Source organism: Buchnera aphidicola (Aphis fabae) (genome assembly GCF_009069125.1).
Classification (GTDB): Bacteria; Pseudomonadota; Gammaproteobacteria; order Enterobacterales; family Enterobacteriaceae; genus Buchnera; species Buchnera aphidicola_BB.
This window is the reverse complement of the sequence record NZ_CP042427.1, coordinates 1-57,671: the sequence shown is the minus strand read 5'-3', so window position 1 is coordinate 57,671 and position 57,671 is coordinate 1. Positions and strand designations below refer to the sequence as shown.

The 57,671-nt window shown below is 24.8% G+C and carries 49 protein-coding genes, 3 tRNA genes, 1 rRNA gene and 2 pseudogenes (1 of these 55 running past the window's edge); 33 read left to right on the top strand and 22 right to left on the bottom strand.

Annotated features, from left to right (window positions below; translation table 11 throughout):
• From lepA to acpS, 5 genes and pseudogenes are all read left to right on the top strand, one after another.
• A protein-coding gene (gene lepA / locus FQV33_RS00270) for a translation elongation factor 4 (protein WP_158347546.1) crosses the window boundary here: on the top strand, window positions 1–1,749 show its 3' portion. The gene continues 42 nt to the left of window position 1, outside the view; 1,749 of the gene's 1,791 nt are visible here — the last part of the coding sequence; its start codon lies beyond the left edge, outside the window; it ends in the stop codon at window positions 1,747–1,749.
• Window positions 1,750–1,763: 14 nt separating this feature from the next.
• Window positions 1,764–2,695 (top strand): annotated as a pseudogene (lepB, locus tag FQV33_RS00265) (signal peptidase I).
• Between the two features lie 120 nt (window positions 2,696–2,815).
• A complete protein-coding gene (rnc, locus tag FQV33_RS00260; RefSeq protein WP_158347544.1) occupies window positions 2,816–3,496 on the top strand; it encodes a ribonuclease III in 681 nt (226 codons plus the stop codon).
• On the top strand, window positions 3,493–4,329 hold the full coding sequence (era, locus tag FQV33_RS00255) for a GTPase Era (RefSeq protein WP_158347542.1): 837 nt from the start codon (window positions 3,493–3,495) through the stop codon (window positions 4,327–4,329). Before rnc ends, era begins: the two co-directional genes overlap by 4 nt.
• Before the next feature lie 105 nt (window positions 4,330–4,434).
• Entirely contained in the window at window positions 4,435–4,815 is a 381-nt protein-coding gene (gene acpS, locus FQV33_RS00250) for a holo-ACP synthase (protein ID WP_158347540.1), read from the top strand.
• 13 nt (window positions 4,816–4,828) lie between these two features.
• Here the strand turns inward: acpS and tadA are convergent, their stop codons facing one another.
• Both tadA and smpB read right to left on the bottom strand, forming a co-directional pair.
• A complete protein-coding gene (gene tadA, locus FQV33_RS00245; RefSeq protein ID WP_158347538.1) occupies window positions 4,829–5,284 on the bottom strand; it encodes a tRNA adenosine(34) deaminase TadA in 456 nt (151 codons plus the stop codon).
• Between the two features lie 9 nt (window positions 5,285–5,293).
• A complete protein-coding gene (gene smpB / locus FQV33_RS00240) occupies window positions 5,294–5,794 on the bottom strand; it encodes an SsrA-binding protein SmpB (RefSeq protein WP_158347536.1) in 501 nt (166 codons plus the stop codon).
• A 118-nt stretch (window positions 5,795–5,912) separates the two neighbouring features.
• On the opposite strand from smpB, the gene FQV33_RS00235 reads away from it, so the two are divergent.
• The gene (locus tag FQV33_RS00235; RefSeq protein WP_158347534.1) at window positions 5,913–6,203 is read left to right on the top strand and encodes an RnfH family protein; all 291 of its coding nucleotides are present in this window, start codon (window positions 5,913–5,915) and stop codon (window positions 6,201–6,203) included.
• Window positions 6,204–6,238: 35 nt separating this feature from the next.
• Here FQV33_RS00235 and FQV33_RS00230 read toward each other — a convergent pair whose 3' ends face one another.
• The 5 genes from FQV33_RS00230 to dnaQ all read right to left on the bottom strand — a co-directional run bounded on the left by FQV33_RS00230 (window position 6,239) and on the right by dnaQ (window position 8,959).
• Window positions 6,239–6,799 carry a nucleotide exchange factor GrpE gene (locus FQV33_RS00230; protein ID WP_158347532.1) on the bottom strand — a complete coding sequence of 187 codons (561 nt, stop codon included), beginning with the start codon at window positions 6,797–6,799 and terminating at the stop codon, window positions 6,239–6,241.
• An 89-nt stretch (window positions 6,800–6,888) separates the two neighbouring features.
• The gene (gpt, locus tag FQV33_RS00225) at window positions 6,889–7,353 is read right to left on the bottom strand and encodes a xanthine phosphoribosyltransferase (RefSeq protein ID WP_158347530.1); all 465 of its coding nucleotides are present in this window, start codon (window positions 7,351–7,353) and stop codon (window positions 6,889–6,891) included.
• 88 nt (window positions 7,354–7,441) lie between these two features.
• Window positions 7,442–8,029 (bottom strand): D-sedoheptulose 7-phosphate isomerase, encoded by a 588-nt coding sequence (lpcA, locus tag FQV33_RS00220; RefSeq protein ID WP_158347528.1) that lies wholly within the window; start codon window positions 8,027–8,029, stop codon window positions 7,442–7,444.
• A 55-nt stretch (window positions 8,030–8,084) separates the two neighbouring features.
• Window positions 8,085–8,158: transfer RNA gene (locus tag FQV33_RS00215), tRNA-Asp, on the bottom strand.
• 93 nt (window positions 8,159–8,251) lie between these two features.
• A complete protein-coding gene (gene dnaQ / locus FQV33_RS00210) occupies window positions 8,252–8,959 on the bottom strand; it encodes a DNA polymerase III subunit epsilon (RefSeq protein ID WP_158347526.1) in 708 nt (235 codons plus the stop codon).
• 36 nt (window positions 8,960–8,995) lie between these two features.
• On the opposite strand from dnaQ, the gene rnhA reads away from it, so the two are divergent.
• Window positions 8,996–9,487 carry a ribonuclease HI gene (rnhA, locus tag FQV33_RS00205; RefSeq protein WP_158347524.1) on the top strand — a complete coding sequence of 164 codons (492 nt, stop codon included), beginning with the start codon at window positions 8,996–8,998 and terminating at the stop codon, window positions 9,485–9,487.
• Window positions 9,484–10,251, top strand: coding sequence for a hydroxyacylglutathione hydrolase (gene gloB / locus FQV33_RS00200; RefSeq protein ID WP_158347522.1), 768 nt, complete (start codon window positions 9,484–9,486; stop codon window positions 10,249–10,251). The genes rnhA and gloB overlap by 4 nt, the downstream gene beginning before the upstream one ends.
• Here gloB and FQV33_RS00195 read toward each other — a convergent pair.
• The 3 genes from FQV33_RS00195 to FQV33_RS00185 all read right to left on the bottom strand — a co-directional run bounded on the left by FQV33_RS00195 (window position 10,233) and on the right by FQV33_RS00185 (window position 12,021).
• Window positions 10,233–10,305, bottom strand: a tRNA-Ala gene (locus tag FQV33_RS00195). The two genes, gloB and FQV33_RS00195, sit on opposite strands and share 19 nt — an antisense overlap.
• Window positions 10,306–10,338: 33 nt before the next feature.
• Window positions 10,339–10,415: transfer RNA gene (locus FQV33_RS00190), tRNA-Ile, on the bottom strand.
• A 58-nt stretch (window positions 10,416–10,473) separates the two neighbouring features.
• A 16S ribosomal RNA gene (locus tag FQV33_RS00185) occupies window positions 10,474–12,021 on the bottom strand.
• A gap of 396 nt (window positions 12,022–12,417) precedes the next feature.
• Between FQV33_RS00185 and argS the strand changes: the two genes are divergently transcribed.
• Window positions 12,418–14,160, top strand: a complete 1,743-nt coding sequence (argS, locus tag FQV33_RS00180; RefSeq protein ID WP_158347520.1) for an arginine--tRNA ligase — start codon at window positions 12,418–12,420, stop codon at window positions 14,158–14,160.
• A 102-nt stretch (window positions 14,161–14,262) separates the two neighbouring features.
• Here argS and flhA read toward each other — a convergent pair whose 3' ends face one another.
• Window positions 14,263–16,353, bottom strand: coding sequence for a flagellar biosynthesis protein FlhA (gene flhA, locus FQV33_RS00175; protein ID WP_158347518.1), 2,091 nt, complete (start codon window positions 16,351–16,353; stop codon window positions 14,263–14,265).
• Window positions 16,346–17,497: a flagellar biosynthesis protein FlhB gene (gene flhB, locus FQV33_RS00170; RefSeq protein WP_158347516.1), complete on the bottom strand. Its 1,152-nt coding sequence runs from the start codon at window positions 17,495–17,497 to the stop codon at window positions 16,346–16,348. Before flhB ends, flhA begins: the two co-directional genes overlap by 8 nt.
• A 216-nt stretch (window positions 17,498–17,713) precedes the next feature.
• Between flhB and FQV33_RS00165 the strand changes: the two genes are divergently transcribed.
• Window positions 17,714–19,426, top strand: a complete 1,713-nt coding sequence (locus tag FQV33_RS00165; RefSeq protein WP_158347514.1) for a proline--tRNA ligase — start codon at window positions 17,714–17,716, stop codon at window positions 19,424–19,426.
• A 44-nt stretch (window positions 19,427–19,470) separates the two neighbouring features.
• Here the strand turns inward: FQV33_RS00165 and dnaE are convergent, their stop codons facing one another.
• The 9 genes from dnaE to rpsB all read right to left on the bottom strand — a co-directional run bounded on the left by dnaE (window position 19,471) and on the right by rpsB (window position 31,206).
• Window positions 19,471–22,935: a DNA polymerase III subunit alpha gene (gene dnaE / locus FQV33_RS00160; protein ID WP_158347512.1), complete on the bottom strand. Its 3,465-nt coding sequence runs from the start codon at window positions 22,933–22,935 to the stop codon at window positions 19,471–19,473.
• 29 nt (window positions 22,936–22,964) lie between these two features.
• Window positions 22,965–23,423, bottom strand: coding sequence for a 3-hydroxyacyl-ACP dehydratase FabZ (gene fabZ / locus FQV33_RS00155; RefSeq protein ID WP_158347510.1), 459 nt, complete (start codon window positions 23,421–23,423; stop codon window positions 22,965–22,967).
• Between the two features lie 92 nt (window positions 23,424–23,515).
• Window positions 23,516–25,909 (bottom strand): outer membrane protein assembly factor BamA, encoded by a 2,394-nt coding sequence (gene bamA, locus FQV33_RS00150; RefSeq protein WP_226856629.1) that lies wholly within the window; start codon window positions 25,907–25,909, stop codon window positions 23,516–23,518.
• A 193-nt stretch (window positions 25,910–26,102) separates the two neighbouring features.
• Entirely contained in the window at window positions 26,103–26,849 is a 747-nt protein-coding gene (gene uppS, locus FQV33_RS00145; RefSeq protein ID WP_158347506.1) for a polyprenyl diphosphate synthase, read from the bottom strand.
• A gap of 58 nt (window positions 26,850–26,907) precedes the next feature.
• Entirely contained in the window at window positions 26,908–28,104 is a 1,197-nt protein-coding gene (gene ispC, locus FQV33_RS00140; RefSeq protein WP_158347504.1) for a 1-deoxy-D-xylulose-5-phosphate reductoisomerase, read from the bottom strand.
• Window positions 28,105–28,181: 77 nt separating this feature from the next.
• On the bottom strand, window positions 28,182–28,739 hold the full coding sequence (gene frr / locus FQV33_RS00135) for a ribosome recycling factor (protein WP_158347502.1): 558 nt from the start codon (window positions 28,737–28,739) through the stop codon (window positions 28,182–28,184).
• Between the two features lie 78 nt (window positions 28,740–28,817).
• Window positions 28,818–29,543: a UMP kinase gene (pyrH, locus tag FQV33_RS00130; RefSeq protein WP_158347500.1), complete on the bottom strand. Its 726-nt coding sequence runs from the start codon at window positions 29,541–29,543 to the stop codon at window positions 28,818–28,820.
• A gap of 68 nt (window positions 29,544–29,611) precedes the next feature.
• Window positions 29,612–30,430 carry a translation elongation factor Ts gene (tsf, locus tag FQV33_RS00125; protein ID WP_158347498.1) on the bottom strand — a complete coding sequence of 273 codons (819 nt, stop codon included), beginning with the start codon at window positions 30,428–30,430 and terminating at the stop codon, window positions 29,612–29,614.
• 59 nt (window positions 30,431–30,489) lie between these two features.
• Entirely contained in the window at window positions 30,490–31,206 is a 717-nt protein-coding gene (gene rpsB / locus FQV33_RS00120; protein WP_158347496.1) for a 30S ribosomal protein S2, read from the bottom strand.
• 298 nt (window positions 31,207–31,504) lie between these two features.
• Here rpsB and map point away from each other — a divergent pair, with 298 nt between their 5' ends.
• Both map and dapD read left to right on the top strand, forming a co-directional pair.
• Complete coding sequence (map, locus tag FQV33_RS00115; protein ID WP_158347494.1) at window positions 31,505–32,287, top strand: type I methionyl aminopeptidase; 783 nt, start codon at window positions 31,505–31,507, stop codon at window positions 32,285–32,287.
• 32 nt (window positions 32,288–32,319) lie between these two features.
• Window positions 32,320–33,144 carry a 2,3,4,5-tetrahydropyridine-2,6-dicarboxylate N-succinyltransferase gene (gene dapD, locus FQV33_RS00110; RefSeq protein WP_158347492.1) on the top strand — a complete coding sequence of 275 codons (825 nt, stop codon included), beginning with the start codon at window positions 32,320–32,322 and terminating at the stop codon, window positions 33,142–33,144.
• Between the two features lie 47 nt (window positions 33,145–33,191).
• On the opposite strand, the gene degP is transcribed toward dapD, so the two are convergent.
• Entirely contained in the window at window positions 33,192–34,622 is a 1,431-nt protein-coding gene (gene degP, locus FQV33_RS00105; RefSeq protein ID WP_158347490.1) for a serine endoprotease DegP, read from the bottom strand.
• Window positions 34,623–34,946: 324 nt separating this feature from the next.
• On the opposite strand from degP, the gene FQV33_RS00100 reads away from it, so the two are divergent.
• The 21 genes and pseudogenes from FQV33_RS00100 (at window position 34,947) to speD (ending at window position 57,463) form a co-directional block, all read left to right on the top strand.
• Window positions 34,947–35,930 (top strand): FAD:protein FMN transferase, encoded by a 984-nt coding sequence (locus FQV33_RS00100; protein WP_193201184.1) that lies wholly within the window; start codon window positions 34,947–34,949, stop codon window positions 35,928–35,930.
• Between the two features lie 238 nt (window positions 35,931–36,168).
• Complete coding sequence (locus FQV33_RS00095; protein WP_158347486.1) at window positions 36,169–37,884, top strand: acetolactate synthase 3 large subunit; 1,716 nt, start codon at window positions 36,169–36,171, stop codon at window positions 37,882–37,884.
• Window positions 37,885–37,892: 8 nt separating this feature from the next.
• Window positions 37,893–38,366, top strand: a complete 474-nt coding sequence (gene ilvN, locus FQV33_RS00090; RefSeq protein ID WP_158347484.1) for an acetolactate synthase small subunit — start codon at window positions 37,893–37,895, stop codon at window positions 38,364–38,366.
• Between the two features lie 140 nt (window positions 38,367–38,506).
• Entirely contained in the window at window positions 38,507–39,451 is a 945-nt protein-coding gene (gene rsmH / locus FQV33_RS00085; protein WP_158347482.1) for a 16S rRNA (cytosine(1402)-N(4))-methyltransferase RsmH, read from the top strand.
• On the top strand, window positions 39,444–39,689 hold the full coding sequence (locus FQV33_RS00080) for a cell division protein FtsL (protein WP_158347480.1): 246 nt from the start codon (window positions 39,444–39,446) through the stop codon (window positions 39,687–39,689). Before rsmH ends, FQV33_RS00080 begins: the two co-directional genes overlap by 8 nt.
• Window positions 39,690–39,786: 97 nt before the next feature.
• The gene (gene ftsI, locus FQV33_RS00075) at window positions 39,787–41,499 is read left to right on the top strand and encodes a peptidoglycan glycosyltransferase FtsI (protein WP_158347478.1); all 1,713 of its coding nucleotides are present in this window, start codon (window positions 39,787–39,789) and stop codon (window positions 41,497–41,499) included.
• A 30-nt stretch (window positions 41,500–41,529) separates the two neighbouring features.
• Entirely contained in the window at window positions 41,530–43,023 is a 1,494-nt protein-coding gene (gene murE, locus FQV33_RS00070) for a UDP-N-acetylmuramoyl-L-alanyl-D-glutamate--2,6-diaminopimelate ligase (RefSeq protein WP_158347476.1), read from the top strand.
• Window positions 43,020–43,835: a UDP-N-acetylmuramoyl-tripeptide--D-alanyl-D-alanine ligase gene (locus FQV33_RS03110; protein WP_226856628.1), complete on the top strand. Its 816-nt coding sequence runs from the start codon at window positions 43,020–43,022 to the stop codon at window positions 43,833–43,835. Before murE ends, FQV33_RS03110 begins: the two co-directional genes overlap by 4 nt.
• Window positions 43,811–44,401, top strand: coding sequence for a glutamate ligase domain-containing protein (locus FQV33_RS03105; RefSeq protein ID WP_226856627.1), 591 nt, complete (start codon window positions 43,811–43,813; stop codon window positions 44,399–44,401). The genes FQV33_RS03110 and FQV33_RS03105 overlap by 25 nt, the downstream gene beginning before the upstream one ends.
• Window positions 44,385–45,461: a phospho-N-acetylmuramoyl-pentapeptide-transferase gene (gene mraY, locus FQV33_RS00060; protein WP_158347474.1), complete on the top strand. Its 1,077-nt coding sequence runs from the start codon at window positions 44,385–44,387 to the stop codon at window positions 45,459–45,461. Before FQV33_RS03105 ends, mraY begins: the two co-directional genes overlap by 17 nt.
• Window positions 45,451–46,767, top strand: coding sequence for a UDP-N-acetylmuramoyl-L-alanine--D-glutamate ligase (gene murD, locus FQV33_RS00055; protein WP_158347472.1), 1,317 nt, complete (start codon window positions 45,451–45,453; stop codon window positions 46,765–46,767). The genes mraY and murD overlap by 11 nt, the downstream gene beginning before the upstream one ends.
• Before the next feature lie 16 nt (window positions 46,768–46,783).
• Window positions 46,784–47,929 carry a cell division protein FtsW gene (ftsW, locus tag FQV33_RS00050; protein WP_158347470.1) on the top strand — a complete coding sequence of 382 codons (1,146 nt, stop codon included), beginning with the start codon at window positions 46,784–46,786 and terminating at the stop codon, window positions 47,927–47,929.
• Window positions 47,930–48,991: an undecaprenyldiphospho-muramoylpentapeptide beta-N-acetylglucosaminyltransferase gene (gene murG, locus FQV33_RS00045; protein WP_158347468.1), complete on the top strand. Its 1,062-nt coding sequence runs from the start codon at window positions 47,930–47,932 to the stop codon at window positions 48,989–48,991. It begins immediately after the preceding gene.
• Between the two features lie 25 nt (window positions 48,992–49,016).
• A pseudogene (murC, locus tag FQV33_RS00040) lies at window positions 49,017–50,455 on the top strand (UDP-N-acetylmuramate--L-alanine ligase).
• Between the two features lie 4 nt (window positions 50,456–50,459).
• Window positions 50,460–51,392, top strand: coding sequence for a D-alanine--D-alanine ligase (locus FQV33_RS00035; protein WP_158347466.1), 933 nt, complete (start codon window positions 50,460–50,462; stop codon window positions 51,390–51,392).
• Between the two features lie 385 nt (window positions 51,393–51,777).
• Window positions 51,778–53,034: a cell division protein FtsA gene (gene ftsA, locus FQV33_RS00030; protein ID WP_158347465.1), complete on the top strand. Its 1,257-nt coding sequence runs from the start codon at window positions 51,778–51,780 to the stop codon at window positions 53,032–53,034.
• Between the two features lie 49 nt (window positions 53,035–53,083).
• Window positions 53,084–54,238, top strand: a complete 1,155-nt coding sequence (gene ftsZ / locus FQV33_RS00025) for a cell division protein FtsZ (RefSeq protein WP_158347463.1) — start codon at window positions 53,084–53,086, stop codon at window positions 54,236–54,238.
• Between the two features lie 230 nt (window positions 54,239–54,468).
• Window positions 54,469–54,813 carry an iron-sulfur cluster insertion protein ErpA gene (gene erpA, locus FQV33_RS00020; RefSeq protein ID WP_226856626.1) on the top strand — a complete coding sequence of 115 codons (345 nt, stop codon included), beginning with the start codon at window positions 54,469–54,471 and terminating at the stop codon, window positions 54,811–54,813.
• Window positions 54,814–54,848: 35 nt separating this feature from the next.
• Window positions 54,849–55,559 carry a 5'-methylthioadenosine/adenosylhomocysteine nucleosidase gene (locus FQV33_RS00015; protein WP_158348513.1) on the top strand — a complete coding sequence of 237 codons (711 nt, stop codon included), beginning with the start codon at window positions 54,849–54,851 and terminating at the stop codon, window positions 55,557–55,559.
• A 209-nt stretch (window positions 55,560–55,768) separates the two neighbouring features.
• Window positions 55,769–56,629 carry a polyamine aminopropyltransferase gene (speE, locus tag FQV33_RS00010; RefSeq protein WP_158347459.1) on the top strand — a complete coding sequence of 287 codons (861 nt, stop codon included), beginning with the start codon at window positions 55,769–55,771 and terminating at the stop codon, window positions 56,627–56,629.
• Between the two features lie 27 nt (window positions 56,630–56,656).
• Window positions 56,657–57,463 (top strand): adenosylmethionine decarboxylase, encoded by an 807-nt coding sequence (gene speD, locus FQV33_RS00005; protein ID WP_158347457.1) that lies wholly within the window; start codon window positions 56,657–56,659, stop codon window positions 57,461–57,463.
• The last annotated feature ends 208 nt before the right edge of the window (window positions 57,464–57,671 follow it).

Genomic DNA, 57,671 nt, shown 5'->3' with positions numbered 1-57,671 from the left:
CATGGTAAATCAACTTTATCAGACCGTTTAATTCAAGCATGTGGTGGATTATCTGAAAGAGAAATGTCTGATCAAGTTTTAGATTCTATGGATTTAGAAAAAGAAAGAGGGATTACAATTAAAGCACAGAGTGTAATGATTGATTATACGGATATAAAAGGAAATATTTTTCAATTAAATTTTATTGATACACCTGGTCATGTAAATTTTTCTTATGAAGTCTCTAGATCATTAGCAGCCTGCGAAGGTGCATTGTTAGTAATTGATGCTACTCAAGGTGTAGAAGCTCAAACATTAGCTAATTGTTATACTGCTTTAGAAATGAATTTATCAATATTACCAGTTTTAAATAAAATTGATTTACCCAGCTCCAATGCAGAACGAGTTATAAAAGAAATTGAAGATATTATTGGAATTTCTGCATCTAATTCTGTTAAGTGTTCAGCAAAAACAGGTGAAGGTATTCCACAACTTATTGAAAAAATTATTACTCATATTCCTTATCCTAATGGAAATGAAAAAGATCCATTACAAGCTCTTATAATTGACTCATGGTTTGATAATTATTTAGGTGTAGTATCTTTAATAAGAGTTAAAAATGGATTTATATCTCAAAAAGATAAAATACAAGTAATGAGTACTGGAAAAAGTTATTTTGTTGAACAATTAGGTATATTTACACCTAAAAAAATAAATAAAAAACAACTAAAATGCGGTGAGGTAGGTTGGATTATATGTGGGATTAAAAATGTTTCAGCCGCTCCAGTTGGAGATACCTTAACTAATTATCATAATCCATCAGAAATCATGTTAACTGGATTTAAACAGATAAAACCACAAATTTATGCAGGTCTATTTCCAGTCACATCAGATCAATATGAAACATTTAGAGATGCATTAGAAAAACTGAGTTTAAATGATTCTTCTTTATTTTATGAACCAGAAAATTCTAATGCTCTTGGATTTGGTTTTAGATGTGGGTTTTTAGGCTTGTTACATATGGAAATCGTACAAGCACGATTAGAACGAGAATATTCCCTTGATTTAATTTCAACAGCGCCAACTGTTATTTATCAAATTGAATTAATTAACGGGAAAAAAATTTATTTAGATAGTCCTTCAAATTTTCCTTTACTTAATACAATTAAAAAAATTAAAGAACCAATTGCTGAATGTAATATTTTATTACCTCCTAAATTTCTCGGTTCAGTAATGAAATTATGTATAAAAAAAAGAGGCATACAAATTGATTTAGTTTATCATTCAAACCAAGTTGCTTTAAAATATTATATTCCAATGAGTGAAGTTGTTTTAAATTTTTTTGATGAATTAAAATCAATTTCCAGTGGATATGCATCATTAGAATATGACTTTAAACATTTTAAATCAGTTAAAATAGTACGAATAGATATATTAATTAATTCAGAACGAGTTGATGCATTAACTACTCTTTCATACTATAAAAATGCGCAATATCGAGCTCGTGAAATAGTTGATAAGATGAAAACACTAATACCTAGACACCAATTTGATATTAGTATTCAAGCAACCATAAACAATGTAATTATTGCTAGAGCTACAATTAAGCAGTTAAGAAAAAATGTATTAGCGAAATGTTATGGTGGTGATATTAGTAGAAAAAAGAAATTATTAAAAAAACAAAAAGATGGTAAAAAAAGAATGAAAAAAATAGGCAATGTAAATATGCCAAAAACAGCGTTTCTTACTATTTTAAATATTAATAATTAAAAAAGAGGAAAAAAATGCCTAATATATTAACTTTATTTTTAATATTTAGTATATTATTTACAGGTTCTTTTTGGTTTTTTATTCATATACAATTGATTATTAATTATTTTTTAAATAAAAAAAAAGAAATAAGATTCTTTTAAACAAAAAAATATTTTTTAAAAATCAAGAAAATATTTTTAAATCTATATCATCTTTATTTCCAATGTTTTTTATTGTTTTTATAATACGCTCTTTTATATATGAACCATTTCAGATTCCTTCAGGTTCAATGATGCCAACACTATTAGTTGGAGATTTTATTTTAGTAGACAAATTTTCATATGGAATTAAAGAACCAATTACAAATACAACCTTAATAAAGAATAAACACCCACAACGTGGAGATATAATAGTTTTTAAACATCCTATAGAATCTAATATAAATTATATTAAACGTATAATAGGATTACCAGGAGATAAAATTGAATACAATAATAAAAAAATTAAAATTTGTGTTAATTACATAAATACACATAATTGTCAAAATGCATTGCCTATTCATTATTCAAATAAACAGTTAACTGCATTTATTCAAAAAATATATCTCTTCCAAGACAATAATCTAAAAAAAGAAAAAATATATAATTCTATTTACTTTAAAGTAATGGAAGAAAATATTAATAATTTTAAACATAATATATTATTATTAGATGAAGTTAAAAACCAAACAGATCATTACTATCAACAAGATAAAATATCAAAATTTAATTGGATAATACCAAAAAATAAGTATTTTGTAATGGGAGATAATCGTGATAATAGTTTAGATAGTCGTTATTGGGGATTTGTACCAGAAGAAAATATTTTAGGAAAAGCTTTAAGAATATGGATGAGTTTTGAAAAAAAAGAAAATGAATGGCCGACAGGTATACGTATTAATAGAATTGGAAATAAGATATATTAAAAATAAATATATAATATTTATTTAATAAGTTTTAAAATATTTTTTCTAGTTCTGTCAAATTTTACTGTTTTTCCTGTTATATATAAAAATCAATTAAAATGTCATTGAAATTGGTATAACATGAACCACATCGTAGCAAATAAAATACAGGAAATATTGGGATATACTTTTACTCATAAAGATTTATTAAGGCAAGCACTTACACATCGTAGTGCAAGCAGCAATCACAATGAAAGACTTGAATTTTTGGGAGATTCTATATTAAGTTTTGTAATTGCTAATGCTTTATATCAACATTTTCCATCGATTGACGAAGGAGATATGAGTCGTATGAGAGCAACTTTAGTGAAAGGAAATACACTGGCAGAAATAGCATATGAATTTGATTTAGGAGAATATTTACAATTAGGTCAAGGAGAATTAAAAAGCGGAGGATTTCGTCGTGAATCTATTTTAGCAAATACTGTGGAAGCTTTAATTGGAAGCATTTATTTAGATAGCAATATTAAAACAGTAGAGGAATTAATACTTAAATGGTATGAAAAACGTTTAGAAAAAATAAGTCCTGGAGATATACAGAAAGATCCAAAAACAAGATTACAAGAATATTTACAATCTAAACATTTATCATTACCTACATATTTTATAGTAAAAGTATGCGGAGAAGCTCATAATCAACTATTTACCATTCATTGTGAAATAAGCATTAATTCAAAATTGTTCATTGGAAAAGGAACAAGTAGAAGAAAAGCCGAACAAGACGCAGCTAAAAAAGCATTAATTCAATTAGGTGTAGAGTGAATAAAAAACAAGAATATTGTGGATATATAACTATTATCGGAAGACCGAATGTTGGAAAATCAACTTTAATTAATGAAATAATTGGAAAAAATATTTCCATTACGTCAAAAAAGAAAAATACAACACAAAGTAATATTATAGGTATCAAGAATCACGAAATTTATCAATCTATTTATATAGACACACCTGGAGTATGCTATCATGATATAAAAAGTTTAAATATCATAAAAAATACAAACTTAATTATATTTGTTATAGATAGGAATATATGGAAAAAAGAAGATGAAATTATTTATAATCAAATAAAAAAAATTAATATTCCAATAATTTATGTAATCAATAAAATGGATAAATTATTCAATAAAAATAATATTTTATCATATATTGATATGCTTTCAAAAAAAACTAATTCAACAGAAATTATTCCTATTTCAGTAAAAAAAAGACAAAATATTTTTTCATTGGAAAAAATTGTACAAACATATTTAACAAAAAATCAACATATTTTTCCTAAAAATTATATTACTACAAATTCTTTTAATTTTTCTATATCTGAAATTATTCGTAGACAAGCAATATTTTTTTTAAGAGATGAATTACCATCGATATTGACAGTAAAAGTTGAGTCAATTAAATATAATTATAAAAAACTATATATTAATGCAATTATTTATGTAAATAATAAAAGACAAAAAAAAATTGTTATTGGTACTCAAGGAGACATTATTAAAAAAATTAGTATGTCATCTAGATACTATCTAGAAAAAGAAAATGATAAAAAAGTACATCTATCAATATGGGTAATAGAAAAATTAAAAATTAAAGAACATTAAAAATAACTTTATTTTTTAAAATTAGTTAAAATACTTAAAATATTTTAACTAATTTTAAAAGCAAAATTATATTTTTTATTAAAAATGTTAAAAGGAGTTTATTTTATGCCTATTATTGGTATAGGAACAGATATTGTGGAAATTAAACGTATTAAAAGAATTTTTTTTCAATTTGGAAATAAGTTAGCTAAAAAAATTTTATCTATACAAGAATGGAGAGAATATATTATATATAAAAATAAAATTCATTTTCTTGCTAAAAAATTTGCAGCTAAAGAAGCTGCTTCTAAAGCATTAGGAACAGGTATCAATTATGGAATCACTTTTAAACAATTAGAATTATATAACAATATTCTAGGAAAACCAAATTTTCGTTTTTTAGATCATGCTTTTCAAAAATTTAAAGAAATAAAATGTAAATCTATACATGTTAGTATATCTGATGAAAAATTATACGCACACGCTATAGTAATTTTAGAAAGTTAAATAATTAAATAAATTATTTTCTTTTGTTTTTAAAAAAATTAATTAATATTTGAGAACACTTAGGTTCTATAATATTTTTTCGAACTTTTAATCGATATTTTTTTTGTAATTCTAAAAAAATATTTTCAAAGGGACATTTTTTATCTTTTTTATAACTTGCTCCAAATACCAATCTTTCAATACGACTGTGTATAATAGCTCCAAAACACATTATACAGGGTTGTAATGTGACATATAATGTAGTATTTATAAATCTATAATTTTTTATGTTTTTTCCAGCTTGACGTAAAGCTATAATTTCAGCATGAGCAGTAGGATCATTTTGAGTAATGGAACTATTCCAACCTGTTCCAATAATTTTTTCTTTTAAAACTAATATTGCACCTACAGGTATTTCTCCTTGTTCTTGAGCATAATATGCATTTTTTAGAGCAATTTTCATCCAATATTCATCTTTATTAGTATTCATGAAATATTTTTAACACATATTAGTTTTTTTTAAGATTCTCAGCTTTTCTTTTTTCCATGTATTTTTTTTGTCTTCTTCTCTTTTGTCTATTTTATTTTTACCTTTCGCTAATCCGAAACTTAATTTACACCAAGATTTTTTCCATAATAAAGAAAGTGCAATTAAAGTGTAACCTATTTGATTCTTCTTTATAGATAAGTAATTTATTTCGTTTTTATGTAAAAGCAATTTTCTTTTTCTTATTGAATCACAAGACAAATAATTTGACGTAGTTTGCAAAGGTTGAATAATAGAATTACAAAGATACATCTCATTGGAATTGTTATTATTTGAATAATTACTAATGTAACTTTCAGAAATATTTATCTTACCTAATCTAATAGATTTAATTTCCCATCCCTTTAATACTAAACCTGATTGAAATACTTCTTCTATGAAATAATTATAATATGCTTTTTTATTTGTACAAATAGTAGATAATTTTAAATTATGCTTTTTTTTATTTAACATAGTTAGATATAATCCAAAAAAATTTATTTAAATATTTTTTAATTATAAATTGATTTTTTAAAAAAATTTTGTTAATACATTCTTTATAAATAATATAAAAAATTTAAATTTTACGAATATGATTCAAGTTACAATAATTTATGCTTTATCAGAAATACAATATATTAAAACAGTTTATATGAAATCTAATTCAACTGTAAAAGATGCTATCTTAGCATCAAATTTACTTAGTATAGTAGAAAATATTCAATTTTATAAAAATAATGTAGGAATCTATAATAAATTAGTTCATTTAAATAAGAAAATAAAAAATGGAGATCGAATTGAAATTTACAGAAATTTAATAACAGATCCAAAAGAAAGAAGAAGAAATAAACATCACTCTTTGAAACAATTATTAAAAATTTAAAAATAATATTTTTAATTTTATAATTTTTTAATGTTCTAAGAACAATCAATGTTTTTTGTTGATACAACAACCATTGCAGGACGTAATAAACGAGAATTATAAATTATATAACCAGATTGCATCACTTCAAGTATTTGATTAGATTCAATTTCATTATTATATCTAACAGATATTGCTTGATGAATGTTAGGATCAAATTCAATTTTTATATCATTTATTTTAGATACTTGAAATTCAGTAAACATAGTTTTTATTAAAGATAGAACATGTTCGATATTTTTTAAAATTTCAATATATTTTTTTTCGTTTTTTTGTTGTATTAAATTAAAAGCACGTTCAATATTATCTATAATTGGAAGAAATTCAATAATTAATTTTTCTAAAGAAAATTTTTGATATTTGTCAAATTCAATTTTTAATCTGTTTTTTACTTGAAAAACTTCTTTATTTTGATTTAAAATTATTTCTTTTATTTTTTCTTCAGATATCTTTAATTTATTTTGTAAAATATTAATTAAATCATTATTTTCATTATTTAAATCATTTATTGTATCTTTTGTATTTTTTTCATCTGTTATTTTTATTTTATTTATCATAAATATATCCTTTTTCATGTAGTTTATAAATATACTTAATACTTATTTGCATGAAAAAATTTAAAAAATGTTAATAAATTCAAAATATTTTAATTTTTTTTAATAAGAGGGGGAATGTAAGATATTGACATATCCCAAGGTTGTTCGATCCATATATTTTGATCGACATCAATGATATAATCATCTACTAATAATCTACCCATTGGTTTTGCAAAAATAGTTACAAAATATGCTTTTGGATATAATTTTCGAATAATATTTGCAGTTCCACCTGTATCAACAAGATCATCTACTACAATGATTTTTTCACTATTACTTTTTGTTTTTTTTATAATTTTTCTATTTTTTTGTAGACAATCATAATTATAACTTGCAATACATATTGTATCAACATATCGAATACTTAACTCTCTTGCTAATAAAGAAGCAGGAACTAAACCACCTCTGCTAACAGCAATAATTCCATTCCAAGAATTTATTTTGAGTAATCGACTAGCTAACTTTCGCGTATAAATTTGAAGCATATCCCAAGTGACAATATATTTCTCACTCATGAAAAATTCCAAAACTATAAAATAGTATTTATTAGCAAAGTGGAAATAATTTGTAGTTATTTTAGGATTTTAAACTATTGAAATAAAACTATTGATTATTTTTTTTCATTTCTTTTTCAATAATTAATATTAATATGTGAATAATTTTTATATGAATTTCCTGTATTCGATCTGAATAACCGTAATATGGTACACAAATTTCAATATCAGATAATTTTTTAATTTTTCCTCCATCATTTCCTGTTAATACAATTATTTTCATTTCTTTTTTACGTGCTGTTTTTATTGCATTAATAATATTACTAGAATTTCCTGAAGTGGAAATTGCTAATAATATATCACTAGAGTTTCCTATACTTTCAATATAACGTGAAAAAATATAATCATATCCAAAATCATTTCCTATTGCTGAAATATGTCCTACATCAGAAATAGGTATTGCTGGATATCCAGATCTTTTTTTTCTATAAAGACCAGTGAGCTCTTCTGCAAAATGAACAGCATCACAATGTGATCCTCCATTGCCACAGGAAATTACTTTTTTTTTATTTTTAAATGCTTCTGAAATTAAAATAGCAGATTTTTCAATGTTTTTTATTTGATCTTTATTTTCTAAAAAATTTTTTAAAACGTTTAATGCAGTATTTAATTCAAAATCAATAGTTTTTTTATACATCATTGTAACTTAAATTTGAAAAAGTAAAATTTTTTTTAAAATATTTCATTTTTTTCGGTGCGGACGGGACTCGAACCCGTGACCCCCGGCGTGACAGGCCAGTATTCTAACCAACTGAACTACCGCACCTTTTTTATACTTCTATCATTGTACATATTTTAAAAAAATCAGTCAATCATCTTTTTATAGTTATTGATAATTTAATTTTTATAAATTAGTTTTTTATTTTATATTTTTTAGATAGTTTATATATTTTTCATGAAGTTTTAGTTCTTGTTGATTTGCTTTCAATATTTTTAAAGATTTTTTTTTATTTATTATTAATTTACCAGAAGATTCAAAATTTTTTGTGTTTTCAATATTATTATAAAATGACATCGATTCTTGACCACTCGTCATTAAAAGATATAATTTACCTAATAAAAACGAATCTAAAAGAGCACCATGTAAAATTCTATGAGAATTTTTTATTTTATATCGATTGCACAGAGCATCTAATGTATTTTTTTTTCCAGGAAATAATTTTCTTGCAATTTTTAAAGTATCAATAATATAACAAAACTTTGATATATCTATTATTTTATTTGTTAATAAAGAAAATTCTTGATTTATAAATCCTATATCAAATGGTGCATTATGAATTACTAATTGAGAATTTCGAATATACTGAAAAAACTTTTTAGCTATATTTTTAAACAATGGTTTATCTAATAAAAAATCATTAGTAATTCCATGAACTTTTAAAGCATTTGAATCTATTAATCTATTAGGTTGAATATATACATGAAAATTATTTCCTGTAAAACGACGATTAATAATTTCAACAGCTCCAATTTCAATAATTCTATGATTAATATAAGGTTTTCCAAAATTATTCATACCAGTAGTTTCAGTATCTAATATAATTATTCTTTTTTTATTATTTATCATGCTTAATTTAACTAGTCTTTCGGAATATTTAATATAATGTTAAAATTAGTCAGAATATTTACAGATGGTTCTTGTTTAGGAAATCCAGGATCGGGTGGATATGCAACCATATTACGTTATAATGTAAAAGAAAAAATATTAACTTCAGGTTTTTTTTTAACCACTAACAACCGAATGGAACTAATGGGTGTAATCTCAGGATTAGAACTTTTAAAACAATCTTGTACCGTTGAAATTTTTACAGATAGTCAATATGTTAAACAAGGAGTAACAAACTGGATATCAAAATGGAAGAAGCAAAAATGGAAAACAACTAATAAAAAATTAGTAAAAAATATAGATTTATGGTTACGTATTAATGATTTAATAAAAAAACATTGTATTACATGGTTTTGGGTAAAAGCACATAATGGTCATACAGAAAATGAACGATGTGATCAAATTGCACGTCAATCTGCGAATAATCCATCGATTCAAGATGAATTTTATGAAAAAATTTTTTTTAATAAACTAACGGGAAAATTATGATTTTAACAAATGTATTGGCATTAAAAGATAATTATATTTGGATTTTATATGACAAAAATAATTCTTGTATAATTGTCGATCCAGGTGAATCTAATCTTGTAATAAAAACAATTATCCAAAAAAAATTAAATCCTCAAGCTATTTTAATCACTCATTATCATCGAGATCATGTAGATGGAGTAAAAAACATTGTAAAAAAATATCCTAAAATTATTGTTTTTGGTCCTAAAAAAGAAAAAAATTATAGTATTCATCAAATTGTTAAAGGTGGAGATAAAATACATTTATTAGAAAATGATATTGATGTAATTTCTACACCAGGTCATACATTAAATCATATTTCATATTATTTAAAACCATATTTTTTTTGTGGAGATACGATGTTTTCAGCTGGTTGTGGTCGAGTTTTTCAAGATAATTATCTAAGTATGTATTATTCGATTCAACTAATTAATTCATTTCCAGATGATACTATTTTATGTTGTTCTCATGAATACACTTTATCTAATTTAATTTTTTCTATGAATTTTTTACCAGAAGATAATAATCTTAAACATTATTATAGAAAAGTACAAAAAAAAATATTTTTAAAAAAAAATATTTTTCCATTTTATCTCTATAATGAGAAAAAAATAAATATATTTTTAAGAACAGATGATTTTATTTTAAAAAAAATGATGGGTTTCAAAAAAAACAAAGATTCTTTTGAAATATTTTGTTATTTAAGAAAAAATAAAGATTTATTTGGAGCTAAGCGGGATTGAACCGCTGACCTCCTGCGTGCAAGGCAGGCGCTCTCCCAGCTGAGCTATAGCCCCATATTATTATAGGTCTATATTGGCTTATTAAAATGGTAGGCCTGAGTGGAGTTGAACCACCGACCTCACCCTTATCAGGGGTGCGCTCTTACCATCTGAGCTACAAGCCTTTCTAAGAAAGTTTTATTAGATAATTTGTGTGGGCACTTCAAAAAAAGTATATATTTTTAAGGAGGTGATCCAACCGCAGGTTCCCCTACGGTTACCTTGTTACGACTTCACCCCAGTCATGAATCACAAAGTGGTAGACGCCTTCCCTTTGAGGGGTTAGGATATCTGCTTCTTTTGCAACCCACTCCCATGGTGTGACGGGCGGTGTGTACAAGGCCCGGGAACGTATTCACCGTGGCATTCTGATCCACGATTACTAGCGATTCCGACTTCGTGGAGTCGAGTTGCAGACTCCAGTCCGGACTACGATTTACTTTATGAGGTTTGCTTGTCTTTACAGATTTGCTTCTCTTTGTATAAACCATTGTAGCACGTGTGTAGCCCTGGTCGTAAGGGCCATGATGACTTGACGTCGTCCCCACCTTCCTCCGGTTTATAACCGGCAGTCTCCTCTGAGTTCCCGGCCGAACCGATGGCAACAGGGGATAAGGGTTGCGCTCGTTGCGGGACTTAACCCAACATTTCACAACACGAGCTGACGACAGCCATGCAGCACCTGTCTCACAGTTCCCGAAGGCACTTCCTTATTTCTAAGGAATTCTGTGGATGTCAAGACCAGGTAAGGTTTTTCGCGTTGCATCGAATTAAACCACATGCTCCACCGCTTGTGCGGGCCCCCGTCAATTCATTTGAGTTTTAGCCTTGCGGCCGTACTCCCCAGGCGGTCGACTTAATGCGTTAGCTTCGGAAGTCACTTCTCTTGGAAACAACCTCCAAGTCGACATCGTTTACGGCATGGACTACCAGGGTATCTAATCCTGTTTGCTCCCCACGCTTTCGCACCTCAGTGTCAGTATTCGTTTAGGAGGCCGCTTTCGCCACGGGTATTCCTCCAGATATCTACGCATTTCACCGCTACACCTAGAATTCTACCTCCCTCTACGATACTCTAGTATTTCAGTTTCAAATGCAGTTCCTAGGTTAAGCCCAGGGATTTCACATCTGACTTAAAAAACCACCTACGTGCTCTTTACGCCCAGTAATTCTGATTAACGCTAGCACCCTCCGTATTACCGCGGCTGCTGGCACGGAGTTAGCCGGTGCTTCTTCTTCGGGTAACGTCAAGAAATAAAATTATTAGTTTTATTTTTTTCCTCCCCGCTGAAAGTACTTTACAACCCTAAGGCCTTCTTCATACACGCGGCATAGCTGCATCAGGCTTTCGCCCATTGTGCAATATTCCCCACTGCTGCCTCCCGTAGGAGTCTGGACCGTGTCTCAGTTCCAGTGTGGCTGGTTATCCTCTCAGACCAGCTAGAGATCGTAGCCTTGGTAAGCCTTTACCTTACCAACAAGCTAATCTCGTCTGGGCTCATCCAAAAGCATGAGGCTTATAAAGGTCCCCCACTTTGGTTTTTCAACTTTATGCGGTATTAGCTACCATTTCTAGTAGTTATCCCCCTCTTTTGGGTAGATTCCCAGATATTACTCACCCGTTTGCCGCTCGCCGACAAGAAAGCAAGCTTTCTTTCGATGCCGCTCGACTTGCATGTGTTAGGCTTGCCGCCAGCGTTCAATCTGAGCCATGATCAAACTCTTCAATTTTTGAATATATCTCTTAAATAAATTTAAGAGATTTAAAAATAAATAAAGTTTATTTGTACTTAATTTTCTGTGCCCACACAGATTATCTAATATTTTTTTAAAGAGCGTTATTGATTTTTTGAAGATTTAAATAAGAGATTACATTTTTTTTTATATCTTGTCAACCTTTTAATTAAATTAATTATAATTTTAATATTCAAAATGTTTTAAATCAAATTTATTTAGAAATTTACCATACATATTTAATTTTTTTACTATCTAAAAGTTAATGTATTATTAAAAAATATACTATAATACGATAAAATGAATTCATTAATTAGTAATAAAATTTAATTATTAAAAATAATTTTATTAAGCTATTAATAAGTATTTAAAATTTTAAATAATAAGGTTTTTATGAATATAAAATATATAATAAAAAAAGATATTGAACAAGCTTTAATTCATATTGGTCTAAAGAATTATTATGAACCATTAATTATTTCTAGTAAAAAAATAGAATTAGGAAATTACCAAGTCGATAACTTAATTAAAATAGCCAATAAAAATAAAATTGAACCATATGATTTATTCAAAAAAATAATTTTTATTTTTAATATAAACAACATGTATAAAAAAATAACATTTTCTTATCCAGGTTTTATCAATATTTTTATTAACCAAGATTGGTTATCAAAAAAATTAGAAAAATTATTTATTTCATCTCGTCTAGGGGTAAAATATATTGATACTAGGAAAACAATAGTGATTGATTATTCTTCTCCAAATATAGCCAAAGAAATGCATATAGGACATTTAAGATCTACAATTATAGGAGATGTTACAGTAAGAACTTTGGAATTTTTAGGATATAATGTAATTAGAGCCAATCATATTGGAGATTGGGGCACTCAATTCGGAATGTTAATTGCATATTTAAAATATAAAAAATTAGAAAGAAAATTAAAAGAAAATCTTATTTCTTTAAAAGAAATTGAAGATTATTATTGTAAATCAAAAAAAAAATGTGATTTAGATAAGAATTTTGAACGTGAATCAAGAAAATATGTAGTTAAATTACAAAATGGAGATAACCATTGTTATTCTATTTGGAAAAAATTAGTTTCGATCACAATGAATTATAATTATAATATATATAAAAAACTTAACGTTACATTAAATAAACAACATACCATGGGAGAAAGTTTATATAGTAAAATGCTTCCAGAAATTGTTAAAGATCTTAAAGAAAAAAAAATAGCTATAGAAAAGGATGGAGCTACTATTATTTTTTTAGATGAATTTAAGAATAGATTAGGAAAAAATATGGGAGTAGTTATTCAAAAAAAAGACAAAGCTTTTTTATATTCAACAACTGATATTGCTTGTTTGAAATATAGATATGAAATATTAAATGCTGATCGTATAATATATTATACTGATTCTCGTCAAAAACAACATTTACAACAAATATGGGCTATTTCTAAAAAAGCTAATTACATACCTCAAAATTTATTGTTAGAACATCATACATTTGGAATGATGTTATATAAAAATAAACGTCCTTTTAAAACTCGTGATGGAAATACTATTAAACTTACTGAACTACTTAATGAAGCAACAAATAGAGCTAAAAATTTAATTAAGAATAAAAAACCTAATTTACCTAAAAGAAAACTGATTAAGTTGGCAAATATTATAGGAATCAGCGCAGTAAAATATGCTGATTTATCTAAAAATAGAAATACTAATTATATATTTGATTGGGATACAATGTTAAGCTTTGAAGGTAATACATCTCCGTATATACAATATGCTTATACGAGAATTATATCTATTTTAAAAAAATCTAACATTCGAATAAACAAAATATCAGAAAAAATTAATTTAACTAAAGACAGCGAAATTAAATTAGCAATTAAAATATTAGAATTTGAAGAAATTATATTAATTATAGAGAAGAAAGGAACTCCACATATTATGTGCAATTATCTTTATCAATTAGCAACATATTTTTCTAACTTTTATGAAAATTGTTCAATCTTATTTGCAAAAAAAATTAAAACCTGTAAAAGTAGATTAAAACTATCTTTTTTAACAGCAAAAACATTAAAAAAAGGACTTAATATTTTAGGAATAAAAATATTAAAAAAAATGTAAAAATAAAGTTTGCTTTAAAATATCAGTACGGTGAGGCAATAATGTAGTACTAATAAAAACGTACCACTTAAAACCACACCAATCTGTATTTTTAAAATATTATCAACTTCCAACGATATTAGTAACTTTTATATTATTTACTTCTGTTATTTCAAATTGAGATAAAACAGTTAATTCTGAAAAGTGAATACGCAAAAATTTAGACAAAAATAATCGTAAAGTATGAGGTACTAATAAAACAATAGGAGCATTTATTGCATTTTGTTTTTGAATTGCTTCTTTAGTTTTAAATAATAAAACTTCAGATAAACCTGGTTCTATATTAATTTTTTCTCCTTTTAAGCTATCTAATAATAATTTTTCTAAATTTGATTCTAAAACCATAACTTCAATAATATTTTTTTTATAAAACAGTTTTTGTATGATAATTTTACTTAAAGAAATTCGAATAATACTAGTTAATTCATTTGAATCTTTTTGATTAGTAGCATGTTCTGACAATGTTTCTAAAATAGTTCGCATATCTCGTATTGGCACTTGTTCTAAAAGTAAATTTTTTAAAATTTTATGTACAGTGGTTAAATCAATTATATTAGGTATTAAGTCTTCAGTTAGTTTGGGTATTTCTAAATTAACACGATCTAATAATTGTTGAGTTTCATAACGACCAAACAATTCGTTAATGTTCTGAGAAATTAAAAAATTTAAATGTGTTGCAATAACAGAACTTGAATCAACTACAGAATATCCTTTTTTTTCTGCCTCTATTTTAAATGATTGATCAATCCAATAACCAGATAAACCAAAAGTAGGCTCAATAACTTTCTTAAAGGGTAATGATTCTATTTCCTGACCAGTAGCAATTGCCATTAATTTTTCATTAAAACATTTTCCATTCCCCACTTCTATACCTTTAATAAAAATACGATATGAATTTTTAATTAAATTAATATTATTTTTAATATGAACTAAAGGAGGAAGAAATCCAATTTCTTTCGCAATTTTCTTACGAACAATTCGAATTTTTTCTAATAAATCGCCATTTTTTTTAGCATCTAATACAGGAATTAAATTTGAGCTTATTTCTATTCTTATAGGATCTTCTAATTCCACATCATTCCAAGAAGCTTCAGAGGTTGAATTTATAATAGGTTTATATTGATTTTTAGAAATTGGTGAAATATTACTTTTAAAATTATGTTTTTTTTGATTTAACCACCAAGCAAGAATCAATAATAAAATTGTAAATACTAAAAATATTATATTTGGCATTCCAGGAACTAAACCAAGTATACCTAAAACCACTGCACTTAATAAAATTACTTGAGAATTACAAAATAATTGACTAATCATTTGTTCTCCAACATTTTGATTAGTACTAACTCTTGTAACAATTACACCAGCAGCAGTTGAAATTACTAAAGCAGGAATTTGAGCAACTAAACCGTCTCCTATAGTTAATAACGTATAAACTTCTGCTGCCTTAGTTAATAGCATATTATGTTGAAATACACCAATAATTAAACCACCACATATATTAAGCACCATAATTAAAATACCAGCAATTGCATCTCCTCGTACGAATTTACTTGCTCCATCCATAGAACCATAAAAATCAGCTTCTTGTGTAATTTGAAATCGACGTTTTTTAGCTTCTGCTTCACCAATTAAACTTGCATTTAAATCAGCGTCAATTGCCATTTGCTTACCAGGCATAGCATCCAAGATAAATCTTGCGCCAACTTCTGCTATTCTTCCTGCTCCTTTTGTAATTACCATAAAATTAATAATAACTAAGATCACAAATACAACTATACCAATAGCAAAATTTCCACCTACTAAAAAATGACCAAATGATTCGATCACTCTTCCTGCTGCATAAGTTCCTGTGTGACCATTTAAAAAAATTACACGAGTAGACGCAACATTTAACGCCAACCTTAACAAAGTTGAAAATAGCAAAACAGTTGGGAAAGCGGCAAAGTCTAAAGTTTTTCTAGTAAACATAGAAACAAGCAAAATTATTATTGATAAAGCAATGTTAAAGGTAAAAAAAATATCTAAAATAAAAGGTGCTAATGGTAAAACCATCATTGATAAAATAATTAAAATAAGTATTGGTCCTGCTAATACTTTCCATTGAGTATTTTTAAAATTTTTTATAATGCTAAAAATAGAAGAAAAATTAACCATTGCTTTTGCTTTCTCCTGTAAAGTTTAATTCTGATGGAACGAATATATTTCTTGGTTTTTCTGGAAATGTTCCACCTTCTTTTTTCCATTTCCTTACTTTCCAAACCCATGCTAAAATTTCAGCAACAGCTTTATAAAGAGGACCAGGAATATATTGTCCTATTTCTGAATAATAATATAATGAACGAGCTAATGCAGGAGAAGAAATGATAGGAATACTATTTTTACTTGCAATACTTTGTATTTGTATAGCTATATCTCCTATACCTTTAGCTATTACTTTAGGTGCATTCATTTTCTTTTCATCATACCTTAATGCCACTGAATAATGTGTAGGATTAGTTATAACAACATCAGATTTAGGAACATTTAAAATCATTCTTCTTCGAAAATTTTCTTTCATTTGACGACGAATTCTCATTTTTAAATGCGGATGACCTTCTTGCTCCTTAAATTCATCTTTTATTTGTTGATGAGTCATTTTTAATTGTTTATAATACTGGAATTGTTGCCAAAAAATATCAAAAATTACAATTGGAATTAAACCTAATATTGTTAAAATACAACAAAAAAAAACAGTATTAAATCCAAAAGAAAAAGCAGAAAAAATATCTTTAATATTAAAAAATAATATTTCAAAAAAATGTGATGATAAATACCATAAAACGATACTGCTAATTAGAAGCAACTTTAACATGTTTTTAAAACACTCAAGAAATATTTTTAAAGAAAAAACTCTTTTTAATCCATCTATTAAATTTAATTTTTTTAAATTAAATTTTAATGATTTTAAATTAAATTTAACCCCGCTAAAAAAAATAGCAGGTACTATAATTATAAAAAGTAAAGATCCTAAAAATGGAGTAAAAACAATAAAAATTTTTTTTAAAGAAATCAAAATATTTAATAAAATATTTTGTTCATTCATAAGAATACTATTATTAAAATGAAAACTATCAGATAAAATTTTTCTGAATTCAAATACAATCACATCCCCAAACCACCATAAATTTAACAATCCAACTATTAAAATTAATAAAGAATTTAATTCTCGAGAATATCTTGTTTTTCCTTTTTTTCGAGATTTTTTAATATGATGCTCAGTGGGCTGTTCAGTTTTTTCTTCATGCGTATCATGATTCATTTGAAGTATTTTTAACCATTATAATTATTTTATTTAATTAGAAATTAATAAGAAATTTATTTAAATATTTTATTAATAAAATTTAATTGATACTAACAATTAAAGGTATTAAAAAAATATCTTATAAAATATTTTATTATATAATAGAATCAGTATTAAAAATTAAAATACTTTAATTTTTTAAACAACTTTTTATTTCTATTGAGATATTAATATATGCGAGCAAGTAAATATTTACTAGCAACTTTAAAAGAAACCCCTCATGATAGTAAAATAATTAGTCATCAACTTATGCTTAGAAGTGGAATGATTAGAAAATTATCATCAGGTTTGTATATTTGGTTACCAACAGGTCTAAAAGTACTAAAAAAAATAAATAATATCATTATAAATGAAATGAAAAAAATAAACGCTTTAGAAATTTGTATGCCTATTATACAACCAGAAAAACTATGGGAAAAAAGTGGACGTTTAAATATATATGGCAAAGAATTGTTACAATTTTTTGACCGACGTAATCAAAAGTTTATATTAGGCCCAACTAATGAGGAAGTTATAACTTATTTAATTAGTAATGAAGTTCGTTCGTATCAAGAACTACCATTAATTGTATACCAAATTCAAACTAAATTTAGAGATGAAATACGTCCAAGATTTGGAATTATTAGAACTCGTGAATTTACTATGAAGGATGCTTATTCTTTTCATATGAATAAAAATTGCTTAGAAAAAACTTATTATAATTTTTATCAAAGTTATATTAATATATTTGACCAAATGCAACTTCAATTTCGAGTAGTCAGTGCAGATTCTGGATCAATGGGTGGAAAAATTTCTCATGAATTTCAAGCTTTATCTGATAATGGAGAAGATGAAATAGTATTTTCAAAAAATACGTCATATTCTTCTAATATTAATACAGCACAATCAATAGAATCTATTAATTTTTTTAAAAAATGCAATAAAAACATTCATAATAAAATTAAAAGTATCAAATCAATAAAAAGTATTGATGAAATTGAGTATCCTATTCAGAATTTAGTAAAAACTATTTTAATTCGAACAGATAATAGTGAAGATTATACATTTGCTGCTTTATTAATACGAGCAGAACATGAACTAAATTTATTTAAAGTAGAAAAAATTAATATTTTTAAAAAACCATTAAAATTTATTAATGAAAAAGAAATTATTGCATTAACAGGGGTTGAAAAAAAATTTTTAGGACCCTTTAACTTAAAAATTCCTATATTTGCTGACGTTTCAGTATATTATATGAAAAATTTTACTATCGGCGCAAATATTAATAAAAAATTTTTTATTAACGTAAACTGGAATGTAGATATTCCAATTCCAACTATTGTGGATATTAGAAATATTACAACAAATGATGTAGGACCAGATGGATCAAAATCTTTAGAAATTAAAAAAAGTATTGAAATTGGACATATATTTCAACTAGAAAAAGAGTATTCTAAAAAAATGAATATGTTAGTAAAAGATCAAGTTGGAAAACAAAAAAATTTATATATGGGATGTTATGGAATTGGAATAAGTCGAATTATTGCGGCTATAATAGAGCAAAATTATGACAATAAAGGTATCATTTGGCCAAATTGCATTGCTCCTTTTGAAGTAGCTATTTTACCTATTAATATAAATAATTGCCAAAAAACCAAACAAATTACAGAAGAATTATATAAAAAAATGAAAAATGAAAAAATTGATGTAATTTTAGATGATCGAAACAAAAGACCAGGTATAATGTTTAATGAAATAGATTTGATTGGAATTCCTCATCAAATTATCATTAGCTCACGTCATATAGATAAAGAAAATGTTGAATATCGACAAAGAAAAAATAAAGAAAATATTCTTATTAATATAAAAGATATTATCTTTTTTATAAAAAATAAATTAAAACGATAAAATAGTTTAACAAATTTATTTATATATTTTTTAAAAATGTTTATTTAATAAAATTTTAATTTTACATTATTTAATCCAACTAAAAATTTTAACTCATTTAAAAATTCATTATTAACAGTAATGTAAAAATTCTTTTTTTTTATTATACCAAAAGAACACTTTACTGTTTTATAAAAGAAATCAACTAAAATACTACCTTTATCTTGTTTTTCTAATAGTTGATATAATTTTTCTAAAAAAAATTTATTTTTATTTTCCGTTAATCTAATAATTAATTCCTTAACATATTTTTCTCTTACTAACATTAGATTCATAATATCATATGCTATTATTTTTGAGTTTTGAGTTGATTCTGACATTCCTTTAATTATTAAAATTTCATTTAATTTAATTAAATGTTCAAATAAATTAAAAACTTTTTTAAAAACGACAACTTCTGAACGACTAGTATAATTATCTAATATTAATATAGCTATTTTATTTTTATTTTTTGTTGTTTTTATTTTAATTGAAACTATAATTCCTAAAACTATTTTTTTTTTATTATTAAATTTTAATTCTGAATTTTTTAAATTATTTACATAATATTTTAGCTCTTCTTTATACTGATTAATAGGATGTGCTGTTAAATAAAAACCTAAAACTTGATATTCATTTGTGAATTGATCTTTTTCAATAGAAGAAGATCTAGATAAATTATTTCTTTTGATTATATTTAATTCATCTTTAAATATGCCAAAAAGACTTGCTTGTCGATTATTTTTAATTCTTAGATGTTCTTTTGCAGCCTTAATAGCATTTTCAATTAAATTAAGTAAATAATTTCTATCTTTGTTAATAGAATCAAAACTACCCGACATAATTAGTTTTTCTAATATTCTACGATTTATTTTATTAGGATCACAACGTGTGCATAAATCAAATAAATCATAAAAACAACCATTTTTATCTCTTTCTTCAATAATGCTTTTTATTGAATTTTCACCTATTCCTTTTATAGCTCCAAGCCCATAAATTATATTATTAAAATTATCAACATAAAACTCATATTTGCTTAAATTAATATTAGGTGGAATAATTTTTAATTTCATATTAAATGCTTCATGCACTAAAATTATAATTTTTTCTATGTTATCTATATCCGAGTTCATAGTAGAAGCTATAAACTCTGCAGGATAATATGTTTTCAACCATAATGTTTGATAAGATACTAATGCATAAGCTACAGAATGAGATTTATTAAATCCATATCCTGCAAATTTTTCTAATAAATCAAAAATTTTTATTGCCAATTTTATATTAATACCATTTTTTTGAGACCCTTCTAAAAAAACTTTTCTCTGCTCTGCCATATCTTTTAAGTTTTTTTTACTCATAGCACGTCTTAAAATATCAGCTTTTCCTAAAGTATAACCTGCTAAAATTTGAGCGATTTTCATTACTTGTTCTTGATATAAAATAATGCCATAAGTTGATTCTAATACAGGTTTTAAAAGTATATGCTGCCAATTATGATCAGGATACGCAATTTTTTCATATCCATGCTTTCGATTTATAAAATTATCTACCATTCCTGATTGTAACGGTCCAGGTCTAAAAAGAGCTAAAAGTGCAATAATATCTTCAAAGCAATCCGGCTTTAATCTTTGAATTAAATCTTTCATTCCATGAGATTCTAATTGAAAAATAGCTGTAGTTTTACATTCTTTTAATAAATCAAAACATTTTTTGTCATCTAAAGAAATAGAGTTAATATTAATTTCTTTTTTATCCAATAATAACTTTGCGTTAATCATATCTACTGTACAACTGATTGTTGTTAAAGTACGTAAACCAAGAAAATCAAACTTTAATAAACCAACATACTCAATATCATTTTTATCAAATTGAGTTACTGGATTATTTCCATTTTCATCACAATATAATGGACAAAAATCAGTAATTTTAGTAGGAGAAATTACAACACCACCCGCATGCTTTCCAACGTTTCGATTTACTCCTTCTAGTTTTTTTGATATATCAATTAATTTTTTTATATCTTCATCATTTTTATAAAGATTATATAATTCTGAGTTTTTAGAAAAAGCTTCGTTAAGTGTTATTCCTGGATCTAAGGGTACTAATTTAGATAAATTATTAATAAATCCATAAGGATAACCTAAAACTCTTCCTACATCTCTAATTACAGCTTTTGCTGTCATTGTACCAAAAGTAATAATTTGAGCTACTGCATTTCTACCATACATATCTGAAACATGTTCGATAACTTTATCTCTTTTTTCCATACAAAAATCAATATCAAAATCAGGCAAAGAAATACGTTCTGGATTTAAAAATCGTTCAAATAACAAATCAAATACTAAAGGATCTATTTCTGTTATATTCAATACATATGCAACTAATGATCCTGCTCCTGAACCTCTTCCAGGTCCTACGGGAATATTATTATTTTTCGCCCATTGTATAAACTCCATAACGATTAAAAAATAACCAGGAAAACCCATTTTATTTATTATATCTAACTCCATAATTAAACGATTTTTATATTTTAAATATGTTTTGTTATCTATTTTTATATTAGAAGAATATATTTTTAAACGTTTTTTTAATCCTTGTTGAGCCTTAATAATTAAATAGTTTTGAACACTTATTTCACCTGTCGAAAATTGAGGTAAAAAATATTTTCCAGAAGATATAAAAACATTACAACGTTTTGCGATTTCTACACTATTAACTAATGCTTCAGGAATGTCAGAGAAAAGATTAGACATTTCTTCTTCACTTTTTAAAAATTGATGTTTGCTATAATTATTTTGAATTTTAGAATTTTTTAAAATTTCTCCTTCATGAATTGAAATTCTAATTTTATGAATCTCAAAATCTTCTTTTTTTAAAAAACAAACATCATTCGTAGCAACTACTGGAATACTTTTTGAATAAGATAAATCTACGGCTAAATGTAAATATTTTTCTTCGTTTTTTCTTCCTGTCCGTATTAATTCTAAATAATAAGAGGCAGGAAAATATGTTTCATAAAATTTCAAACAAGAAGATATTGATGATAATTGACTACGCAATAAAATTTTTCCAATTTCACCTTGACACCCACCAGAAAGTAATATTAATCCATTATTAAGCTCTGCAAGCCATTTTTTTTCTATTGTTACAAATTTATTATTAACATATCCTTTTTGATAAGCACGAGAAATTAATTCAATTAAATTTTTATATCCTTCTTGATTTGAAACTAATATAGTTAATTCTACTAAATCATTTTTTATAAATTCTGAAATAAATTTTACTGTTGTGCCGATAATCGGTTTTAATCCAAATTTATGCGAAGAATTATAAAATTTTATTACACCATATAAATTACTAAAATCTGTAATTGCTAAAGCCATCATTTTTAAAGAAACTGCTTTTTTTACTAAATCTTCTGGTTTAGATAATCCATCAAATATTGAATAATCACTATGTACATGAAGATGAACAAATTTTGGTAAATTCATTTATTTTCCAAATTTAATATAAAAATATTTTACTTAATATCAATTTTTTTATAAAAAAGAATAGTAGCATGACAAATATTTTTATTATTTACTATTGCAATAACTTTAAATTTAATTAAATTTCTTTTTTTTTTAAAATAAACTACTTCAATAAATATTTGATCTCCAGGAATAATATTTTGCTTAAATCTAGCATTTTCAATACCAACAAAATAGTATAATTTATTAACATTTAATGCTCCTGTACTTTTGTATATTAAAATAGCAGCTGCTTGAGTCATAGCCTCAATAATTAATATGCCTGGAAAAATAGGCTCTTTTAAAAAATGTCCCTGAAAAAAAGGTTCATTTATAGTACAATTTTTTAATGCTTTTAAATAATTAAATATTTTAAAATCCAAAATTTTGTCAATTAATAACAAAGGATAACGATGTGGTAAAATTTTTAAAATTTTTTTAATATCTAAAACGTTATAATTAGAACTCAAAATATTTACCTTTTTAAAACAATGACCTTAAAAAATATATTTTTACAAATAAAATTTATTTCATTTGACTAAATAAAACTATTTAATTTAAATTACCAATTTTTACCAATATTAAATTGAAATGCTTCTAACTGACTATTTTCATTTTTTTGAATAGGATAAGCATAAGAAAATACTAATGGACCAATAGGAGAAAACCATTGTAAAGAAAAACCAATAGAAGAATAAATACTTTTGAAATTACTAAAATCCATAAATTGTAAAGTAGAAGTATTTTTTTGTTGTTTCCATCTAGCATCCCAAATATTACCAGCATCTAAAAAAAATGAAGATCTAAGAAAATGTGTATACTCTTCTTTAATAAATGGAATTGGGACAATTAATTCTAAGTTAGCAATTGCCATGGCATTTCCGCCAATTGAATCTAAAGATTCACAAACATGATTATTTTTATATCCAAAACATTCTTTTAAATTTTTAATATCATAACTTTTTTTCGGACCAATAGTATTAATACGAAATCCACGAATATTATTTGAACTATTTGAATGAAAATTTTCATAAAAAGGTAGTTTTTCTTGGTTTAAACTATCTCCAAAACCAGCTCTAAAATGAGTTAAAAATATAAATTTTTTTTCTTCATCTAATGGTATATATTGTTCAGTATCTAATAAAAATTTATAAAAATTATTATCAGAACCAGGAATAGTATTTTTACCACTTAAATAAGTTTGATTACCAGAAATGGGAAAATAAAAATTTTTTAAAGTATTATGTAAAAATGAATAATTTAAAGTAAAATCATTCACTAAACTATTTTTTAAAAACTCATCATTAATCATTTCATCTTTATGATTTATAAAAACTTTATTATTAATTGGATTAATTAAATTATCTTTTTTAATGAAACTATTTTTATTAACTAAACTATTTCTAGTATATCCAAAACCTACATTGATCCTATTAAAGTCATTAATTAAAAAACTTAAATCACTTTCAAATCCATATGTTTTTTTCATAAGAGTTGACATACCATTAAGATGGTATTTAAAATCATTATAAAACAATCTAGTATTTAAATTTGTACCATTTTCAAAAAAATATGGATATGTAATTAGTAAATCTGCATATTTTTGATTATCATTTTTAATAATACTAGTTTTTAAAGAATTACCAGATCCAAATAAATTATCTTTTGCAAGAGATGCATTAAAACTTAATCCACTATCTTTGCCATAGCCTAATCCAAAATTTATAGTACCAGTAGAACGTTCTTTTAATCCGTAAATAATATCAACTGCATTTTTTTTATTATATACAAAATCTTTTGTAACTGTAACATCATAAAGATATTTTATTTTTTCTAATGATTCTTTGCTCAAATCAATTAATTTTAAATTAAACCATTCGCCTTCAATTTGCTTTATTTCACGACGTAAAACTACATCTTGGGTTAACTCATTACCTCTAAATAATATTTTATTAACAAAATATCGTTGATTAATATTTATATTAAAATTTAAAATTATAGTTTTTTTTCGAAAATTTACTTGAGGATCAATTAAAATTTGGGAATTAATATATCCATGTTCAGATAGAAAATACTTAATTTTTTGAATTATTGTATCAATTTTTTCTTGATTATAAAATTCATTATTATTAATAGTAATAAAACTCTTTATTTTTTCATAATATTGTAATAAATTTCCATTAATAAAAAAATTATCAATTTTATATCTATTTCCTTCAGAAATTTCTAAAAAAATATTTACTTTATTTTGACCTTTTAAAAAACTAACTATTTTTTTATCTATATGAAAATAATAATATCCTTTATTTAAATAAAATTTTTTTAAATTATTTAAATCCTTTTCTAGTTGATCAGAATAATAAATATATTTTTCTAAAAAGTTCCACCAAGGTTTATAATCTTTTAACTTAAATAAAGAAATAATTTCATCTCGAGAAAAATTTTTATTTCCAAGAATTTTAATATTATTTATTTGTAATAAACTTCCTTCATCAATTAATATTTTTAAATTAATTCTATTGTTTGAAGAAAACGTTGTTAATAATTTAATTTTTGCTTGATATCTTCCAATATGGAAATAAAACTGTTTTATATTTTTTATAAAAATATCTTTTAAATACGGATTGTATTGTTTTCCTACTTCAATACCTAATTGATTAAGATATTTTTTAAAAACAGTATTTTTAATTATGTGATTACCTGAAAAATTAATATGATAAATTAAAGGTCGTTCTATCATTTTAAAAATAAGTGATTTTTCTGAAAAAAACACTTTAATATCTTCAAATTTTCCTGTTTGAAATAAAGATTTAATGCTTTTTTGAATATCATTTTTAGATATTTTACTACCAACATTAAATAAAATATTTTTTAATGCTTCCTCTTTTGAAAAATATCTTAATCCTTGAAATTCAATGTTTTTTATAGTCCATAAATTTTTTGAATAAATATTCATGCTAAAAAACATCAAAAAAACCATAAAAAATTTTTTAATTAACATTATTGCAATTTTTCCTGCAATAGATCTAATACTTTGTATGTTTTTATGCCATACAATCTAAAAGAGATTAAGAAATAGAAAATAAGATTTTAATAATTTTTATTATCAAAAAAATATTTATAAAATTTAAATAATATTAAAAATGCTTTTAATCTTTAATAATTTTTCCAAAACGACGTTCTCGAGTACTAAAGTAATTAATTGCATCTTGAAATATAAATTCATTAAAATCAGGCCATAAAACATCAGTAAAATATAATTCAGAATATGCTATTTGCCATAATAAAAAATTGCTAATTCTTTTTTCACCCCCAGTTCTAATAACTAAATCTACTGGTAATAAACCATTAGTACATAAATATTGAGAAAATATTGTTTCTTTAATTTGATTTATATCTAAATATCCATTTTGGACAGCATTAACAACTTTTTTTACTCCTTCTAGTATGTCCCATTTACCACCATAATTTGCAGCAATATTTAAAATTAATCCACTATTATTTAAAGTAATTTTTTCTGCATTATAAATATAAGATTGTAATTCTTTATTAAACGCAGTTAAATTACCAATTACTTTAAGACAAATATTATATTTATTTAAATTTTTAACTTCATTTTTTAATGCAAATAAAAATAGTTTAAGTAAAGATACTACTTCCAATTTAGGACGTTTCCAATTTTCACTACTAAAAGTATATAGTGTTAATACTTCTATTTTATTTTGAATAGCAAGTTTAACTGTTTTCTTAACTGCTTTAAAACCTGCTTTATGACCAAAAGCACGTGTTTCTCCTCTTTTTTTTGCCCATCTTCCATTTCCATCCATAATTATGGCAATATGACGAGGTATTTTTTTGCTAAATTTTTCGTTAGTCTGTATATATTTATGTGACATTACATATATATTTCTCTTAAAAATAAAATTAATTTAAAATAAAAATATTGTTAACTTTTTAATAAACTAAAGATAATATTTTTTTTTCCGTTTTTATTCTAGTTTTTTTATCAATTTCTAAAATTTCTTCGACAGAAGTGGGTTCTAAAAAAGAAGAAGACATTAAAATATCACTATTTATTTCATAAATTTTATTAAATCTAATTTTTGAATTTAAAAAAGCAGAGACAGAAATTTCATTAACAGCATTTAAAACTGTCATTGCTGATTGACCTGCAGAAAAAGCGTCAATTGCTAGTTTTAAACATGGAAACTGTGTAAAATCTGGTTCAAAAAAGTTTAAGGACTTCAATTTTTTAAAATTTAAAAAATTAGATCCAGAAATAATCCGTTTAGGAAATGCCAGTGCATATGAAATAGCAACTTTCATATCTGGAACTGAAAGTTGGGCTAATACTGAACCATCAATATATTCTACCATAGAATGAATAATCGATTGAGGATGAATTAAAATATCAATTTCATTATCTGAAGTATTAAATAACCATCTAGCTTCAATATATTCTAAACCTTTATTTATCATAGTTGCCGAATCTACTGATATTTTTTTTCCCATTGACCAATTTGGATGAGCACATGTTTGATCAGGTGTCACAAAAGGCAAATCTTCTTTTTGAAGGTGATATAATGGACCACCTGAACCAGTTAAAATAATAGATTTAATTCCATTTTCTTTTAAACTAACTTTTCCTAAACTTTTTTGCAAACATTGAGGTAAAACTTGAAAAATAGCGTTATGTTCGCTATCGATAGGAACTATATTAGCATGGTGAACAGATAAAGCGTTCATAAATATAGAACCACAAGTAATTAGAGATTCTTTATTAGCTAGTAAAATTGTTTTTCCAGCATATATGGCAGATAAAGTAGGTAATAAACCTGCCATTCCAACAATGGCAGATACTACATAATCATTCTCTTTTAAAGAAGCCAATGCACAAATTTCTTTTTTTCCAGATAAAACCTGTGTTTTAATTTTATTCTCTTTCAACTTTATTCTAAGTATATCTGCCGATTTTTCATTATTCATAGCCACCCAATCAGGTGAAAAAAATTTACATTGCTCCAACATCACAGAACAATTTTTATTTGCAACCAATGCAACTATTTTGAATAAATCAGGATGTTTTTTAATAATAGATATTGTACTAATACCGATTGAACCAGTCGATCCTAAAATTGTTATTTTTTTCATAAAAATTTTTTATTATAACAAATATTTTATTAATTGTTTAAGATGTAAATACTGATTTTACTTTTAGTCATTTTAAATTAAAATTTCATGAGTTCTTTTTCTTTCAAAATTAAAATTGTTTCTACTTTCTTAATATATTCATCTGTCATTTTTTGAATCTTACTTTGTGAACTATGTTCTTGATCTTCTCCAATAACTTTGGTTTTTAAATAAACTTTAATTTTTTCATTAGCATCTCTTCGAACATTTCGTATACAAATACGAGTATTTTCTGCATTATTTTTAATAATTTTAATAAAATTTTTTCTTCTTTCTTCTGTTAGACCTGGTATTGGTACAATAATATCTTTTCCATGTACAACTGGATTTAAATCAAGATTGGAATTTAAAATAGCTTTGTTAACTAAAGACGTATTAGAACTATCAAATATATTAATCTTAAGAGTATGATAATCTTCAACTATTATATTAGATATTTGATGTAGTGGAACTTTAGAACCAAAATATTCAACATATATACTATTAAGCAGCTCTGGAGATGCTCTTCCAGTTCTGATATTATTTACTTGGATTTGAAAGTTTTTAATACAAACTTCCATTTTTTTCTGACTTTTAATATAAAGCTGATTAATCACATAATTACCTATAGAATGTATTAGTTTATTAAATTTATTTGAAAAGATTTTTAATTATTTTAAAAATATTTATATATTTTACCTTGTAATAATAGTACCTTCGTCATATCCTGTAACAATGCGATATAAAGATTGAGGTTTATTAATGTTAAAAACCCGAATAGGCAAGTCATGATCTCTAGCTAGAGAAAAAGCAGATAAATCCATAACTTTTAATTCTTTTTTAAGCACATCTTTATATGTCAATTTTTTATAAAGAATTGCGTGAGAGCACTTTTTTGGATCTTGAGAATACACGCCATCGACTTTTGTTCCTTTCAAAATAATATTTGATTGTGTTTCAATTCCACGTAAACATGCTGCAGAATCAGTTGTAAATAAAGGATTACCTATACCAGCAGCAAAAATTACCACAGAATTATCAGACAAAAGTTTAATTGCTCGTTTATAAGTGTAAGTTTCACATATACCATTAATTGGTATAGCAGACATTACATAAGAACGAATAGAATAATAATGCATTATATCATGCATTGCTAAACTATTAATTATTGTGGACAATATACCAATATGATCAGATGCTATTCTATTTATACCAATTTCAGACAAAGTTGCACCACGAAATAAATTTCCACTTCCAATCACCAATCCTACTTGTACACCAATTTTTAATACTAATTTTATTTCTTTAGCTATTTTTTTTAAAGCATTTATATCAATACCAAATTTATTAACTCCTTGTAATACTTCTCCACTTATTTTTAGTAAAATTCGGGGGTATATAAATTTTGTATTGGTAGACATTTGTTTAATCCGAATATATTTTTATATATTTAAAAAAAAATATTATTTAAAAGAAAATTATATTGCTATTAATTAATATTTTCATCATTAGTTATATTTTCTCCAATTTCAAATCTAGTGAATGAGACAATACTACCATTATTTTCTGTTAATACTTGACCTACTGTTTTATTTGGATCAATTATAAAATTTTGACCAATTAAAGAAATATTATTAACAAATTTATTCATACGGCCATCTACTATTTTTTTTAATATACTGGTAGGTTTATTATAATTTTTTACTAATTCCAATTGAATATTATATTCTCTTTCAAAAACAGATGTGGGTACTTCATCAGGATGGATATATTCAGGTTTGCTTGCAGCTATATGCATTGAAATATTTTTTAATATGCTTTCATTTAAATTATTAGCACTAACTAATACGCCAATACGACCGGCATGTATATAAGAGTATATATTCTCATGCTCAATTATTCCAAATCGATTGATTTTAATATTTTCACCAAATTTAATAATTAATTCTGTTATTTTGGATTCAAAATAATTTTGTATATCAAAAATTTTTTTTATTTTCTTAGATAATGCTGTTAAAATTATTTCATTTCCTAAAGAAATAAATAAATTATCTTTTGCTACGAAGTCAGTTTGACAATTTAACTCAATCATAACTCCAACACTATTTTGAATCTTTGAAAATATTAAACCTTGATTTGTAGTATTTTTTAGTTTTTTAAAAGCTTGCATTTTTCCTGATTTTCTTAGATTATCAATCGATAATTCAATATCTCCATTTTCTTCGATTAATGCACGCTTACATTCCATAAATCCAACACCTGTACGCAATCTCAATTTTTTAACCAATTCAGCAGAAATGTCAGTCATAAATATCTTCTCTTATAATATTTTTAAAAATGAACGTATGTTTATTAAGCATATATATTTTATTTAGAATTTATTAATACTTCTGTAAATGAAGTTTGATGATTTGTTTTACAAATACTCATTGTGACAGCTTTTAAATATAATGCTACAGATCTAATTGCATCATCATTTCCAGGTATTATATAATCTACACCATCAGGATTTGAATTAGTATCTACGATAGCAAAAACAGGAATACCTAAATTATTTGCCTCTTGAATTGCAATATGTTCATGAGCAGCATCAATAACAAATAAACAATCTGGAAGACCTCCCATATTTTTTATACCACCTAAACTATTTTCTAATTTAGCTAATTCCCGTGTTCGTATTAATGCTTCTTTTTTCGTTAATTTTAAAAAAGTTCCATCTTTAGATTCTATCTCTAAATCTTTTAAACGTTTAATAGACTGGCGTACTGTTTTCCAATTAGTCAGCATGCCTCCTAACCAACGATGATTCACGTAAAATTGATTGCAATTTATTGCTGTTTCTTTAATTTTTCTACTAGCTGCTCGTTTTGTTCCAACAAATAAGATTTTTCCTTTTCTAAAAGATATTTTTTTTAATTCTAATAAAGCAAAATTAAACATTGGAAGAGTTTTTTCTAAATTAATAATATGTACCTTGTTTTTAGAACCAAAAATAAATGGTTTCATTTTTGGATTCCAATAACGAGTTTGATGTCCAAAATGTACTCCTGCTTTTAACATATCTTTCATTGAAACTATTTCCATAACCACTCCTTAATAAATTAAAAGAACAATAAATTTTTGTAAAATAAATAATCCTATAACTTTTATATTAAATAAAAAAAGATAAATATTTTTAATTTTTTATATCATATTAAATATATTTAATGAATTGAATAAAATATATCATATTCAATATTTAAGATCAGTAATAATTATTAATGTATTTTATTTTTTTATTGAATTAATAAATAAATATTAAAACAAAAAATTTTTATAACCAAATTTTATAAACTATAATTTAAATAAATTAAGTTTAATATATCTAAATTGGTTAAATATTATGAATTGCATGATAAAAAAAGAATCAGAAATAGAAAAAATGAGAATATCTGGAAAATTAGCTTCAAAAGTATTAGAAATGATCGAAGAATATGTCCAACCAGGTATAAGTACAGAAGAACTAAATAACATCTGTCATGATTTCATTCTGAAAAACAATGCTATTCCAGCGTGCTTAGGATATCATGGTTTTCCTAAATCTGTTTGTATTTCTGTTAATGATGTTGTATGTCATGGTATTCCAAGTAAAAGTCAAATCCTAAAAATAGGAGATATAATTAATATTGATATTACAGTTATTAAAAATAATTATTATGCTGATACTTCAAAAATGTTTTTTGTAGGAAAACCAAGTGTTTTATCTAAACGTTTATGTCAAGTAACACAAGAAAGTCTTTATTTAGCTTTAAATATAATTAAATCAGGAACTCCACTATTTAAAATTGGTGAAATAATTGAAAATTACGTTGAAAATCATGGATTTTCAGTCGTAAAAGAATATTGTGGACACGGGATTGGTTCATCATTTCATGAAGAACCGCATGTATTACATTACAAAAATAACAACAAACTAATTTTAAAAAAAGGAATGATTTTTACTATTGAACCCATGGTAAATGCAGGAAAATCAGAAGTAAAATGTATGAAAGATGGATGGACAGTAAAAACAAAAGATCATTCATTATCTGCTCAATATGAACACACTATATTAGTAACAAACTATGGATGTGATATTTTAACATGGCAAAAACAAGAAAAAATACCCCCGAGTTTTACTAATTAAAAATAAAATAAAATAAATGAGGTTAATTGAAAATGCAAAACTTTAAAAAAACAATTGAAAATGCTTATGACCATAGAAATGAAATTAATTTTAAAAACATTGATACAGACACTTATAAAACTATCACTCATATAATTAGCCTATTAAACCAAGGAGAAATACGTATTTCAGAAAAGCAAAATAATGTATGGATTACTCATCAATGGTTAAAAAAAGCAATTTTATTATATATATATTTTTCAAAAAATAATATTTTTTTAGGAAAAAACACTAATTATTACGATAAAATTCCACTTAAATATAATAAATACACTCAAGAAAATTTTGAAAAAGAAAAAGTTCGTATAGTACCACCAGCCACTGTTAGATATGGTTCATTTATTAATTATAATACAGTCATTATGCCATCGTATATTAATATAGGTGCATATATAGACCAAGGAACTATGATAGATACATGGGCTACTGTAGGATCATGTGCTCAAATTGGAAAAAATGTACACTTATCCGGAGGAGTTGGTATAGGGGGGGTATTAGAACCTTTGCAAAATAATCCTACTATTATTGAAGATAATTGTTTTATTGGTGCTCGTTCTGAAATTGTAGAAGGAGTTATCATAGAGCAAGGTTCTGTAATATCTATGGGCGTTTTTATTGGACAAAGCACTAAAATTTATAATAGAGAAACAGGGGAAATTTCTTATGGCAGAGTTCCTGCTAATTCTGTTGTAGTTTCAGGAAGTTTACCATCAAATAATGGAAAATATAATTTATATTCTGCAATTATTGTTAAAAAAGTAGACCATAGAACAACAAGTAAAGTAGAAATTAATCAATTGTTACGTCGTTTAAAATAATAGAAAACCGCCCGAATTTTGAAAATCGGGCGGAATTATATAATAAGTTACTCACTTACTAAGTAAATACTAGTAGTGCCTCTTTTTACTCTAAAAACTAATAGGCTTGAACGGCTATCTAATGCTTTTTTTAAATCGTCTAAATTATTTATTAAGCTTTGATTTACTTCTATAATAATATCATCTTTTTTAAAACCCATCTTTGAAGCTGGAGTATTTGTTTTTACATCTTCTACTTTTACACCTTTTTGTTGAGCTAAATAATTAGATAAATTAGCACCTTCAAGGCCAGTATAAATATCTCCAAAATTCATATTGTGTTGAACTGATGCTTTTAATTCGACGAATATATCTTTGATTTTTCCATCTCGAAATACTCCTAATATCATTTTAGTGGTAACTGGTAAAGATCCAATTTCAGCACGTAATGCTGAAAAACTCAAAATAGGCTTTTTATTTAAAGATATAATAATATCTCCAGCTTTAATACCTGCTTGAAACGCAGAAGAATTAGGTAATACCTGACTGACAAAGGCACCTTTTTGATTATTAGTTTTCATCATCCTTGCTAAATCAGAGTTTAATTCCATTCCTATTATACCTAACTCACCACGTCTTACTTGTCCAAATTGAGCTATTTGTGATGTAAGATTTTTAACCATATTACCAGGGATCGCAAAACCAATACCTATATTTCCTCCATCTGGAGCTAATATTGCAGTATTAATCCCTATTAACTCACCATTTAGATTGATTAGTGCCCCACCAGAATTACCTCTATTAATAGCTGCATCAGTTTGAATGAAATTTTCGTAATGTTCAATATTTAATCCACTTCGTCCTAAAGCAGAAATAATACCAGATGTAACAGTCTCACCTAAACCATAAGGATTACCAATAGCTACAGTGTAGTCACCTACTCTTAGGGCATCAGAATCTGCAATTTTTATTGCGCTTAAATTATGTGCATTTTTTAATTGTATTAAAGCAATATCAGAACGTGAATCATTCCCAATTACATAAGCCTCATAACGCCTTCCATCACTTAATTGAGCTTGTATTTTATTAGCATTTTCTACAACGTGATTATTTGTTACAGCATATCCTTTTTCTGCATCAATAATAACACCTGATCCTAGTGCACGAAACTTTTTATTTGTATTATTAGAATTTGGATGCGAACGACAAAAAGGAGAATTCCTAAATGGTGAATTACCTTTACAAAAAGGAGAATTGTTACCAAAAAATGGTTGAAATTGATGAGGTAAACGAGCAGTTGGAATTATAGTACTGCCTTCAATATTAATGCTAATTACTGAAGGCATAACTTTTTCTAACATAGGTGCTAAACTAGGCATAACAGGTATATAGGAAATATTATTAGAAGTAGAATTTTTATTTCCCCAAGACATTCCTAAACTTAGTAATAGAGTTAAAATAAATACTGTTCCGCCCAATACTATATTTATTCTTTTCATTATTTCTTTCTCATAAATTACAATCTAATCTTACATAGATAAAACGACTAAAAAACCAAAATTTTTAATTAAAATGAAATTTTATTATACACTCCATCATTCATTAACTCCATCGATGCTTAATAGATAAATAAAAAAACATTTTGATCAATACTAGTAAATTTACAATTTTATAAATATTTATTATTTATTAACTTTTAAAATACTTTTATAAAAAATATATTTTTTATATATAATATTTTTCTTATTAAAAATAATGGTTTTACATTTATGATATTAAATAAGATAATCAATATCTTTTTATGTTTTTTAATATTTTTTTATATGATATATAAAAATGAAAATGAAAAAACAACAGAAACAATAGAATTAAAAGGAAAAACAATGGGAACATACTGGCAAGTAAAAATTCCCAATGTAGAAATACAAAATAAAAAATATTTAAAAAAATTAATACAAAATAATTTAGATACAGATGAAAAATTATTATCTCCTTGGAAAAAAACATCTTTAGTTTATAAATTTAATCAACTAAAAAAATATAAATTATTACAAATTAATAAAAACTTTTTAAAAATTATTTTAACAGCATTAACTATTCACCACAAAACTAATGGAAAATTAGATATAACTATTGGTAATTTAATTAATATATGGGGATTTGGAACTCAAAAAAAACCTCGTCATTACCCTTCAATAAATATAATAAAAAAAAATATGAATCTTACGGGTATTCAGCATTTACAAATTATTAATCACTTAAATGGAATATATTTAACAAAAGATATAAATGGTATGAAAATCAATCTTTCTACATTAGGTGAAGGATTTGCTGTCGACCACTTATCTTGTATACTAAAAAAAAATGGAATAAAAAATTATACTATTTCAATAGGTGGTACAGTTTTAGTTCAAATAAATAACACAAACAAATCTAAAATTATTGCAATTCAAAAACCTACCGATAAAAAACAATCAGTTCAATTACTTATTCATCTAAAAAATAAATCTATTAGTACAGCTGGAACTTATCTTAATTATTACCTTATTAACGGTAAAAATGTTTCACATATTATTAATCCTCAAAATGGAATGCCTGTAAAAAATAATTTAGTATCTGTCAGTGTTGTTTCTTCGACTGCATTAGAAGCAGATAGCTGGGATACTGGACTGATTTTATTAGGTTTTAAAAAAGCCAAAGAATTATCTATAAATGAAAATTTAGCTGTTTGTCTAATAACTAAAGAAAAAAATCACTTTTTAACATGGATGTCACCTCAATTTAAAAAATTTTTAATTTTAAAATAAAATATCCTCAAAAATAAATTTTATAGAAATATATAATTATTTAATTTATTCCAATTTATTGATAATATTTAATATATTTGTAATAATAAAAGAAAATTTAGTTAATACTAATAAACATTAAAATCTTTTTTATTTTATTTAATATATTGTTCTTATTTTATCTAGATGAACTATCAGGATAAACTACAAATAAAAAACATAGGAATAAACCTAATAAAATAGCATCCTGGAGGAAAAAATGGAAATGTTATCAGGAGCCGAAATGGTTATTAGATCATTAATTAATCAGGGAATACAACATATATTTGGTTATCCTGGTGGTGCGGTACTAGATATTTATGATGCTCTAAAAACTGTTGGTGGAATCGAACATATTTTAGTAAGACATGAACAAGCTGCAACTCATATGGCCGATGGATATGCAAGATCTACTGGAAAAATAGGTGTAGTATTAGTAACTTCTGGACCAGGTGCTACAAATGCAATTACTGGAATTGCTACAGCTTATATGGACTCAATTCCAATGATAGTAATTTCAGGTCAAGTAGCATCATCTTTAATTGGATACGATGCATTTCAAGAATGTGATATGATTGGTATTTCTCGTCCTATAGTAAAACATAGTTTTTTAGTAAAAAAAACTGAGGATATACCTATTGTTTTTAAAAAAGCTTTTTGGATAGCATCTACAGGTCGTCCTGGTCCAGTAGTTATTGACTTACCTAAAGATATTTTAAAACAAAAAATTAAATCTAAATTCATATGGCCTAAAAACGTACATATACGATCTTATAACCCAACTACCAAAGGTCATCAAGGACAAATTAAAAAAGCACTAAGCATATTATTAAAAGCTAAAAAACCTGTTATTTACGCAGGAGGTGGAGTTATTAGCTCAAATAGTCATCATGAATTACTAGAATTTGCAGAAAAAACTCATTGTCCTGTTACAACATCTCTAATGGGATTAGGAGCTTTTCCAGGAAGTCATCCTCAGAGTATTTCTATGTTGGGTATGCATGGAACCTATGAAGCTAATATGGCAATGCATAATGCGGATGTTATTTTTGCTATTGGAGTTCGCTTTGATGATCGAACAACAAACAATTTAAAAAAATACTGCCCAAATGCCACTATTTTACATATTGATGTCGATCCTACATCTATTTCTAAAACTGTCTCTGCAGATGTTCCAATAGTTGGAGATGCTAAACATATTTTAAAAGAAATAATAGAGCTGATAAAACAGGAAAAAAACATTCATTCTTTAGATAAATGGTGGAATATTATCAAAGAATGGAAGCAAACTAAAAGTTTAGAATACAATAGAAACAGCATAAAAATAAAACCTCAAAATGTTGTTCAAACGCTTTTTAAATTAACTCAAGGAAAATCCTATATTACTTCTGATGTTGGTCAACATCAAATGTTTGCAGCATTATATTACCAATTTAATAAACCCAGACATTGGATTAATTCTGGAGGATTAGGTACTATGGGATTTGGATTGCCTGCAGCACTAGGTGTAAAATTAGCAATACCTAAAGCTACTGTAATTTGTATTACTGGAGATGGTAGTATTCAAATGAATATCCAAGAATTATCAACTGCAAAACAATATAATTTAGCTGTTTTAATACTAAATTTAAATAATTCTTCTTTAGGTATGGTTAAACAGTGGCAAGATATGATTTATTCTGGAAGACATTCTCATTCATATATGGACTCACTTCCAGATTTTGTAAAATTAGTAGAATCATATGGACATATTGGACTACGTATAAATAAAACAGAAGAATTAGAAACAAAATTAATTTTAGCATTAAAAAAACTATCTGAAGGAAATTTAGTTTTTTTAGATATTCAAATAGACAATTCTGAGCACGTTTATCCTATGCAAATTCAAGGAGGAGGTATGAATGAAATGTGGTTAAGGAAAAAAGAGGTTTCCTAATAAAAAATATGCGAAGAATTTTATCTATTCTCTTAGAAAATGAATCAGGTGCATTATCACGTGTAATAGGTCTCTTTGCACAAAGAGGCTACAACATAGAAACAGTTACAGTTGCACCTACAGAAGATCCTTCTTTGTCAAAAATGACTATACAAACAGTAGGAAATGAAAAATCGATTGAACAAATTGAAAAACAACTACATAAATTAATTGATGTCCTAAGAGTTATTAAAATTGAACAAATATCTCATATAGAACGTGAAATTATGTTATTAAAAGTACAAACAAATAATTGTAAAAATGATATTAAACATATTACTGAAGTTTTTCGAGGACAAATTGTAGATATTACATCTACAACATATGTATTACAACTTTCAGGAACTACAAAAAAATTAGATTCTTTTCTTAAAATAATTAGAAATATATCTGAAATTATTGAGATGACTCGTTCTGGAATAGTAGGAATTTCTCGGGGATAAATTAAATAGAATATATTTATAAACGCTTTTAAAATAAAAACTAAAAATATATTTAAAAAATTTTATTATTTATTAAACATGGCCATTTTAAAATATAGATGACCATGTTTCTTTTTCATTTATATCATAAAAATTCCAATATGAATCAAAACATAAAACACATTCCTGTAATGACAAAAGAATTAATTGACTCCTTGAAAATTCAAAAAAATGGTATTTATATCGATAGTACATTTGGAATGGGTGGGCATTCTATTGAAATTCTAAAAAAATTAGGTAAAGATGGAAAATTATATGCAATTGATAAAGATTTAAATTCTGTACTAATAGGAAAAAAAATTAAAGACAAACGTTTTTGTATAACTCATGATAACTTTTCAAAAATTTTAAATTATGCTAAATCTAAAAAAATTATTGGAAAGGTAGACGGAATATTATTTGATTTGGGAGTATCTTCATTACAAATAGAAGATTATAAAAGAGGTTTTTCATTTAAACGAAATGGACCTCTAGATATGAGAATGAATCAAACTTGTGGAATTACAGCTTCAGATTGGATTTTTAAAAGCGATATTAAAAAAATTATTTTTGTTTTAAAAACATTTGGAGAAGAACGTTTTGCAAAAAAAATTGCATATGCAATAAAAGATTACAATAGAAAAAAAAAAATAAAAGAAACTTTAGAATTAGTAAATGTTATAAAAAAAGCAATACCAATCAAAAATATATTTAAACATCCAGCTAGACGAACTTTTCAAGCAATTAGAATTTATATTAATCAAGAATTAGAAGAAATAAAAAATGCATTAGAAGACGTATTAACAATATTAAAACCAGGAGGACGTATTACTGTAATTAGTTTTCATTCATTAGAAGATAGAATAATTAAAAAATTTATGATAAAACATAGTATGAAAGCACAAATTCCATATGGAATGCCTATAACAGAAAAAGAAATAGAAAAACTTAAATTATGTAAATTAAAAATTATAAATCGGTTATTTCCAACTGATGAAGAAATCCAAAAAAATTCTAGATCTCGGAGTTCTATACTACGTACAGCAGAATTAAAAAAATATGAATAAGAAACAACATTATGATCTACCAAATATTATTAAAAATGATTTCATTTTATTTGGGAAAATACATTTGATTTTATTATTTGCAATAATATTATCTGCTAACTCTATCGTAATTATAGTCTATAAAACCCGAATGTTAATTGCTCAAGAAGAAAAATTACGTATAGAAAAAAAAAAAAATGATGAATGGAGAAACTTAATTATTGAAAAAAATACGCTTGCTATGCCTCCAATTGATTAATTTAAATATTTAATTATTTTAAATTAATAACTATTTTAATAAAATATAAATTACATTAATTTTTTTTAAAAATCGAGAAAAACAAGATAATTATAAAATGCATACCAAAAAAAAAATAAAATTATTTAAAGAAAAAAAAACAAGAAAAACAATTTATATAAACTGGCGTTTTATAGCATTATGTATTATTGTTTTTTCATTTTTGATTATCTTAACATTACGTATAATATTTCTTCAAGTTATTGATTCTAAAAAACTATCATATGAAGGAGATCGTAGAACGTTAAGAATACAACCTGTCATAAATACTAGAGGAATTATTAATGATCGTCTTGGATACCCATTAGCTGTTACTGTTCCAGTAAATGCAGTTTTTATAGATCCTAGTATGATACATCAAAATGATATAGATATTGAAAATAATATAAGATGGCAAGCATTATCTAATATTCTTTCAATTCCATTAAAGAAAATTATTTTTCATGTCAATTTTGATAAAAATTTAAAATTTATTTATTTAGCACGTCAAATTGCGCCTGAACTTGGTGAATATATTAAAGCTCTAAAACTACCTGGTATTTATTTAACAGAAGAAGCAAAACGTTATTATCCTTCTGGTAAAATTGCTGCACAACTTATTGGATTTAATAATATAGATGATGAAGGAATTGAAGGTGTTGAAAAAAGTTTTAATAACTACTTAACGGGTAAACCAGGTAAAAGAAAAATAAGAAAAGATAACCAAGGTCATGTAGTTGAAAATGAATCTTTAATTAAAAAATCTAGTTCTAAAAATTTAATATTAAGTATTAATAAAGAACTTCAAACTATCACTTATCAACAATTATCTGAAGGTGTAAATAAAAATAAAGCAGATTTTGGAATTGCTGTTTTAATTGATATTAAAACTGGAGAAATATTGTCAATGGCTACTAGCCCTGCATATAATCCAAATGAAAAACAATATATAGTTTCAAAAAATTTTCGGAATAGAGCTATTACAGATGTTTTTGAACCAGGTTCTACCGTTAAACCTATAGTTATTATGGAAGCCTTAAAACAAGGACTTATTAAACAAAATTCAATAATAAATACAAAACCTTTTTTTATTAAAAAACATCAAATTAAAGACGTTTCATATCATGAAGCATTAAATATTAAAGGAATATTACAAAAATCTAGCAATGTTGGAGTATCAAAAATTGCACTTTCTATGGAGAGTAAAGATCTAATTAATACATATTTAAAATTTGGATTAGGTCAACCAACTAACTTAGGATTAATCGGAGAACAAAAAGGATTTTTACCTAAAAAGAAAGTATTATCAAATTTAGAAAAAGCAACTTTTTCTTTCGGATATGGACTAATGGTAACACCACTTCAATTAGCTAGATTATATACAACTATTGGAAGTTATGGAATTTATAGACCACTTTCTATTGTTAAAATCAATCATCCATTATACGAAAAAAGAATATTTCCTCAAAAATATGTCAAAAAAGTACTTAATATGATGGAAAAAACTGTTCAACCAAGTACAAGTGAAAATCAATCAGACGTAAAAAAATATCGAATTGCTATTAAAACAGGAACAGCGAAAAAAGTCGGTACTCATGGATATTATATTAAAAAATATATAGCTTATACTGCAGGTGTTGCTCCTGCTAGAAACCCAAAATTTTCTTTAATAATTGTAATTGATAACCCCAAAGGAAATGCATATTATGGAGGGGCAGTTTCTGCTCCAATTTTTAGCAAGATAATGACATTAGTGCTAAAAAAAATGAAAATTCAACCAGATAACTTATAAAATCATAGTAATAAATTTAAATAAAATTTAATGAAACAAAATAACTTAAAATATTTTTTATTACCTTGGATTAAAAATCTTCCAAAAAAAAATATCAATAATATAGTACTAGATAGTAGAAAATTAAAATCTAAAGATATTTTTATCGCTATAAAAGGTGAAAAAAAAGATGGACATGATTTTATTTTTGAAGCAATCTCTAAAAAAGTAGTAGCAGTATTATCTGAAACAAAGAAAAAAAAAGAACATGGAGAAATACATTATATTAATAACACTCCTATAATATCTTTTTTTCAACTATCTGAAAACCTTTCAAAGTTAGCTGAAAGATTTTATAACAAACCAAGCAAAAAAATAAAAGTAATTGGAATTACTGGAACAAATGGAAAAACCACAGTCACACAACTAATTAACCAATGGAGTGAATTATTAGGGAAAAAAATTGCAACAATGGGAACTCTTGGAAATGGGCTTTATAAATCATTAAAACCTACAAATAATACAACTTCATCAGCTGTCGATATACAATCATTTTTACATTCAGTATCAAATAAAGTTAAATTAGTTACTATAGAAGTTTCTTCCCATGGTTTAGTTCAAAATCGTGTTAAAAATGTTTTTTTTCATGCTGCAATCTTTACTAATTTAACACAAGACCATTTAGATTATCACGAAAATATGAAACAATATGAATTAGCTAAACGTTCACTTTTTACGGATCATCAAGTTAAAAAAATAATATTAAATGCTAATGATAAATATGCAAAAAATTGGTTAAAAAATTTTTCTAATAAATACACAATTGCAGTTACAATTCAAGACCATAAACAAAAAAAATATTCCAAAAAATGGATAAATGCTATTTATATTAAAATTTATAATGAAAAAACTGATGTAAAATTTGAATCTAGTTGGGGCAATGGAATTTTATCTACTTTTTTAATAGGAAAATTTAATATAGAAAATTTATTATTAGCGCTGGCATGTATGTTAGAAATGAATCATAAATTATCCGACCTTATTAAAACATCTATTCAACTTGCCCCAATATATGGAAGAATGCAAAAATTTGATTTTATTAGACAGCCAATTTGTATTATAGATTATGCTCATACTCCTGATGCGTTAGAACAATCATTAAATGCTATTAAATTACAATATTCACAAAAAAAAATATGGTGTATATTTGGATGTGGAGGAGATAGAGATAAAAAAAAACGTCCTATAATGGGGAGAATTGCAGAAAGTATAGCAGATAAAATCGTTATCACTAATGATAATCCAAGAAATGAAAACCAAAATAAAATTATCAAAGATATTCTGAATGGATGTTTAAATAAAGAAAAAATAATAATTATTCCAAATAGAAAAAAAGCTATTTCTTATGTTTTTTTTCAATCAAATATTAATGATATAATTTTTATTGCTGGTAAAGGACATGAAAACTATCAAATAATTGGAGATCAATATATTTACCATTCAGATCAGGAAATAGTATCACATTTATTGGAAAAAACAACATGATTCCTATGTCGTTGAAAAAGATTGCGAATATTACAAATGGTTTATTATTTGGTAAAAATATTATAATCAATAATATTAGCATAAATACTAAAGAAATAATACCAAATACTTTATTCATTGCATTAAAAGGTAAACAATTTGATGCACATTTTTTTATCAAAGAAGCTATCAAAAAAGGATGTTCGGCAATTATCACTAATAGAAAAATAATATCTTGTATTTCTTATATTATAGTTGAAGACACCACTATTGCTTTAGGACAAATTGCCGCTTGTCTTCGTAATATAATCAATCCAAAAATATTAGCTATTACTGGATCTTGTGGAAAAACTTCAGTAAAAGAAATGACTGCTTCTATACTCAAAAAAAAACATAATATAATATATACTATTAATAATCAAAATAATCATATAGGTGTTCCTATTACTTTATTAAAATTAAAAAAAACAGATAAATATGCAGTAGTTGAATTAGGAACTAACAATCCAGGTGAAATTGATTATATTTCAAAAATTACCCAACCAAATATCGCATTAATAAATAATATTTATTATTCACATTTAGAAGGATTTAAATCATTATTAGGAATATCAAAAGAAAAATCAGAAATACTATCTTATTTAAAAAATAAAGGTACAGTTATTATTAATTTAGATAGTCATCATCTTTCACAATGGACAAAAAAAATTAAAAATAAAAAAATATTTTATTTTTCTATTAAAAAAAAAAAGAAAGTGATTTTTTTGCTACTAACATTAAAATTCATGCAAATCAAACATGTTTTACTATGCATACACCATCTGGTACAATAAATATTGTATTACCCTATCTAGGTTATCAAAGTATATCTAATGCCTTAGCTGCTAGTGCTCTTTCATTTGCTGTTCATATACCACTAAAACAAATTCAAGTTGGATTATTAGAAGCTCCTATTATACCAGGACGATTAGAACCTATTAAATTAAGTAAAAATACAATTTTAATCAACGATACGTATAACTCAAACGTTGCTTCTATGATTATAGCGATTAAAATTTTAGAAAAAATGCCAGGTTATAAAATATTAGTTATAGGAGATATGGCAGAATTAGGTGAAAAAAGTATTTTATACCATAAAATTATAGGAAATATTGCTAATATATCAAATATTAATCATATTTTTAGTTTTGGAAAATATAGTCATGAAATTTTTAAAATATGTAAAAATGGAAAACATTTTTCAGAAAAAAATAAACATATATTAAATAAAAAATTAAAAGAAACGATTTTAAAACAGAATAAAAGTACAATTTTGATCAAAGGTTCACGTCATATGAAAATGGAAAAAATCACAGAATATTTAATAAAAGAGTATAAAAAAAATGATATTCTTAATTAATAAATACTTAAATTTTAAAATATTTACTTTTATTTCTTTCCGAATACTTTTTAGTTTATTAACATCTTTTTTTATAAATTTGTTTATTGGACCATATATCATATCTTGTTTTAAAAAATTACAAAAATTTCAGATTATAAGAACTGATGGACCTATTGGACATTTAAATAAAAATAATACTCCTACTATGGGTGGAGTATTTATTATTATTTCAATATGCTTATCTACTCTTCTTTACTGTAATTTAAATAATACATATATCTGGTATGTTCTTGCTATTATATTAGGATATGGTTTAATTGGGTTATTAGATGATTATAAAAAAATTAAATTTAATAATTCAACGGGATTAAAAATATTATATAAATTTTTTTGGTTATCAATAATTGCTATATTAATTATTTACCTCATCTATTCTAAAAAAGAAAATAGTGCTTCTATTGAACTAATAATTCCTTTCTACACTTCAATACCTTTAAAGATAAATTATTTTTATATATTTTTATCTTATTTTGTTATTGTAGGTACAAGCAATGGAGTAAATTTAACAGATGGATTAGATGGATTAGCTATTATGCCAATAATTCTTATATCATTTGGATTTGGTTTAATTGCTTTTTTTAGTTCTGATATTAATTTATGTAATTATATAAATGTTTCTTATTCAGAACAATCAAATGAGTTAAGTGTATTATGCGGAGCAATTATTGGTTCTGGATTAGGATTTTTATGGTTCAATACTTATCCAGCTCAAATATTTATGGGAGATGTTGGATCTTTATCATTAGGTGGTGCATTAGGAATAATATCTCTATTATTACATCAAGAATTATTATTGCTAATAATGGGTGGTGTTTTTGTTTTTGAAACTCTATCTGTAATATTACAAATTCTCTACTTTAAAATTAGAAAAAAAAGAATATTTAAAATGGCTCCAATTCATCATCATTACGAAATAAAAGGATTATCAGAACCTTTGATTACTATTAGATTTTGGATAATATCTTTTATATTATTATTAATAGGCATGTTATCTTTAAGGATACATAATGGTATATAAGTATTCAAAGAAAAAAATATTAATTTTAGGTATAGGTTTAACTGGTATATCTTGTATTAATTTTTTTTTAAAAAGAGGTGCAATTCCTAAAATAATTGATGAAGCTAAAAAACCTGATTATTTAAATAAAATTCCTAAAATTATTCAATATAAATTAGGAAGTTTAGAAAAAACATGGATTTTAGAATCAGATTTAATTATTATTAGTCCTGGAATATCTTCTTTTAAACCAATTTTAATAGAAGCTCGAATATTAGGTATTGAAATAATTAGTGATATTGAATTGTTTGCTAGAGAAGCAAAATCTCCAATTATTTCTATTACAGGAACTAATGGAAAAAGCACTGTAGCTACAATGGTAAAAAAAATTGCAAAAAAATCAGGATATAAAGTTTATTTAGGAGGAAATATTGGATTTCCAGCATTAGAAATGTTAGAAAAGAACGCTGATCTATATATACTAGAATTATCTAGTTTTCAATTAGAAAATATATTTAGCTTAAAATCAAAAATAGCTGTAGTACTTAATATTAATGAAGATCATTTAGATAGATATCCGAAAGGATTTAAACAGTATAAAAAAATGAAATTATCTGTTTACAAGAATTCAGAAATATGCTTAGTAAATTCACGAGAAAAAAAAATTTTTTTTAAAAATAAAAATAAAAAATATATTACTTTTGGAACAAAAGATAGCGATTATTATCTTAATAATATTGAAGGTAATACTTTTTTATGTTGTAAAAAAGAAAAAATACTTAATACGTCCAAAACATCACTATATGGATATCAAAACTATGAAAATGCTTTAGTATCATTAGCAATTTCAGATGCTATGAATTTTCCTCGTAATGAAGTTAAAAAAGAACTTAGTAGATTTTTAAATTTACCACATCGATTTCAATTAATACATAAACATAATAATATATCTTGGATTAATGATTCAAAATCTACCAATGTTAATAGTACGAAAGCAGCTCTAGAAAATATAAATACTCAAGGAACAATAAGATTATTATTAGGGGGAGATAAAAAATCTGCTGATTTTAGCATTTTAAAAAAATATTTAGAAACATTAAAAATAAAAATTTATTGTTTTGGAAAAGATGGTATAAATATATCAAAAATATGTCAAAAAAAATCCATTTATATTCAAGATTTAAAAAATGCTATGACTTTAATCTCTAAAGAAGTAGTATCAGGCGATATAGTCCTATTGTCTCCAGGATGTAGTAGTAAAGATCAATTTAAGAATTTTGAAGAAAGAGGTGATCTTTTTATAACATTATCAAAGGAAATAAGTTAATGTTCTTAAAAAAAAAATAAAAAAAAGTAAAAAAAAACAAATTATATTATACGATAGACTACTAGTATGGTTAACTTTAGCTTTATGTATTACCGGATTAATAATGGTAATATCTACATCTATACCTATAGGACAAAGCTTGTATAAAGATCCCTTTTTTTTTGCAAAAAGAGAAATATTTTATTTTATTTTAATATTTTTATTGTCTTTTGTTTTTTTACGAATACCTGTTGTTTTTTGGAAAGAAAATAGCAATATTATACTAATATTTTCAACTTTATTGCTTATTTTTGTACTATTGATAGGAAAATCAGTTCATGGGTCTTATAGATGGATAAGTATAGGAGTATTACATATACAACCTGCTGAAATATGCAAAATTTCTTCTTTTCTTTATATATCTAATTACCTTTCAAGAAAAATTAAAGAAGTACATAATAAGTTTTGGGGATTTTTTAAACCCATGAGCATTATCGCTATTCAATCAATTCTTTTATTAGCAGAACCTGACTTAGGAACAGTTGTTGTTTTGTTTCTTACTACTTTATCAATTTTATTTCTTTCTGGCGCAAAAATAAAACAATTTTTTTCAATTATTTTATTAGTATTATTAGTAGTAATATTCTTAATATTAACTAAACCATATCGTATCAATAGAATATTATCTTTTTGGAATCCTTGGAAAGATCCATTTGGTAATGGATATCAATTAACGCAATCATTAATAGCTTTAGGAAGAGGTCATTTTTTTGGACAAGGTTTAGGAAATTCAATACAAAAACTAAATTATTTACCAGAAGCACATAGTGATTTTATATTTTCTATTATAGGGGAAGAATTAGGATATATAGGTTGTTTTTTAATATTATTAACTATTTTTATTATTTCTTTTCGAGCTATGTATATTGGACAAAAATCTTTAGAAAAAAAACAAATTTTTTCAGGTTTTTTAGCTTGCTCTATTGGTTTATGGTTTAGTTTTCAAACATTAATTAATATTGGAGCTGTTACCGGGATCTTGCCAACTAAAGGGTTAACTTTACCATTAATTAGTTATGGAGGTTCAAGTTTAATCATTAACTTAATAGCAATTTGTATTTTATTAAGAATTGATTTTGAATTACGGTTAAGTGAAAATCAAGCCTTACCTAAGGAAAATTAAATGAGTTCTAAAAAAATTATAATTATAGCGGGTGGTAGTGGTGGACATGTGTTTCCAGCTATCACTATAGCAAATTATTTAATTAAAAATGGATGGAATGTAAATTGGATAGGAACAAAAGACAAAATAGAATCTGATATTGTTCCTAAATATAACATTAAAATTCATTTCATTCATATTAATGGATTAAGAAATGCTAATTTAAAAACCTTAATTTCTTCACCAATACATATATTAAAATCATATTTCAAAATAAAAAAAATTATAAATAGTTATTTGCCAAATATTATACTAGGTATGGGGGGGTATGTATCTGGTCCTGGAGGATTAGCAGCATGGACTTCAAAAATTCCTTTTGTTTTACATGAACAAAATAAAATTCCAGGCATTACAAATCGATTACTTTCTAAAATATCAACAAAAAATATGCAAGCTTTTCAAGGTTCTTTACCAAACGCTGAAGTTGTAGGAAATCCAATTCGTGAAGATATTATAAGAATTCCATCTCCTATTTATCGTTTTAAAAATAGATCTGGCCCTTTAAGGATACTAATTATTGGAGGAAGTCAAGGTGCATCTATTTTTAATAGTATTTTACCTAAAATATCACTCTTTTTAAAATCAAAAGTTATTATTTGGCATCAAGTAGGAAAAAATGAACTAGAAAAAACAAAAAAAAAATATCAAAAATATGGATTATATCAACATATAATTCATTGTTTTATTGAAGATATGGCTGCTGCATACACATGGGCTGATGTAGTTATATCTCGTTCTGGTGCATTAACTGTAAGTGAAATCACCACTGTAGGGCTCGGGGCAATATTTATACCATATCCACATAAAGATCAACAACAATTATTAAATGCACAAGATTTGGAAAATAATGGTGCTGCGAAAATTATTGATCAATCTCAATTTAATATAAAATCGATATTAAAAATATTGAACTCTTTAGATAGAGAAAAATTACTTATAATGGCAAAAAAAGCATTTTCTCTTAGAGTTAGAAACTCTACAATGAAAATTTTTAAAATAATTAATAATATTTCTCAAAAATAGATCTTAAACAATTAAAAATATAAAAATGAACATAATAAATATAAAAAAAAATAATTTCTTTAAAAATAGATTATTCAATAAAATTCATTTCATAGGTATTGGAGGTTCTGGAATGAATGGTATTGCTTTAATTTTATTACAATTAGGATATAAAATTAGTGGTTCAGATATATCAAAAACTGCAATTACACAAAAACTAATAGAATTAGGAGCAATTATTTATTTTCAACATTCTAAGAAAAACATTGAAAATATTGATTTAATTATTATATCTAGTGCTATTTCATCATCTAATCCAGAAATTATAGAAGCAAAAAAAAAAATATTCCTATATTATTAAGAGCAGAAATGTTACAAATATTAATGCAATATAAATTTGGAATAGCTGTTTCTGGAACACATGGAAAAACAACTACTACTGCAATGATTTTTGATATATTTAATGAAAATAAGTTAGATCCTACCATTATTAATGGTGGTTTAATAAAATCAATTAACTCTTATTCTAAACTAGGATATTCTGATTATCTTATTGCCGAAGCAGATGAAAGTGATGGTTCATTTCTTTGTTTAACTCCAAAAATTATTATTGTAACTAATATTGAATCTGATCATATGAATTATTATAATAATGATTTTAATTTGCTAAAAAAATCATTTTTAAAATTTATAAATATAATTCCATCAGATGGTACTGTTATATTATGCATAGACAATCCTGCTATACAAGATATAATTCCAAAAATAAAATGTAAAATTATTACATATGGATTTAATAAAACTGCTGAAATTCATATTTCTTATTATAAACAAAATAATTTTATTTCAAATTTTACTTTAGTTCGAAAAAATCAATCTAATTTAGAAGTTGTTTTAAAAATACCTGGAAAACATAATGCTTTAAATGCAGCAGCTGCAGTAGCAGTAGCAACAAATCAAAAAATATCTAATCAGAATATTATTCAATCATTAAAAAATTTTCAAGGTACGTGTAGAAGATTTGAATATCTTGGAACGATCTCAATAAAAACAAACAGTATTTTAAAAAAAAATATTATATTAATAGATGACTATGGTCATCATCCTACTGAATTATCTGAAAATATTAAAACAATAAGAACTAGTTGGCCTGAAAAAAATTTAATAATGATATTTCAACCTCATCGATATACAAGAACATATAATTTATATAACGATTTTGTTAAAATTTTATCTCAAGTCGATACACTATTAATATTAAATGTGTATTCTGCACATGAAAATATTATTGCTGGAGCAGACAGTAAATCACTATATAATGATATAAAAAAAACACAAAATATAAATATAGTTTTAATTAAAAATTATAAACTAATATTAAATTCTATTGTTCGCTATTTGAATGGAAATGATATTATTTTAATACAAGGTGCTGGAAATATAGAAAAAATAGCTAATAAAATTTTTATTCAAAAAAAAAAGTGATAATATGAAAAAAAAAGTAGCAGTATTATTAGGTGGAAATTCTACAGAAAGAAAAATATCAATTGCATCAGGATATGCAGTGTTAAAAAGTTTAATTCGATCTGGTATTAATGCATATCCATTTGATACACGTGATTTTCCTGTTATGCAATTAAAAAAACAAAATTTTAATACTGCATATATTGCGCTTCATGGAAAAGGAGGAGAGGATGGTAGCATTCAAGGGGTATTAGAATATTTAAATATTCCTTATACTGGTAGTGGAATTATGGCATCTTCTATTGCTTTAGATAAGAAAAAAACTAAATTATTATGGGCAGCTAATGGTCTTCCTGTATTACCAGATATATATCTCCAAAAAGAAGATATTTTAAATAATTTAGATTTTTTCTCAATAAAAAAATTTTTCAAATTAGAGTATCCTCTTTTAGTAAAACCCAATAATCAAGGATCAAGTATAGGAATAAAAGTAGTTGATTCAAAAGATCAACTAAAAAATGCAATTAATATAGCATTTAATTATAGTGACACTATTTTATTAGAAAAATTTATAACAGGAAAAGAATATACCATTTCAATTCTTGATCAAAAAATATTACCTTCCATTCAAATTATCACAAACAATAATTTTTATGATTATTCTTCAAAATATCAATTATCTTCTACGAAATATTTATGTCCAAGTGGATTAAATTTAGAGCAAGAAAAAAAATTAAACAAAATAGCAAAAAAGGCTTGGAATATATTAGGATGTAATGGATGTGGTAGAATTGATGTAATATTAGATAATAATAATAAATTTTGGTTACTAGAAATAAATACTATTCCCGGTATGACACATCGTAGTTTACTTCCAATATCTGCAAATGCCATAGGTATATCATTTGATGAATTAGTACTAAAAATTTTAAATAAAACTATTATACCAACTATTTAATAAAAAATTATTCATATTATTATTTAAAATATACTTTAAATATGAAAATATTGTAAAATCAAACATTTATCATTACTAAATAAATTTATTCAAAAAAACATATTTTATTACTCATGAAACATAATCAACATAAATATGTTATTTAATAAGATTTCTATATTTTAATAAATTTACTTTTTTAATAAATTTACTTTTTTTTAATAAATATTATGAAATATGATATAAAAAAATTTTAAAAAAAATTAGATATTTAAAAACTTATTTCTGTCTAAATAAACAATTTTAAAAACATTGTTGATATCAAACAATTAGAATATAAAATATCATAAATCCTAATTTATAATAAAAGTAATAATTGAAAAAATATAGTACAGGCTAAGAAATAATGATTATTTCAACAAATAAAAAATTGGTAGTAGGACTGGAAGTAGGAACAACTAAAGTAGTTACTTTAGTAGGTGAAATTTTAATAGATAGTACAATAAAAATAATTGGAATTGGAATATGTAAATCAAAAGGAATAGATAAAGGTAGAATCGATAATTTAGATACTGTTGTCTCATGTATACAAGAATCTATTTATCAAGCTGAAATTATGGCTAATTGTAATATTACTTCTGTATATTTATCTTTATCTAGTAAATATATTAATTGTCAAAATGAAATTGGAATAGTACCTATTTCTGAAGATGAAGTCACAAAAGAAGATATAGAAAATGTCATACATACTGCAAAATCAGTTAAGATTCCAAATGAACATCATATACTACATGTTATTCCACAAGAATATTCAATAGATCAACAGTCTGGAATAAAAAACCCGATAGGTTTATCAGGAACAAGAATGCAAGTCAGAGTTCATTTGATTACTTGTTATGAAAATATAGCTAAAAATATTATTAAAGCAGTAGAAACATGTAATATAAAAGTTGATCAATTGATTTTTTCTGGTCTTGCATCTAGTAAAGCCGTATTAACTGAAGAAGAGTGTAAATTAGGTGTATGTATGATTGATATAGGAGGAGGAACAATAGATTTTACTACATATATTGATGGATTTATACAAGATAGTCAAGTAATTCCATATGCAGGAAATATTGTAACTAAAGATATTTCATATGCATTTAGTACTTCTTATTCTGATTCAGAAATCATAAAAATGAATTATAGTTCTTCATTAAAAAAGCCTGTAGAATCATCAATTGATGCTGAATTATCTGAAAAATATCAAAATTTATTTAAAAATATACAATTAGATACCGTTTCAGAAGTAATTGAATCAAGATATAATGAACTGTTAACTCTAATTAATCATAGAATTATTTATATACAAAATAAACTTTATAAAGAAGGCAAGAAATATCAATTATCAAGTGGTATAGTATTAACAGGAGGCGCTTCAACTATTTCATTGCTAAGTAAATATGCAGAAAAAATTTTTCAAAATAAAATTCGAATTGCTAAACCTATAAATATTTCAGGATTAATAGAAAATATAACTGAACCACATTATTCAACAGTAGTGGGCTTGTTACACTATGGAAAAGAATTTTACTTACAATCTAAAAATATAAACAAAGAAAGTTCTTTTATTGAAAAATGGTTTAAACAAATTAATAACTGGTTTAAAAAAGAGTTTTAAATCAATTTTAAACATCTCTAAAATTTAAGATAGATAATGGAATTAAATTATGTTTGAACCTGTAGAATTAAGTAATAATGCAATAATTAAAGTAGTTGGTGTTGGTGGAGGTGGTGGTAATGCAGTAGAATACATGGTCAGAGAGCGTATTGAAGGTGTTGAATTTTTTGCCATTAATACTGATGCCCAAGCTTTAAGAAAAATAGAAGTAGGTCAAACTATTCAAATAGGAAATAATATTACTAAAGGTCTAGGAGCTGGTGCAAATCCAGAAATTGGACGAAATTCAGCAGAAGAAGACAAAGAACTATTAAAATCTGCATTAGATGGTTCTGATATGGTTTTCATAGCTGCCGGTATGGGAGGTGGAACTGGAACTGGTGCTGCACCAGTAGTAGCAGAAATCGCAAAAGAATTAGGTATTTTAACTGTAGCTGTAGTAACAAAACCTTTTAATTTTGAAGGTAAAAAAAGAATGATTGTAGCTGATCAAGGTGTTATTGAGTTATCAAAGTATGTAGATTCTTTAATTACAATACCAAATGATAAATTACTTAAAGTACTCAGTCGAGGTATTTCCTTATTAGATGCTTTTGGTGCTGCAAATAACGTATTAAAAGGAGCTGTACAAGGTATTGCGGAACTAATTACAAGACCTGGTCTTATGAATGTAGATTTTGCTGATGTTCGAACTGTTATGGTAGAAATGGGATATGCAATGATGGGAACAGGAATATCTTCTGGAGAAAACCGTGCTGAAGAAGCTGCAGAAATAGCAATATCTAGTCCTTTATTAGAAGATATAGATTTATCAGGAGCTCGTGGTGTGTTAGTTAATATTACTGCTGGCTTTGATTTAAAGTTAGATGAATTTGAAACTGTAGGAAATACTATTAGATCTTTTGCTTCAGACAATGCAACAGTTGTAATCGGAACTTCTTTAGACCCTGATATGAATGATACGCTTCGAGTAACAGTAGTAGCAACTGGAATTGGTATGGAAAAATACTCAGATATTAATCAAATTAAAAATAAAGCTTCCAAAGAAAAATTAATAGATTATCGTTATCAATATTTAAATATGTCATCTTCAACATTAGATAAAAAAAATATAAAGAATGAAATTAAAGAAACAGAACATGCAAAACGTAAAGAACCAGAATATTTGGATATTCCCGCATTTCTTCGAAAAAAATCTGATTAATTTTTTTAATTAAAAATTTTAACTATAAGATATAACTAAGTCTTATTAATTTTTATATTTTTTATTATACAATTATAACCTGCGCCAATAAAAAAAACAATCTATCGGCGCAAGGAATCAATTAATTACTAATAATTAATCGATATTCATTTTTTTAAATTATTTATTCCATGATAAGATATCATATCTTATTTTCAATAATATCTAAATATTTTGAGAATATATTTAAAGTGAAAAACATTATTAATAATCATATTCAACTAACAAAAACTGCTATTAAAAAAATAAAAAGTTTTATTTTAATTAAAAAAAATAAAAATCTTAAATTCAGAATATATATTCTTGGTGGTGGATGTAGTGGATTTCAATATCAATTTACTTTTGATGAAAATATAAATAAAAACGATATGTTAATTAATCAAGAAAATATTTGTCTGATTATTGATCCTATTAGTTTGCAATATTTAAAAGGTGGGAAAATAGATTATGTAGAAAATTTAGAAGGATCTAAATTTATAGTATATAATCCAAATGCAAAAAATACATGTGGATGTGGTTCATCATTTAATATTTAAAACAATTAAAACAGTTAAAATTAATCAATATGAATATAAATATTGGAATTATTGGTGCTTTAGATCAAGAAGTTAAAATGTTTAAAAAAATTATAAATTGTAAACAAATAAAAAATATCGGGCAATTTAAAATTTATATAGGAACATTTAAAAAAAATAATATTTTTTTAATAAGGTCTGGTATTGGAAAAGTTTCAGCTAGTATTGCATCTATGATTCTTATTAATTTATTTAAACCTAATATTATTATTAATAGCGGTTCGGCAGGTAGCTTATACCCGAAACTACAAATAGGAGATATTATTATTCCTAATGAGTTATGTTACTATGATGTAAATTTAATAAATTTTGGATATTCTAGAGGACAAATACCTCAATATCCAAAAAAATTTAAAATCAATAAAAATCTATATCATATTGTTATAGAAATTGCTATGAAATTTAAATATCAATTTAATACAGGACTTCTTCTTACTGGAGATTCATTTATTAGAGGAGAAAATTTAATTAATAAATTAAAATTTCAATTCTCTTCTGCAATTGCAGTAGAAATGGAGTCCACAGCAATAGCACAAGTGTGTTATCAATTTCATATTCCATTGATTGTTATAAAATCAATATCTGATTTATCTGATAAACAAGCCACATTAAATTTTAAAAAAAATATATCAATTGCATCATCACAATCTGCTAGTTTGGTGAAACTAATACTGGAATATACAAAATTTTATAAATCTATTGAATAAATAATAGCATTATCCTAATATTTTTGATAATCTTTACTAAATTAAAGTATTTTTAAATACTAATTGATTATAAACTATTTTAAAATACTTAATAAAAAATCATTATCCTTCTTTAAAAAAATCTAAAAATAAACTCTATTATTTCACTGCACTTACAATCAATTACTAAATAATTTATTATTAATATATTTAAGGGTAAAAAAAATACCATGATTAATAAAAAAATATGGCATGAAACACTTCATTGTCATCTTGGACAATATTTTTTAATTGATAAAATATTATATCAACAAAAAAACAAATATCATGATATTAAAATATTTGATAATTCAGTTATGGGTAGAATAATGACTATAGACAATATAGTTCAAACTACAGAAAAAGATGAATTTATATATCATGAAATGTTAAGTCATGTACCTATATTTTCTCATGGATTAATCAAAGATGTCTTAATAGTAGGTGGAGGTGATGGAGGTATATTAAGAGAAGTATGTAAACATAAAAACATTAATAATATTACTATGGTAGAAATTGATATTAGTATTATTAATTTATGTAAAAAATATTTTCCCACTCATAGTAATAATGCATATGAAGATCCTCGTTTAGAACTAATTATTGATAATGGATTAAATTTTGTAAAAAAAACAAATAAAAAATTTGATTTGATTATATCTGATTCTACAGATCCAATTGGACCTGGAAAAAGTTTGTTTATTTCGGAGTTTTATTTAAATTGTAAAAAAAATCTTAAAAAAAATGGAATTTTTGTAGCACAAAATGGCGTTTCTTTTTTTCAAAAAAATGAAATTGTTTCAACTTATAAAAATTTAAAAAAATATTTTTACGATGCTAGTTTTTATCAAGCAGCAATTCCTACGTATTATGGAGGAACAATGATGTTTGCATGGGGCTCTGATAATATAGAATTACGTTTAACTAATCTCGAAAAGTTAAAATCTCGTATAAAAAAAACAAAATTAATTTTTAACTACTATAACCCTCACATACATATAAGCAGTTTTTCTTTACCTCAATATATAATTAATACGTTAGATAAAAGTTAGAAATCCTTTCATAGGAGAGTAATTAAATTGCAAAAACTAAAATTATATGGCTTTAATAATTTAACTAAAAGCCTAAGTTTTTGTATCTATGATATTTGTTATGCAAATACTAATAATTCAAGAAATAGCTATATTGCATATATTGATGAACAATATAATGCTATTCGATTAACAAAAATATTAAAAAAAACATGTTCAATTATTGGTGCTAATGTGCTAAATATATTTCATCAAGATTATGATCCACAAGGCGCTAGTGTAACTATATTAGTATGTGAGGAACCAATAAATTTAGATACAGTGAATATTGAAAAAAAAAATAATAATATTATTTCATCTTCTGTTTTAGCTCATCTAGATAAAAGTCATATTTGTGTTCATACATATCCAGAGAGTCATCCTCAAAGTGGAATTTGTACTTTTCGAGCAGATATTGAAGTTTCAACTTGTGGAATCATATCTCCTCTGAATGCGCTAAATTATCTTATAAACCAATTAGAATCAGATATTGTAACAATTGAATATCGTGTCAGAGGCTTTACTAGAGATATTGATGGAGTAAAACATTTTATTGATCATAAAATCAACTCTATTCAAAACTTCATGTCTAATAATATTAAATCTATGTATGATATGCTTGATGTAAATATATACCAAGAAAATATTTTTCATACTCGAATGTTGTTAAGAGAGTTTCATTTACAGAATTATCTATTTAATACTAGTGTAAAAGATTTATCAAAAGAAGAACGTTCTTATATTGTTGACTTGTTATGGAAAGAAATGAGAGAAATATATCATGGCAGAAATATTCCAATGATAGAATCAATATAAAATTAATATAATTTATATATATATTTAAACAAATAACATTTAACATCGTTCTTTTAGAACAAGAAAAGATTATAGAAATAATATTTCTATAATCTTTTCTTGTTCTAAAAGAACGATGTTAAATGTTATCCAATAATATTTTTTTTTGAATTTAATAGATCTGTTATTGTTCCTTGAAAAGTTTGTGATGCTAAACAAATTGATTCAC

Bases quoted from the DNA above. Each gene is read 5' to 3' on its own strand.
- rpsB (WP_158347496.1), bottom strand. From the start codon at position 31,206: ATGGAAATAGTTTCAATGAAAGATATGTTAAAAGCAGGAGTACATTTT.
- degP (WP_158347490.1), bottom strand. From the start codon at position 34,622: ATGAAAAGAATAAATATAGTATTGGGCGGAACAGTATTTATTTTAACT.
- gloB (WP_158347522.1), top strand. From the start codon at position 9,484: ATGATTTTAACAAATGTATTGGCATTAAAAGATAATTATATTTGGATT.
- FQV33_RS00165 (WP_158347514.1), top strand. From the start codon at position 17,714: ATGCGAGCAAGTAAATATTTACTAGCAACTTTAAAAGAAACCCCTCAT.
- tadA (WP_158347538.1), bottom strand. From the start codon at position 5,284: ATGAATACTAATAAAGATGAATATTGGATGAAAATTGCTCTAAAAAAT.
- FQV33_RS00235 (WP_158347534.1), top strand. From the start codon at position 5,913: ATGATTCAAGTTACAATAATTTATGCTTTATCAGAAATACAATATATT.
- uppS (WP_158347506.1), bottom strand. From the start codon at position 26,849: ATGTCACATAAATATATACAGACTAACGAAAAATTTAGCAAAAAAATA.
- map (WP_158347494.1), top strand. From the start codon at position 31,505: ATGAATTGCATGATAAAAAAAGAATCAGAAATAGAAAAAATGAGAATA.
- ispC (WP_158347504.1), bottom strand. From the start codon at position 28,104: ATGAAAAAAATAACAATTTTAGGATCGACTGGTTCAATCGGTATTAGT.
- rnhA (WP_158347524.1), top strand. From the start codon at position 8,996: ATGTTAAAATTAGTCAGAATATTTACAGATGGTTCTTGTTTAGGAAAT.
- argS (WP_158347520.1), top strand. From the start codon at position 12,418: ATGAATATAAAATATATAATAAAAAAAGATATTGAACAAGCTTTAATT.
- murE (WP_158347476.1), top strand. From the start codon at position 41,530: ATGAAACAAAATAACTTAAAATATTTTTTATTACCTTGGATTAAAAAT.
- ftsA (WP_158347465.1), top strand. From the start codon at position 51,778: ATGATTATTTCAACAAATAAAAAATTGGTAGTAGGACTGGAAGTAGGA.
- speE (WP_158347459.1), top strand. From the start codon at position 55,769: ATGATTAATAAAAAAATATGGCATGAAACACTTCATTGTCATCTTGGA.
- ftsZ (WP_158347463.1), top strand. From the start codon at position 53,084: ATGTTTGAACCTGTAGAATTAAGTAATAATGCAATAATTAAAGTAGTT.
- rnc (WP_158347544.1), top strand. From the start codon at position 2,816: ATGAACCACATCGTAGCAAATAAAATACAGGAAATATTGGGATATACT.
- rsmH (WP_158347482.1), top strand. From the start codon at position 38,507: ATGAATCAAAACATAAAACACATTCCTGTAATGACAAAAGAATTAATT.
- dnaE (WP_158347512.1), bottom strand. From the start codon at position 22,935: ATGAATTTACCAAAATTTGTTCATCTTCATGTACATAGTGATTATTCA.
- smpB (WP_158347536.1), bottom strand. From the start codon at position 5,794: ATGTTAAATAAAAAAAAGCATAATTTAAAATTATCTACTATTTGTACA.
- acpS (WP_158347540.1), top strand. From the start codon at position 4,435: ATGCCTATTATTGGTATAGGAACAGATATTGTGGAAATTAAACGTATT.
- flhA (WP_158347518.1), bottom strand. From the start codon at position 16,353: ATGGTTAATTTTTCTTCTATTTTTAGCATTATAAAAAATTTTAAAAAT.
- ilvN (WP_158347484.1), top strand. From the start codon at position 37,893: ATGCGAAGAATTTTATCTATTCTCTTAGAAAATGAATCAGGTGCATTA.
- dapD (WP_158347492.1), top strand. From the start codon at position 32,320: ATGCAAAACTTTAAAAAAACAATTGAAAATGCTTATGACCATAGAAAT.
- FQV33_RS03110 (WP_226856628.1), top strand. From the start codon at position 43,020: ATGATTCCTATGTCGTTGAAAAAGATTGCGAATATTACAAATGGTTTA.
- mraY (WP_158347474.1), top strand. From the start codon at position 44,385: ATGATATTCTTAATTAATAAATACTTAAATTTTAAAATATTTACTTTT.
- tsf (WP_158347498.1), bottom strand. From the start codon at position 30,430: ATGACTGACATTTCTGCTGAATTGGTTAAAAAATTGAGATTGCGTACA.
- bamA (WP_226856629.1), bottom strand. From the start codon at position 25,909: ATGAATATTTATTCAAAAAATTTATGGACTATAAAAAACATTGAATTT.
- FQV33_RS00230 (WP_158347532.1), bottom strand. From the start codon at position 6,799: ATGATAAATAAAATAAAAATAACAGATGAAAAAAATACAAAAGATACA.
- lpcA (WP_158347528.1), bottom strand. From the start codon at position 8,029: ATGTATAAAAAAACTATTGATTTTGAATTAAATACTGCATTAAACGTT.
- murG (WP_158347468.1), top strand. From the start codon at position 47,930: ATGAGTTCTAAAAAAATTATAATTATAGCGGGTGGTAGTGGTGGACAT.
- FQV33_RS00080 (WP_158347480.1), top strand. From the start codon at position 39,444: ATGAATAAGAAACAACATTATGATCTACCAAATATTATTAAAAATGAT.
- FQV33_RS03105 (WP_226856627.1), top strand. From the start codon at position 43,811: ATGCATACACCATCTGGTACAATAAATATTGTATTACCCTATCTAGGT.
- FQV33_RS00100 (WP_193201184.1), top strand. From the start codon at position 34,947: ATGATATATAAAAATGAAAATGAAAAAACAACAGAAACAATAGAATTA.
- pyrH (WP_158347500.1), bottom strand. From the start codon at position 29,543: ATGTCTACCAATACAAAATTTATATACCCCCGAATTTTACTAAAAATA.
- murD (WP_158347472.1), top strand. From the start codon at position 45,451: ATGGTATATAAGTATTCAAAGAAAAAAATATTAATTTTAGGTATAGGT.
- gpt (WP_158347530.1), bottom strand. From the start codon at position 7,353: ATGAGTGAGAAATATATTGTCACTTGGGATATGCTTCAAATTTATACG.
- ftsI (WP_158347478.1), top strand. From the start codon at position 39,787: ATGCATACCAAAAAAAAAATAAAATTATTTAAAGAAAAAAAAACAAGA.
- dnaQ (WP_158347526.1), bottom strand. From the start codon at position 8,959: ATGATAAATAATAAAAAAAGAATAATTATATTAGATACTGAAACTACT.
- flhB (WP_158347516.1), bottom strand. From the start codon at position 17,497: ATGAATCATGATACGCATGAAGAAAAAACTGAACAGCCCACTGAGCAT.
- FQV33_RS00095 (WP_158347486.1), top strand. From the start codon at position 36,169: ATGGAAATGTTATCAGGAGCCGAAATGGTTATTAGATCATTAATTAAT.
- FQV33_RS00035 (WP_158347466.1), top strand. From the start codon at position 50,460: ATGAAAAAAAAAGTAGCAGTATTATTAGGTGGAAATTCTACAGAAAGA.